The sequence below is a fragment of the Mycobacterium sp. E3251 genome, from assembly GCF_001666835.1.
In the GTDB taxonomy this organism is placed as follows: Bacteria; Actinomycetota; Actinomycetes; order Mycobacteriales; family Mycobacteriaceae; genus Mycobacterium.
Window position 1 is genome coordinate 1 of sequence record NZ_LZJF01000061.1, and the last position, 57289, is coordinate 57289.

Sequence of the window (57289 nt, forward strand, 5' to 3'; positions counted from 1 at the left end):
ATTCGGTGCAGGGCAGCACCCAGGTTGCGGCGACGATGTTCTGGGACTCGGGAGCGGCCGATGTTCAGGGACCCGACCTCTTCGCCTGCTTGGGCCCCTTCCCCAAGGCGACCCCGGAGAACGCCGCGAGATACGGCCTGCCGGCCAACAGTTGGATTCTGTTCGGCTCCCCAACTCACCCCACGAGCCGCGGGCGCCTGCGGTTGTCGGGGCCGAACGCGGCCGACCCGATCCGCATCGAGGCGAACGCGCTGTCGAACCCCGACGACCTCAAGGCCGCGATCGCCTGCATCGAGACGCTGCGCGAAATCGGCAACTCCGCCGAACTGCGCCCGTTCGTCGCACGCGAAGTCATGCCGGGTGACCTCTCGGGCGCCGAACTCGATGATTACCTGCGTTATGCCGTGACCACTTACTGGCACGAATCGGGGACGGCGAAGATGGGTCGTGACCCCGCGTCGGTGGTTGACGGACGCCTGAAGGTGTACGGCATCGAGAACCTGCGCGTCGCCGACGCATCGATCATGCCGCGAATTACGAGCGGCAACACCATGGCTCCCTGTGTGGTGATCGGAGAGCGCGCCGCACAGTTCATCAAGGCCGAGCACCGGCTTTGAGCTGTTTGTTACCATCGCGCGGTGCAGGGTTCGGCTGCATCAGGTGAATGCCGCGGGCGGCGATCGGCTTCGCGACGCGACGTTCTGAAACTTGCCCTGGCGCCGGCTTTCCTCAGCTTCGTGACGTCGGCCGCCAGCTCCACCGCGCCAACGGCATTCGCCGCCGACATACGGCTGATCGACTTCGCCGAGCGCAGGATTTCCCCGGACGAGATCAAATCCGCGGGCTATGCCGGGGTGGTGAATTACGTTTCCGAGTCGCGGCCGGGCGCGAATTTCGAGGCCAAGCCGATCACCCGCGAGTACGCCGACGCGCTGCGCGCGGCGGGCCTGCAGATCGTCAGCAATTTCCAGTACGGCAAACCGGGGTGGCCGGACCCGTCGGACTACACCCGCGGCCACGACGGCGGGGTGGCGGATGCCCAGACGGCGCAACGGCTGCACGCCGCGGCCGGGGGCTCGGCGTCGGCCCCGATATTCTTCAGCGTCGACGACGACATCGACGAGAACACCTGGAACAGCATTGCGGTGCAATGGTTTCGGGGGATCAACTCCGCACTGGGCGTGGGCCGCACCGGCATCTATGGGCATGCCAATGCGTGCGGCTGGGCGATCCGGGACGGCGTCGTCGGGAACTCGACCACGCCCGGGCATCGGTGGGCGTGGCAGACCAAGTCGTGGTCGCACGGCGCTCGTGAACCCGCGGCGGTGCTCTACCAGGCGGTGGTCAACAGCCCGGCCAACCCCAGCCCGCTCCTCGGCGGGATCAACGTGGACATCGACGAGGTGTTGGCCGCCGACTACGGCCAGTGGGACTTCGCGCGCTGACCTAACGCACGGCGCCCCGCGAGCCCATGGCCCGCGGGGCGCCGCTTGGTATCCGGGTGTTACTTCAGATCGAACCGGTCGTTGTTCATGACCTTTACCCACGCCGCGACGAAGTCCTCGACGAACTTCCCCTGATTGTCGTCCTGGGCGTAGACCTCGGCCAGCCCGCGCAGCACCGAATTCGACCCGAACACAAGGTCATTCGCGGTCGCGGTCCACTTGATCGCGCCCGAGGCGCGGTCGCGGCCCTCGTAGACGTTCTCCGCGGTCTCCGACGGCTTCCACTCGGTACCCATGTCGAGCAGGTTGACGAAGAAGTCGTTGGTCAACGCTCCGGGCCGGTCGGTGAACACCCCGTGCTTGGTGCCGCCGTGATTGGCGCCGAGCGCACGCAGGCCGCCGATGAGCACCGTCGTCTCCGGGGCAGTCACACCGAGTAGGTACGCCCGCTCCATCAGCAGGTGCTCCAGGGGAGCCTTCTCTCCCGCACGGACGTAGTTGCGGAAGCCGTCGGCCCGCGGCTCGAGCACCGCGAACGACTCCACATCCGTGTTCTCCTGGGAGGCGTCGGTTCGCCCCGGCGCGAAGTGCACCGAGATCTCGTAGCCGGCGTCCTTCGCCGCCTTCTCGACCGCCGCGGATCCCGCCAGCACGATCAGATCGGCCAGCGAGATCTTCTTGCCGCCCGATGCCGAGCCGTTGAAGTCCTGCTGGATCTTCTCCAGCACGGGCAACACCTTGTCCAGCTCGGAGGGCTCGTTGCACTCCCAGTTCCGTTGCGGCTCCAGGCGCAACCGCGCCCCGTTGGCGCCACCGCGCTTGTCGGTGTTGCGGTAGCTCCCGGCCGCCGACCAGGCGGTCTTGACCAGCTGGGGAACGGACAGGCCCGCCCCGAGGACCTTGCTCTTCAGCTCAGCGACGTCCTTCTCGTCGACCAGCTCGTGGTCGACGGCCGGAACCGGGTCCTGCCAGAGCTGCGGCTCGGGAATCCACGGGCCGAGGTAGCGGCTGATCGGTCCCATGTCGCGGTGCAGCAGCTTGTACCAGGCCTTGGCGAACGCCTCGGTCAGCTCCTCGGGGTGGTCCAGCCAGCGCCGCGTGATGTCGCGATAAATCGGGGACTCGCGCATCGAGATGTCGGTGACCAGCATCGTCGGCGCCCGGCCCGGGCCGCCGAACGGATCGGGGATGGTCCCGGCGCCGGCGCCGTCCTTGGCGACGAACTGCCAGGCATCGCCGGGGCTCTTGGTGAGCTCCCACTCGTAGCCGTACAGCGTCTCCAGGAAGGTGTTGTCCCACTGGGTCGGGGTCGGCGTCCAGACCACCTCCAGGCCACTGGTGATGGCGTCCTTGCCAACGCCAGTGCCATACGAGCTCTTCCAGCCCAGCCCTTGCTGTTCGATCGGGGCGGCCTCGGGCTCGGGTCCGACCAGATCGCCGCTGCCGGCGCCGTGGGTCTTGCCGAAGCTGTGCCCGCCGACGATGAGCGCGGCCGTCTCCTCGTCGTTCATCGCCATGCGGCCGAACGTCTCGCGGATGTCGATCGCCGCGGCGATGGGATCCGGCTTGCCTTCGGGCCCTTCGGGATTGACGTAGATCAGACCCATCGTCGTCGCCCCGTAGGGCTGGGCGAGGTCGCGCTCGCCGGAATACCGCTTGTCGGTGCCCAGCCAGGTGTCCTCCTCGCCCCAGAGGATTTCTTCCGGCTCGAAGACGTCTTCGCGACCGAACGCGAAGCCGAAGGTCTTGAATCCCATCGATTCCAGGGCGCAGTTACCCGCGAAGATGATCAGGTCCGCCCAGGAGATCTTGTTGCCGTACTTCTTCTTCACCGGCCACAGCAGCCGACGCGCCTTGTCCAGGCTCACGTTGTCCGGCCAGCTGTTGAGCGGGGCGAACCGCTGCATGCCCTGGCCGCCGCCGCCCCTGCCGTCGAAGATGCGGTACGTGCCGGCCGCGTGCCAGCTCATCCGGATGAAAAGGCCGCCATAGTGGCCGTAGTCGGCGGGCCACCAGTCCTGCGAGGTGGTCATCACCGAGATGACGTCTCGCTTCAGCGCCTCGACATCGAGCTTGGCGAACTCCTCGGCGTAGTTCCAGTCCTCGCCGTAGGGGGTCGATTTCGGGTTGTGGGGCTGCAGCATCGACGGGTCGACCTGATCCGGCCACCAGTCGCGGTTGGTCAGCGGCCCGCGCGCCTTCGGTTCGGGCGAGGAGATCGCGGGGTTTTCGCTCTCGCTCCTGCTGGCCGTCTTGGAGTCGTCGTGCGGCGGCCGGCTTTCGGATATATCTGACACAGCAATCCTTCCTTGGTGATTGGGCTGCGATCTAGGGACCTGCAGTCGAACAGTCGGGGCACACGCCCCAATAGATGACCTCGGCCTCGTCCAGGACGAAGCCGTCCAGAACGTCGTTGTCGTCAGACGGTGTGAGGCAGGGCGCCTCACCGACCGCACAGTCGATGTCGGCGATGACGCCACAGGACCGACACACGACGTGGTGGTGGTTGTCGCCGACTCGCGACTCGTAGCGGGCGACCGACCCGGACGGCTGGATGCGGCGCACCAGACCCACCGTGCTCAGCGCGTTGAGGACGTCGTACACGGCCTGGCGGGAGACATCGGGCAGCCCCACGCGCACCGCGGAGAAGATGGTCTCGGTGTCCGAATGCGGGTGAGCGTCCACCGCCTCCAGCACGGCGATCCTCGGCCGGGTCACCCGGAGATCGGCCATCCGCAGTCGCTCCGCGTAATCGGCCGTCGATGACACCGCACCAATATGACGCACTTATCTGGAACGAGTCAAGAGTTTACTGTGAAGTAGCGCACAACTCACGGTGACGAATGAGCTACATCACGCGATTCTAGGTTGGCTTTAGCGCGCTGCCTTTGCGCCAGTCGTCCCAACTGATCGTCCAGTCGCCGTTCTGCGCCAGTGTCAACGGGGGGCCGCCGCTGTTGCGGACCTCGACCACATCACCCGGCACGGAGAAGTCGTAGAACCATTTCGCATTGTCGGCGTTGAGGTTCAGGCATCCGTGCGAGGTGTCCCGATGGCCCTGGGCCCAGACCGTGGCATCGAGCTCATGCAGATAGATGCCGTCGGTGCTGATCTTGGTGGCCCAGTTGATGGTTTCGCGGTAGCCCAGGCGGGAGTTCTTGGGCAGCCCGAACGTGGAGGAGTCCATCACGACGGGGTTGCCCTTGTCGAGCACGGTGTAGACGCCCGGGGGAGTCCACAGCGAGATGCTCTTGCCGCCGACGTTTTCGGTCCCGCCCATCCCCATCGAGGTGGGCATCGTGCGGACCAGGGCGCCGTTGTTGAAGACGCTGACCTGATGGGTCGCGTCGTCGGCGATGGAGACGTGGGCGTCGCCGATCCGGAACGACACCTTGGTGTCGTCTTGCCCGAATAGGCCGTTACCCAAAGCGATTCCATAAATCTTGGCCTCGGCCGTGACGGTCGTGCCCCGCGCGTAGTAGTGCTCCGGGCGCCAGTGGGCGTTCTGGTCGTCGACCCAGTACCACGACCCCTCCACCTTGGGGTCGGTGGTCACCGCGAGGTGCCGCTCCGCTTCGGCACGGTCGGCGATCTGCTCGTCGAAGTGGGCGACGATCACCATCCCGACGCCATATGTCCCGCCGTCTTTGAGGGCGGCCTCCGACGTGGTGGTGAACGAAACCTTGGTCTGGTTAGACGGCTTCAGCGTCGAAAAGGACGAAACTTGCGTCGAGGCAACGCCATTGGGGCCCCGGCTGGTGACCGTCAGGGTGTAGGTGCGGCCATAGCCCAGGGGGACGGTGGGCTTCCATACGGTGCTATCCGGTGTCATCACGCCCTGCACGGACTTGCCGCTCTCGTTGACCATGCGGACCTCGGTCAGCGTCCCGGCGTCCGCCTTGACCATCACCTGTGCGAGCGGGTCCACGTCGCGCGCATCGGGGCCCGGCGTGATCGTGACCTGTGCCGGTCCAGCGGATTTCGACGATGAGTTGCGGTGACCGCAGCCAGCTAGGGATGCCGCAACCAGGACCACGCCCATAACTGCGGCGACCACGAGCAGTAATCGCCGCGGCCCGCCGCTCCTGGGGATCCGGCGAACGGACCGGTCACTGGTCTTGGACATCATTGAGCTATCGGATCCTTGCGTTCTGTTGGGTGCCGGGTCGAATCGCGGCCCAGGCGGCCATGTTGTCCATCAGATGCCACGGACGTGCGGTTTTTAAACCGACCGGCGCACGGGCGAGGATCATGGCGGCATGGTCGACGACGAACTCGACAGTCTGTATTCGGCGCCGCCGAAGGATTTCACCGCGCAACGCACCAAGTTGGCCGCGGCGGCCAAGCGCCGGGGCGACGACGCCGGCGCCAAGCGGATTTCCGCGGCCAACAAACCCACCACCGCGGCATGGATCGTCAACCGGCTCGCGCTGCGCCACGCCGACACCAAACGGCGCCTGACCGACCTGGGCGACCGTCTGCGCGCCGCGCACGCGGCGATGGACGGCGCGCGTATCCGGGACTTGTCCGCCGAGCAGCACCAGCTCGTCGGCGAGCTCACCCGAACCGCTCTGCAAGCCGCCGATGTCAGCAACCCATCCTCGGCGGTGCGCGACGACATCACCAGCACGCTGCAAGCGGCCATCGCCGACCCCGAGGTCAGGGACCGGCTCGGCCGGCTGGCCCGGCCCGAGCAGTGGTCGGGTTTCGGCGACTTCGGCGCCGCGGCACCCGTGACGGCCGCCCGGGCAGGGCGGGCGAAGGAGCGGTCCGCGCCGGCGCGGCCACAGCCGGCGAAACAGCCCGTGCGCGACGCCGCAGCGCAGCGACGGCTCGAGACACTGACCGCAGCCGTGACAGCCGCTGAGCGCGAGCAGGCCGACGCCGAGGCCACACTCTCCGAGCGCCGGGCGGAGCGGGCCGCGGCCCGGCAGCGCCACGAGGAGGCGCTTGCGGCTTTGCGTGTCGCCGAGCGCGAACTCGAACGCGCCGAAGCGCACTACGAGCGGGCCGAGCACGCCGGCCGCGCCGCGGCAGAAACGGTCAAAGAGGCGAAAGCGCAGTTGAAGCGGGGCTGACAGGGTCCGTCGAAGCGCGGTGGTGTTTCCATGTGTGCAGCCGGGGTACTAGGCCACGCGTGACGTCTTTATGGTTGGCCGATCGGCCCGAACAGCCTTGGGCCGCAAGCAAGCTTGACGAGGGTCCCCGCTCCGCGGATGTCATCGTCGTGGGCGCCGGCATCACCGGGCTGATGACCGCGGTTCTGCTGGCCCGCGCCGGCAAGGACGTGCTGGTGCTCGAAGCGCGCACAGTGGGCGCCTGCGCCACCGGGAACACCACCGCGAAGATCAGCCTGCTGCAGGGCAGCCACCTATCGAAGATCCTGCCCCGGCATGGCAGGGAACTGGCTCGCGCCTACGTCGACGGGAATCGTGAAGGCCAGGACTGGGTGCTCGATTACTGCGGGTCGCATGGCATACCGGTGCAGCGCGAGGACGCCTACACCTACGCCCAGTCCGCCAAGGGAGTGCCGTCCGCGCGCCTGGAGCTTCAGGCGTGCCAGGCGGTGGGGCTGCCCGCCGTCTGGGACGACGACGCCGGCGTGCCGTTCCCGTATCACGGCGGGGTGCGGCTGCCCGATCAGGCCCAGTTCGATCCGATGCCGTTCCTGGACGCGCTGGCCACCGAGCTGCTCAACCGCGGCGGACGGCTGGTCGAGCACACGCGAGTCCGCCGGGTGTCGAGCCGCGGCGAACGCGTGCGGGTCCACGTCAATGACGCCGCGCAGCGCGACGTCGAACTCCAAGCCGGCCAACTGGTTCTCGCCACCGGCATCCCAATCCTGGATCGCGGCGGATACTTTGCGCGCGTAAAGCCCAGCCGGTCCTACTGCATGGCGTTCAAGGTCCCCGGCAACGTCACCCGGCCGATGATGATCTCCACCGACTCGCCGACCCGCTCGGTGCGCTACGCGCCCGTCGCGGACGGGGAGCGGCTGATCGTGGGCGGGGCCGGCCACACCGTGGGCCGCAAGAAGAGCCCGTCGAAGGCGCTCGAGGAACTCGCGTCGTGGGCCCGCAAGCACTACCCGGGTGCCGAGCAGACGCACTTCTGGTCGGCGCAGGATTACACGCCCATCGACCAGCTGCCCTATGTCGGGCCCATCCTGCCGCGCACCGAAACCATCTTTGTGGCAACGGGATTCAACAAGTGGGGAATGACGAACGGCGCTGCCGCGGCGTTGGCGCTGTCGAGCCGCATCCTGGGTGGCCGGATGGACTGGGCGAGGGCGTTCGCCAGCTGGAGCCCGCATGAGTTGACCGGCCTGCCAACCGCCATGCAGGCCAACCTGGAGGTGGGCTTCGACCTGGCCAAGGGCTGGATCACCCCGCTGCTGCGGGCCGGACGGCGCAGCCCGGGGGCCGACGAGGGCGGCGTGGTCAGCGGGCCGCCGTGGCACCTGGAGGCGCGCTGCCGGGTCAATGGCACCGAGCACAGGGTATCGCCGGTGTGCCCGCACCTCGGGGGAATCGTGAACTGGAACGACGCCGACCAGGCGTGGGAATGCCCGCTGCACGGGTCGCGCTTCGCCCCGGACGGCACCCTCCTCGAGGGGCCGGCCACCCGCGACCTGACCGCCTGAATCCGCGCGAAGGGCTCAGTCCGTCTTTTGGTAGACGAGCCAGCGTAACTCGACCGGCGAGTGCTCACGGTCGACGTCGAACACATCGAGACCGTTGGCCCATCCCTCGAACCAGCCCGTGGGCGGCCAGGCGCCCTCGGGCAGGTGAGCCTTCTCGTATTCGTAGGCGGAATCGTCGGCAACCAGCTCGAGGGACAGCCCCGCCGCCGCGGTCTCCAGCTGGTCGCGCGTGTAGATCATGGTGTTGCACTGCTGACCGAATTGCAGCACGGATTCGTCGGGGACGTAGCCTTCGCGGGGCAGGAAAGCGTTGAACACCAGACGCCCGCCGGTAGCAAGGCATTCGGCGGCGAGCTCGAATACGCCGCGCAACTCACGGGTCGTTCGGAAGTCGGGCACCACCTCGGAGAGCACCATCAGCTGGTATTCGTCGTGGACGCTTTCCATCGCGGTGAAGACATCGCTCTGGATCACGTGCACGGCCAGCGACTCGCTCTCCGCCTCGGAGCGCATGACGTCGGCGAGCTTGGCCGCCATCTCCACCGCGTCAACCGGGTGGCCGCGGCGTGCCAGGGCCAGGGCGTTGCGCCCGGTTCCCGCTCCGACGTCCAGCACGCGGTAGGTCGTCGGGTCGGCCGCTTCGGCGGCCAGCGCCAGCACCCGCGCGTCGGGCTCGGTGCCGAACAGCGGCGCCGGGCGCACGGCCACCCACTCGTCGTAGTCGGCGTCGAGCGTCCGCCACTCGGCCTTGACGCGGATGTTGATGCTCGTTCCGAAGTACGCGTTGAACGAGATGAGGATGTCCGAGCGGGGGGAGGCCTTGAAGCCCTTCGCCAGCTCGGTCTCGAGCGAGATTCGCAGCTGAGCCGACTGTTCGGGCGTGTGCCAGACGCCCAGTGTGGCGCACAGGTTGCCGCACAGCTGTACGTATTCGTCGATCAGGCTCGGGACGGCAGGCACCCTGATGTGCCCCTCGGCCGAGGTCCGGCGATACAACCGCCTGACCATCGCTTCGTAAAGCATCGACGGGTCGACAGAGCCGGAAGGCGGATCTTGCACCAGAACCTTCTACACGACCCGGCCGCTTTGCACCACCGATCGGACCACCGCGTCGATCAGTCCGAGCGGGCGGCGTCTTCCAGGAGGTCGGCGGCCTTGGCGACACTCTCGGCGGGCTTGCTCATCTGCGCGGCGACCTCAAGGGCGCGAGCCGCGCATTCCGGAGTCAGCACAGAGCGTAGGTCGGCGACCAGCGAGTCCAAGGTGCTGTCCAGAAAGCGCCGTCCCGCACCGACTTTCAGTCGTTCGACGGCCTCCGCCCACATCGGCTGATCCCATACCGTCCAGAGGATGAGCGTGGGAACTCCGGCGCGCAGGCCTGCCGCCGTGGTGCCCGAGCCACCGTGGTGGACCACCGCGCGGCAGGCGGGGAAGACGGCCGCGTAATTCAGCGCGCCCACCACCTTGACGTGGTCGAACCGCGGCACGCCACCGAAGTCGTTCGCGCCGGCGCAGATCAGCGCACGCTCGCCCAATCGCGCGCAGGCGGCACTGATGACGGCGACGGTCTCGGCGGGAGACTCGATGGGTGTGCTGCCGAAGCCGAAGTAGATCGGCGGCGTGCCGGCCGCAATCCAGGACAAGGCCTCATCGTCGGCATCCGTCGGCAACTCCAGAGTCAGCGACCCGACAAAGGGGCGCCGACCGCCCGGCTCCACCCATTCGGCGGCCGGCCCGGGCAAGCACAGCTCGTCGTAAGTCTGAAGTTCGAGCAATCCGTCGTCGCGCGTCGCCAGGACGGCCGCCTCGGGCAGGCCGAGCGCACGGCGTTGGGCTTCTCCGGCCTCCCTCGTGATTCCCGAATACAACTCGCTCGACGGCATGATCCGCGCCGGGAAGACGTGCAGCGCGGCGAGCGGAATCCCGTGATGTTCGGCGACATTGGCAGCGAGCGCCTGGTCGTTCATGTGCGCCAGGAGCAGGTCAGCCCCCTTCGCCACCGATGTCAGCGTCGCGCTCTTCTTCGCCCAGATCCGGTTAACACGCTCGCTGGCTTCAGACAGCGCGCCGATCCCGTACTGAAAGCGGCCGAGAAACTCCGAGGCCGCATCCATCGAGCCTTGGGTATCCGGCCCGTAGGCGACCGCGGGGACTTCCGCCGACTCGACGAAGCCGACCTTGTCCGGCGGGACGGCCAGGCGCACGTCGTGACCCCGGCGCGACAGCTCCCGGCCGAGGGCGGCGCAGGGCTCGATGTCGCCCCGCCCGCCGTAGCTTGCCAGCACAAATTTCATCCACTCCGACCTAACTCGCGGTGACGGTATTGATCCAAGCAGACCGGCCAGTCGGGGCCGCCGGACGCGGACCCCGCCGGCGCCGCCCGCCTTCGGCGTGGCGCGTCCGGTGCGGTTGACCGGTTTGGCGGCGATCCGGAGGTAACTTATCGGTGCGCTGGGACACCCCAACGTCGTTGAATTCCTGGTCACCGCCCATGCTCGAGCCCCTGCCGCTAAGGCTCCGCGGCCAGAGGCCAGGGCCCGGTCGACCGTCATCGCGGTACCTGTACTACTTAAAGGATCGAAGATTTGTTTGCTGTCCGTTGGGCAACCCCACTACGGCCAGAAACGAGCCATTCACACTGCGGCCACCAGTTGAACCGTCCGGAGGAGACGACTCATGGATTTCGCAGCACTACCTCCGGAAATCAACTCCGGGCGGATGTACACCGGGCCGGGGGCCGCGCCGATGCTGGCCGCCGCGATGGCCTGGGACGCGCTGGCCGTCGCGTTGCATTCGGCGGCGGACTCGTACCAGGTGGAGGTCACGGCGTTGACGGGCGGGCCCTGGCTGGGGCCATCGGCGGCGGCGATGTCGGCCGCGGCCGCCCGGTACGTGGCCTGGACACGGGCCGCCGCCGCGCAGGCTGAACAGACCGCCACCCAGGCCAAAGCCGCGGCCGCCGCCTACGAGGCGGCGTTCGCGGAATCGGTGCCGCCGCCCGTCATCGCGGCCAACCGCAGCCTGCTGACGTCCCTGATCGCGACCAACATCTTGGGGCAGAACACGCCGGCGATCGCGACCACCGAGGCGCAGTACGCGGAGATGTGGGCTCAGGATGCCGGGGCCATGTACGGCTACGCGGCGTCGTCGGCGGCGGCGGCGCGGCTGACACCGTTCGCCTCGCCGCAAGAGAGCAGCAATTCGGGCGGGTCGGTGCGGCAAGCGGCTGCCCTCAACCAGGCCGCCGGCACCTCGGCCGGAAAGGTGCAGAGTGCCCTCTCGCCGACCCAGCAGGCCTTCACCGCGACGCCCGACGCGTTGCTCAACCTCGCAAGCCCCCTCGACTATGGCTTCGGCGGACGCGACCTGCTGGGCCTGGCGGCGGACCTGAGCGCGGTCTTCGTCGACCCGGAAATCGGAACGGCGGGGCTCGCCGCCGCGATCGTCGCGCTTCCCTACGACGTGTCCGGCGCACTGACCGGTTTCCACACCGATGACATCGTCAGCGGCTGGGCAGGGGTGCAGTCCTGGCCCGGGTCGGCGCCCGTGCCCCCCACCCCCTTCCCGGTGATCACCAACCTGGCGGGCGGTTCGGCCGCGACCGCGAGCCTGGGCCAGGCGAATACGGTCGGCGGTTTGTCGGTTCCGCCGGGCTGGGCGGCGGCCGCCCCCGCGGTACGCCCCGCCGCCCTGGCCCTGCCCGCCACCACTGTCGGCGCGGCCGCGCAGGCCTCGTCCAGCGGCTCCGGAAGCCTGTTCGGCGAAATGGCCGCGGCGAGCATGGCGGGGCGCGCTATGGCCGGTACGACAGGCGCGGGTGTCGCCGGCCGCGCCGAACGGCTCAGGGCCACAACGCAAAAGGCGACGCAGGATGGTTCGGGGGCGCCGCAGGTTCCGGCGGGCGGCCCGATCACCAGCATCGCCGCCGAGCTGCGCGAGCTGGCATCCCTGCGCGATGCGGGAATCATCACCGAGGACGAATTCAACGAGCAAAAGCAACGGCTGCTCCCGCACTGACTCCAAAAACCGGGGATAGCTGATCGCGTTCCGTTCACTGCTTCCCGAATGATGTCCAATATCGACAGATGTCGCGGGCAATTGTTTCGTACGATATTTGTATGTCGCGGCGACATTTCGCGATTGATATCGAACCGAACTATGAATTGATGAGCAGGTAAGCGGCGCGCCATTCTTCGCCTATCACGGCAAGCCGAAGTGTTACCGTTTGCACGCGCCAAGCTTTTCCGATCGAACTTCGCGAGCGCCCATGTTCACTTCCACGACAGCGTCCCCGCGCCGCACCGCGCTGGTGGCGGCGTGCGTCGGCGTGTGCCTGCTTTCATCGTGTCGCCCGGCGCCGCCCTCTACACCGCAAGCGAACGCGCCGTCGGCCATCGTCAGCAGCGCCCCCAGCAATCCCACGCCGACGCCGGCGGCCGGCGCGCATCCGTCGATCGAAGGCGGCGTCTACGGCGATCCCGCTACGGCCGCAAAGTACTGGCAGCCACAGTCGCTGGAGGACAACTGCGGGCTGATGTCCGTGGCCGACGTGGTCGGCGAGATCACCGGCCACGCACCTACGGAGCAGCAGATGATCAAGCTGGCGGAGTCGACGCCCTCACAGACCAATCCCGGGCCCATCTACGCACCGCGCGACGACCCGAGCCACGCCAGCGGTGACGGCGGCATCGAAATGGCCGATGCGGTAGTGCTACTCGACCACTACGGCATCAAGTCGGAGGTAACCTACGCGGCGCATCCGGATCAGACCGGTCTACCCGCGCTCGAGCGGTACCTCGCCGATAATCGCAAGGTGATCGCCTGGGTCAACTCCGCCGTCATCTGGAACACCAGCGACCAGCGGACCAAGGCCGATCACTTTCTGGTCGTCACCGGGATCGACACCAACAGGGAGATCGTCCACCTCAACGACCCTGGGGTCGATCACCCCGACGAACAGGTCACCATTCCGACGTTCGTGACCGGCTGGCAAACCGGACAGGAATCGATTGTCGTCACCGCGACTCCTGGCTGAGTGCCGGCTTTCCCGGGCAGACGGACCGGCCCTCCGGGGTGTGATCAACACTCACGCCGAGGTCACGGAAATGGTCCCGGCCGCCGATTACCACGACAACAGCAATTTTCTTAGTTTTAATATTCGCCGCATCGCCCGCTCATATACTGACCCCACCTCGACACCGACAACAAAAGAAGGGCACGAAATGCTTGCACCGCGTTGGCTGGCCAAACTGACAATTCCCGTCATGGTTGGCGCTGCCCTCACCGCAACCACGGCGATTGCCTCGGCCGACAGCACGGACGACGCATACATCGCGAAACTGCACAACTTGGGATTCACCTGGCCGTCGGGGAGTGACTCCGACATGATCGCAATGGGGCACGCGGTCTGCGCCGACCGGATGGCCGGCAAAACACCGGATGCGATTGCCGCCGACTTGCATTCGAGCATGAGCTCGAAGGGCTTCTCGTTCGCGGACATGACCGGCTGGGTCAGCGCGGCGGAGTCGACCTACTGCCCGGGCTGATCGCTCCCTGACCCACCACTCGGTTTCGCGCCCCGCCCGCATACGCTGAGCGAGACAGTTGGTGCGGTCTCGCCGAGTGGGGATGGGCAGTGGAGGGTTCGACGGCCTTTTCAGGTTTCGCGGCGGTGGACATGCAGGTGCACAGCCTGCTCCGCTACCCAGTGAAGTCGATGCTCGGCGAAGCCGTGCCCGACCTGTACGTCGACGAGCATGGCGCCGAAGGCGACCGGCGGCTGGCGTTGCTCGACGCCGCCACCGGGCATGTGGCCAGCGCCAAGAACGCCCGGTTGTGGCGCGGCCTGTTGAAGTGCACTGCGAATGCGAACGCCGGTCGGGTAAGCATCGGACTGCCCGACGGCACCAGCGTGAGTGCCGACGACCCCGGCATCGACGACCTGCTTTCCGCCCTGATGGGACGGCCGGTCCGGCTGATCGCGCAGCGCCCCGAGGGCGCCACGCTGGTGCGTCCGGACCCGGAGAAGTTGCTCGAGCTGGGCTTGGACGCCGAGGTCGGCGGCCGCATCCTGGAGATCGCCCAGGCGACTCCGGGCGATGCCTTCACCGACGAAGCCCCACTGCACGCGATCACCACCGCCACGCTCGAGCACATCGGCGTCGAGGCGCTGCGGTACCGGCCCAACCTGGTGATCACAACGCCGCCGGGTTACCCGCCCTACGCCGAAAACGACTGGGTCGGCGGGGAGATCGCCGTCGGCGACGCACGGCTACGGGTCCTGACTGCCACATCACGGTGTGTCGTACCCACGCTCGAGCACGGTCCACTGCCACGCGCTCCGCAGGCGCTCCGCACACCTGCGGCCGAAAACCGTTGGGACACAGGGGGTCACGGCGCCCAACCGTGCGCTGGCGCCTATCTCGCCGTGGTGACGCAAGGGGTCATCCGCGTCGGTGACCAGGTCACCATCGGCGGGTAGGCGGTTCAATCGGTGCGCAGCGGTCTTGTCATGCGCCATGTCAGGCGCCCAGATTGCGCAGCGCAGTGTCGAGCTCCTCGGCCTGCTCGGCCAGCTCGCGTTCCGAGAGCTGCGTGCCTCCGGCCCGCTCCAGCACCTCCTGGCGCGTCGCGATCTGCAGGGCGCCACGGTAATCCGGTGCATCCAACTCCGCCGGCGAGGCGACGTCGATGCGGCCCTCGATCGCGACCAGCGCCGCGTGTTCATCCTCGGCGGCCAGCAGCCGCCGGACATCGTCAGCGTTGACGTTCATCTCAAGTCGCCCCAACCATTTTCATGACAAGCAATACCGCTACCGCGAGGAAGACCACGGCGAAGACACAAACGGCGATCACCGTGAGTAGGGAACTGGGGGTGAATCGCCCGGTCGCCGGCGGCTGGTGCTCACCGACGCCCGACGTTTGCGGCGCCGCAGGGGGAGTGGACCCCGGTGGCACGCCGCCACCCGCCTCTAGGCCGGGCGTTTGCACCGGGTCGGGATTAGGAGGTTGTGCTGTCATCGCTGACGCCTGTCCTTCCTGGGCTTACGGTGTCGCTCGCACCGGGTTTCATACCGGGTCGCATCGCCACCCGCGCACCGCGTTGCATTCCCGCCCAGAACGCGCCCAAACGGGATGCTGCGATTACTGGCCGATCAGCGGCGCCCGCCCTGCGATCACGTTGTGTATGAGAAGCATTCAGGCGGCCGGAGGCCAGGTACCTAGGATTCCGAGTGCGGAGTGGGGCTTTGTGCGGATTCCCACTTCGCCTCCAGCGACCTGGTCACCATCGTGCCGGCGGGCAGGTCCAGCTGAAAGGTCTCCCCGTCGTCGTCCTGGAAGGTGAGGGTGTAACCGGCGTCGGTGGAGTCTTTGAACACCACCTTGTAGGGCTGTTCACCCGAGCCACGATCGACGGCGATGACGTCGCCAGGCGAGACGTCGTCGATGAGGTCGTTACCGGAGGCTTTGGACATACGGTCGACGGTAGCCGATCAGGCGACCGCGCCCGTATCTCGATCACATTCGCTCCCCGGCGACCACCACCCTGCGCACGAATTCCGTTGCAGCGCTGGCACGTTCATTCGCACCCGGGAGGATGATCCGGCCCCCACGCGCGGGTGACGCAGGTCACATGCGTGTTTGATCGGCGTCATCGGTGGAATCACTGCCCTGATACGAACGAACGCAATTCTTGGCTAAACGCCGCAAGGAGATTTTCGATGAGCGAGCAGAACAAAGCCGACGAAGCGCGCAGGGGCCTGATCGATTCGGTCAAAGGCAAAGCCAAAGAGGTCGTCGGGGCGGTTACCGGCAACGAGTCGCTGACCGCCGAGGGGCAGCTCGAGCAGACCCAGGCGCACGAGCGCAAGGAAGCGAACGCGATGGAGGCCGTGGCCGAGGCGCAGGCCAATCAGGCGCAGGACGCCGCGGCCGAGGCCAAGGTTGAGGGCGCCCAAGAACGCGTCGCGGCAAACGCGCAAGCCGTCGCCGCCGAGGAATCGATCGAAGCCCAGGAGGCGGCTCAGAAGCGGGCCGCCGAGCAGGCTGCACGGCAGCGGGCGACCGCCGAGAAGACTCAGGCCGAACTCGACGCGCAGCGCGAAGCGCAGCGAGCGAAGGCCGAGGAGCGCGCCGAGATCCGTGAAGCGTCGGAGGACATCATCGACGCCGTCGCCGAGCACCAGACGTCGGTCCAGGTGGCGCGCAACGAAGAGTCGGAGGCCGACCGCCTGCGACGCCAGGCCCAGAACGTGACCGACGAAGCCGACCTGCCCTGACGGCGGGCCACACACAGGAGAAGTTGATGAGGATATCCGAAGTCCCGTTCGCGGTTTTGCGGTTCCACTACCAGCTGGCCCGTTTCCCGTTGCAGGTCATCGAGGACCGGGTTGTCACCCGAATCCCGACCGAAGCGCCCGCTCGCCTGCTGTTCGAGCGTTCGCTCGGCATGCTGGACACCACGGTCGGCAATGTGCTCGATGACCCGAAGCTGGTCGAGCGTGGGACGGCGCTCGTCGAGCGCAGTGACGCGCTGGGCCGCGCGGCGCAGCTGGACGCGAAGGCCGCGGCCCGCAAGGAACAGGCCGACGCGAAGCTGAAGGGCGCCCGCGACGAGGCGATCGAGGACCGGCAGGAAGCGCAGGCCGCCACGCAGCAGGAGATCACGCAGGCCCGCAACGCCGCCGAGCAACGCAAACAGGAAGCCGCACAATCGGCCCAGCGGCAGAGTGCCGCGGCGAAGCGGCGCGCCGACGAGGCGGCGGACAGGCAGAAGCGCACGGTCGAGTCGGCCAAACGCCAGGTGGAGACCAGAACCCAGGCCGCCGAGAAGGCCGCATCCAAGGCCGCGGCGGCGAAAATCGACGAGGCCGAAGACAAGTTGGGCGACGCCGCCGACAAGCGCTCCGAGGCGGACCGGGTCGCGGAACTGGCGGCCGCCGAGAAGCGGCTGCGGCAGGAGGAACGCGCTAACGACTGACGCGCGCGCAGCTCAGACCCGCGGCGGCGGCCCCTGGTTGACCTTGTTAGCGGCGAATGTCGCGGCCTGGGCGGTCATTCCGGCGTCGATGTAGGACACGTGCGCCATCAGGTTGCCGCCACCGGAGCAGATCGGGTCGTCGGTCGCACACAAGCTGATGACCTTCGATCCATACGCCGGGTTGATCGTGGGTAGCGGTTGGCCGCCCCACAACATCGTCGAGAGTCCACTGCTGGGCTCGCCGAAGAGGGCGACGGCGGCGACGTGATCGGCGACCGGAGCCGGCATCGCGTTGGTGGCCAGGTCGATCACCGTCGAGCCCTGGGAATAGCCGCCGAGCACGATCCGCGAGTTCGGGCAGCTGGCGACGGTGTCTTGGACGTGTGCGCTGGCGTCATTGGATCCGGCATTCGCGCTGTTGTGGTAGTCGTCGTTGGCCGGGTAGTTCACGGCGTAGACGTCGACGGACTTCCCGCCGAGTTGCGCGGTGAGCGAGTCCACGAACGCCTGCCCGATGTTGCCCAGACCGGGCTCCTGATGAGTGCCGCGGGCGAAGACCACCGAGACGTCGGAGCACGCATCGGCGGCAGCGGTGGGCAGGGCGATAGGTGCGCTCAGCACCGCCCACGTCGCCACCACAGGGAGACCAACAATGCGAGTAAGTCTGCGTGCACTCATGCCGAAATCCTGTCACATCAGTGCACGCCTGGGTGCCGGCGGTCGGCTCTACCGTGATGACGCGGGAGCAGGCAGCCGAATCGCTCTGGCGCACAAGAGATTCTCAGTCGGCAATAGTCCGGATGCGAATGGGGCCCGCCCACTCATCGTCGGGATCGACGACGGTGCCGCGCTGCGTTATCTCCACGTGGCCCGATTTCGCCAGGTCACGCGCGGCGTCGCGCGCGTCCGGCATCAGCTCACGCCAGTCCGCACCACCCACGGCACGGGCGGCATCAGAGGGGCAGATGCTGCTGCGCGGGCCGCGATGCTCGGCCAGCGCGCGGATTGACGATTCCAGTCGGTGCCTGATCGGCCCATCCCCGAGCGCGACCCCGGCATGGTCGGCGCCGGGGCCACCGCCGTCAAGCACCCGGCGGAGTTCGGCTCGTAATCGCTCAGCCACGCTTAGCGGCCGCGCCATTGGGGCTTGCGCTTCTCGGCCCAGGCCCGGAGACCCTCGGCGACGTCCTCGGTCGCACCGGCCACCTTGCGCATGGTCTCGCCGAAACGGACCGACTCGATCCAGCCCATGTCCGCCGTCCGCCACGCCACTTCCTTGGTCGCCCGTTGGGCCAGGGGAGCGGCCTCGGTCAGGGTCCTCGCCCAGGCCCGGGCTTCGGCCTGCAAGTCGTCCGGCTCCACCAGCTTCCACACCAGGCCGATTTCCTTGGCCCGCTCGGCGCTCATGGGCTTGCCGGTCAGGAGCAGTTCCATGGCGTTGGCCCAGCCGACCCGCTGGGGCAACCGGATGGCCCCGACGATGGTGGGCACGCCGATCGACACCTCGGGAAAGCAGAACGTCGCCTCGGTGCTGGCGATGACGAAGTCGCAGAAGAGTAGGCCGGTCACTCCATAGCCGATGCAGGGCCCGTGCACGGCGGCGATGGTCGGCTTGAACAACTCCATCCCGGACTCGAAGGAGTTGATCGTCGGCTTCTCCCAGAAGGTGCCGCCGAAGGTGCCCACCGAGCCCTCGCCGTCCTTGAGATCGCCGCCGGCGCAGTAGACGCTCCCGTTGGCGGTCAGGATCGCGACCCACGCATCCAGGTCGTCGCGGAACCGCTCCCACGCCGCGTTCAAGTCCTGGCGAAGAGGCCCGTTGATGGCGTTGCGAGCCTCGGGGCGGTTAAGGGTGATGGTGGCGATGTGGTCGTCCAGCTCATACGTGACGAGACTCATGGGTTCACCCTAGGGCGCCGAGTGTGCCTGCTGAGTACGAGAACTGGCCTGAATTCGTCCATACGTCCGACACTCGGCGGACGGCGGGCGGCCCGACCCCCTAAGTACGGCAAGTCGCGGTGACCCCTGGGGTTTGCAGCCGCCCGGCGAGCCAGGGCAGCGTCGCGGCGAATGCCGTTGCGGCAGAGGGCCAGTCGTGCCTTCCGGGCAGTTCGACGATGCTGCAGTCGATGCCATGGGCGGAACCGAGACCGCAGAGCGATTCCGCGGCGGTCTGACCGACCGCCTTCGGCCGGGCGCCATGTCCGCCCGGAACCGCGAAAAGCCCGGACAGGTCGGAGTAGGTGCCGTGGCGCGCGATGACCGTGCTGGGATCGAACGACGACCAGGCCTCCGAGTCGCCGCCGAACAACCGGTCGACGGTTTGGGATCGCGTGCCCGCATTGGGCGCGAGGTCACCGCCGACGTCGACGAAGGCGCCGAACGTGCCGGGATGCATGACGGCCAAATCGACCGCACAGGTACCGCCGGAGGAGAAGCCGACGACGCCCCACCTCGCCGCCGCGAATTGGACATTGATCGCGGGAACGACATCGGCGGTCAGGTGGTCGGCGGCATTGCCGCGTGACCCGTTCACACACTCGGTGTCGACGCCGAACCCGCCGGTCGCGTCGGCGAAGACGGCAATAGGCGCGTTGCCGGCGTGCGTCGCGGCAAAGGCGTCGAGGGTGCTGACGGCCTCGCCGGCGCGAATCCAGTCGGCCGGTGTGTTGAATTCACCGCCGAGCATGAGCACCGCCGGCAGCCGCACTGGTGGTGTGCTGCTGAACCAGGCCGGTGGCAGGTAGACCCATTCGCCGCGGTGGCGAAAACCCGACGCTTGGTCACCGGAGTCAACCGCGAGGACCACACCTCGCGACGGCTTGACGCCTTTGTGCCGCATCGCCGCAACGGCATCCCAGTCGGCTTGGCCGGGCAACGGCGCATTGGTCAGTTGGCCCCAGGCGGCGTAGACGGTGGGGAAGTAGCCCAGCCAGCCGTTGATGGTCAGTCCCGTGCTCAGCAGGCAGAACGAGGCCGCGAAGACGGACGCGTTGCGGCGCCACCAACCGGCACCACGCCAGCCGACTACCGCGATCACAACGGAGAATCCCGTGAGGGAGACCCACAGCCACATCGGCCACGGCGCCGGCTCGCTGGCCAGACCGAGTGTTTCGTAATGCCAGTGAATGATCGCGCCGAACAGGGCGCCCGTAACCGCCCCCGCCGGCACCGACAGCACCCGCCAGCGGCGCCCCCGCCATCCGATCGCGTACACCAACGCCACGATCGTGAGCAGCTCGACGGCGATCGGGATGGCGCCCCGCATCAACGAGATTCGCCACAGGGGATTGGTGTAGTCGGCCGCCTGCGCGAGACGCGAAATCGCCGCCGGCTTGGGATATTCCATAGCCGCTGTGGACTACCCGCGCCGCTTGCGCGCGAATCACCGTCGCCCGACCCGACGATGTCCCCGGGCGGGCACGCCTATCCTGGCCCGAGTGGCCGAACTGTCCGTCGCGGAACTGCGCACCCGCCTCGACGGTCTGACCATCCGCGACGCCGCGCGCCTCGGGAGGCGCCTGAAGAATCTGCGCGCAGCCAAACCCGACCAGCTTCGGCAACTCGCCGAGCAGCTCACGCGCGCCGAAGCGCTCGTCGCCGCGCGGCAATCCGCGGTGCCGGCCATCAGCTATCCCGAGCTGCCGGTCAGCGCGCGGCGGCAGGAGATCGCCGACGCGATTCGGACGAACCAGGTCGTCGTCGTCGCCGGTGAAACCGGTTCGGGCAAGACCACGCAACTGCCGAAAATCTGTCTCGACGCCGGCCGGGGCGTCCGCGGAACCATCGGGCACACCCAGCCCCGGCGGCTGGCCGCCCGCACGGTCGCGCAGCGCATCGCCGACGAATTGGGCAGCCCGCTCGGCGAGACTGTCGGCTACACAGTCCGGTTCACCGATCAGGTCAGCGACCGCACCCTGGTGAAGCTGATGACCGACGGCATCCTGCTCGCCGAGATTCAGCGCGACCGCCGGCTGCTGCGCTACGACACCGTGATCCTCGACGAGGCCCATGAGCGCAGCCTGAACATTGACTTCCTGCTCGGTTACCTGCGCGAGCTGCTGCCGCGCCGCCCGGACCTGAAGGTCATCGTCACCTCGGCGACGATCGAGCCGCAACGGTTCGCGGATCACTTCGGCGGTGCGCCGATCCTCGAGGTGTCCGGGCGTACGTACCCGGTGGAGATCCGCTACCGGCCGCTGGAAGTCCCCGTGTCAAGCGGTCGGGAGGATGATCCCGACGACCCAGACCACGAGATCGTGCGCACCGAGACTCGCGACGAGGTCGAGGCGATCGTCGACGCGATCGCTGAGCTCGAGGCCGAGCCGGCCGGGGACGTCCTGGTGTTCCTCTCGGGCGAACGCGAAATCCGGGATACCGCAGAGGCTTTGACTTTCTTGACGGGCGGCCCAGACTACACCGAGGTGCTTCCGCTGTACGCCCGGCTGCCGACCGCCGAGCAGCAGAAGGTGTTCGCGGCACACACCGGGCGCCGGGTGGTGCTGGCGACCAACGTCGCCGAGACGTCGCTGACGGTGCCGGGTATTCGCTATGTCGTCGATCCCGGCAACGCCCGCATCTCGCGCTACAGCCGCCGACTGAAGGTGCAGCGGTTGCCGATCGAACCGATCTCGCAGGCCTCTGCCGCCCAACGGGCGGGGCGCTGCGGCCGGGTCGCGGCCGGCGTTTGCATCCGCCTGTACTCCGAAGAGGACTTCGCGGGCCGTCCGCCCTATACCGAGCCCGAGATCCTGCGGACCAACCTCGCCGCGGTGCTGTTGCAGATGGCGGCGCTTCGGCTAGGAGAGGTCGAAAACTTCCCGTTTCTCGACCCGCCGGACCGGCGCAGCGTCCGCGACGGGGTGCAGCTGCTGCAGGAATTGGGAGCTTTCGACGCCCAGGGCGGGATCACTGATCTCGGCCTCCGCCTGGCTCGCCTGCCGCTCGACCCCCGGCTGGGCCGGATGATCCTGCAGGCCCACACGGAGGGATGCGTGCGGGAGGTCCTGGTGTTGGCCGCGGCGCTGACCATCCACGACCCGCGAGAGCGGCCCACCGACCGCGAGGAGGCTGCCCGTCAGAAGCACGCCCGCTTCGCCGATGAGAACTCCGACTTCCTGTCGTACCTCAACCTCTGGCGCTACCTTCGCGAACAGCGGACGACCCTGTCGGGCAACGGCTTTCGCCGTATGTGCCGCGACGAATTTCTGCACTATCTGCGCATCCGCGAGTGGCAGGACCTGGTCGGACAACTCCGCGGCATCGCCCGCGACCTGGGCATAGTTGAAGGCGCCGCGTCCGATGAGCCTGCCGACCCGGCGCAGGTGCACGCGGCGCTGCTGGCCGGGTTGCTGTCGCACGTGGGGATGCGCCGCGAGGACGGGCGCGACTACCTGGGGGCGCGCAACTCGCGTTTCGTCCTCGCACCGGGCTCAGCGCTCACCAAGCGGCCACCGCGATGGGTGGTCGTGGCGGAGCTGGTCGAAACCAGCCGCCTGTACGGGCGCACCGCCGCGCGCGTCCAGCCCGAGGTGGTCGAGCGGATCGCGGGCGACCTCGTGCAGCGCACCCACAGCGAACCCCACTGGGACGCCAGGCGCGGCGAGGTGATGGCCTACGAGCGGGTAACGCTTTACGGACTGCCGCTGGTGGCGCGCCGCCGCGTCGGATACGCCCGGGTAGAGCCGGCGCTGGCGCGGGAATTGTTCATCCGACATGCGCTGGTGGAGGGCGACTGGCAGACGCGGCATCACTTCTTCCGCGACAACGCGCGGCTGCGCGCCGAGCTCGAAGAGCTGGAGGAGCGGGCCCGCCGCCGCGACCTGATCGTCGGTGACGACGAGGTCTACGCGCTCTACGACGCCCGCATCCCGGCCGAAGTCGTCTCCGCGCGGCACTTCGACGCCTGGTGGAAGAAGCAGCGACACAGAACACCCGAACTGCTGACCTTCACCCGTGACGACCTGTTGCGCACCGTCGACACCGCGGATGCCGAGCGGCCGACCGCCTGGCATTCGGGCGATGTCACGCTGCCCCTGACCTACCGATTCGAGCCGGGCGCGGCCGACGACGGCGTGACGGTGCACGTGCCGATCGACGTGCTCGCGCGGTTGGGCGGTGACGAGTTCGCCTGGCAGGTTCCCGCGCTGCGGGAGGAGCTGGTGACCGCGCTCATCCGCTCACTGCCAAAAGATTTGCGCCGCAACTTCGTTCCCGCCCCCGATACCGCCCGTGCCGTGCTGGCAGGGATCGACCCGGCGGGGGAGCCGTTGCTGGAGGGGCTGCAGCGCGAATTGCGCCGTCGCACCGGCGTTCTGGTGCCCGTCGACGCGTTCGACCTGGACAAGTTACCGGCGCATCTGCGGGTGACCTTCGCCGTCGAGTCCGCCGACGGTACGGAGGTCGCCCGCGGAAAAGACCTCGACGCGTTGCAACTACGGCTCGCGGCGTCCACCCGCCAGGCCGTGGCCGAGGCGGTCGCCGCCGAGCTGGAACGCTCGGGCCTGCGCAACTGGCCCGACGACCTCGACGAGCTGCCGCATGTCGTCGAGCGGACGGTCGACGGCCGCGCCGTGCGAGGCTTTCCCGGCTTCGTCGACACGGGAAGCGCGGTCGACCTTCGGGTCTTCACAACACCGGCGGAGCGGGACAACGCGCTGGGGTCGGGGATGCGGCGGTTGGTCCGGCTGAGCGTGCCTTCGCCGGTCAAAGCGGTTGAGCGACAACTGAGCCCGCGGACCCGCCTGGCGCTCGGCGCGAACCCTGATGGCTCCCTGACCGCGCTGCTCGAGGACTGCGCCGATGCCGCGGCGGAGGCGCTAGCGCCCGGGCCGGTGTGGACCCGCGCCGAGTTCGCCGCGCTACGCGAGCGAGTGGGCGAGGCACTAGTGTCCGCGACCGCCGACGTCGTGGCCCGCGTGGAGCAGGTGTTGGCCGCCGCGCAGGACGTGCAAGTCGCCCTGCCCGGTCGGCCGTCGCCCGCGCAGTCCAACGCGATCGCCGACGTCCGCGCTCAGCTGGATCGGCTCTTGCCGCCGGGATTCGTCGCAGCCACCGGACGCGCCCATCTCGCGGATCTCACCCGCTACCTGACCGCAATCCGCCGGCGCCTCGAGAGGCTGCCGCACGGGATCGAGGCGGACCGGGAGCGGATGCAGCGCGTGCGAGCCGTGCAGCGCGCCTACGAGGAATTGACACAGTCGCTGCCTCCCGCACGGCAGGCGGCGGCCGACGTGCGCGACGTTGGGTGGCAGATCGAGGAATTGCGGGTGAGCCTGTGGGCCCAGCAGCTGGGCACCCCGCGGCCGGTGAGCGAGCAGCGGATCTACCGAGCGATCGACGCGCTGCGCGACCGTACGTGAATTATTGCCCTCCCACTCTCAACCTATAGCGCACCGGGGGGCTTGTGGCAAGGGCGGGGTGATGCCGCACAATCGCTGGCCGAAGCCAATTTTCGCTCTTATCAGGGGGTTGAGAGTGTCCTCAAACGAGAACGTCGACCACGCGGTGCTGATCGCTGGAGGAGGCCCGACGGGCCTGATGCTGGCCGGCGAACTGGCGCTGGCGGGGGTCGATGTGGCGATAGTCGAACGGCGCGCCGGCCAGGACCTCATCGGTGCGCGCGCCGGGGGTCTGCATGCGCGCACGATCGAGGTCCTCGATCAGCGGGGTATCGCCGATCGGTTTCTTGCCCGGGGTCAGGTCGCCCAGGTCGCCGGGTTTTCCCAGATTCGGCTGGACATCAGCGACTTTCCCACCCGGCATCCCTACGGTCTCGCGTTGTGGCAGAACGAGATCGAACGCATACTCGCCGACTGGGTGGACGAGCTGGGCGTGCGGTTCTATCGCGGACACGAGGTGACGGGTATCGCCCAAGACCGCAGGGGCGTCGACGTCGCGTTGTCCGACGGCCGATCCCTGCGAGGTGCATACCTCGTCGGCTGCGACGGCGGGCGCAGCGTGGTCCGTAAAGCCGCAGGCATCGAGTTCCCCGGCTGGGATCCGACGACGAGCTACCTGCTCGGTGAGGTTCAAATAGATTGGGGGACAGGCGATTCACCGGTGTGGGGAATCCGCCACGACTCACTCGGCGTGCATTCCCTCGCCGCCCCGGAGGAGGGCGGACCGGTGCGTGTCATGGTCACCGAGCGGCGCCTCGGGTCAAGCAGCGAGCCCACGCTGGGCGATCTGAGTGAGGCGCTGATCGCCGTATACGGAACGGACTACGGGATACACAGTCCCGCTTGGCTTTCCAGATTCACCGACACGGCACGGCAAGCCGCAGCCTATCGCGACCGACGCATCCTGCTGGCCGGGGATGCCGCGCATGTCCACCATCCGGTGGGCGGGCAGGGGCTGAACACCGGCGTCCAGGATGCGGTCAATCTGGGATGGAAGCTGGGACAGGTGGTCAACGGGACGTCGCCCGACAGCCTGCTCGACAGCTACCACGCCGAACGGCACCCGGTCGCCGCGCGCGTACTGCGCAACGCGATTGCGCAGATGGCGCTCCTTCGCCCCGACGACCGAACCAAGGCGTTGCGCGACACGATGTCCGACCTGCTCGCCATGGACGAACCTCGCAAACGGTTCGCCGCGATGATGTCCGGCCTGGACATCCGCTACGACCTGGGCGACGCACACCCGCTGCTCGGACGCCGCATGCCGGATCTTGATCTGGCCACCGCCGAGGGGACACTGCGGGTTTTCACGCTGCTACACCGGGCCCGCCCGGTGCTGCTCAACCTCGGGGAAGCGGGCCGATTCGCCAAGGCGTCCGGGGTCGACAGCGTCCAGCTGATCGACGCGGAATACGCGGGTAACTGGGAACTTCCGGCAGTCGGCGCAGTACCGGCCCCCGATGCGGTCTTGATTCGTCCGGACGGGCACGTGGCCTGGGTCGGAAACGGCACTGGTGACGGCTTAGGCGACGCGCTCACGGCCTGGTTCGGCGCCCCGCCCGGCGCTTAGGGCTAGTCCGGCGGTTCGTCGCCCGAGCCGAGGGTGGGGGCGCGTTCCCGGTCGCTAGGCTTGCCGGCAACACCTTCGGCCTCCCGGTCGTCGGCGACCTTCTCCTCGAGCTGGTCGACGATGTCTTCCAGCTCCTGAGAGTGACCCCGGAGGTCTTTGTCGGGTTTCGTCATATCGCTTTCCATCGACTGTGGTCGGGCAGCGCCCGTCGCTATCCAGTACCCCATCCACTGGCTGGTAACCGGCTGGGGATTGTGATCCTCAACATGGCAGCGAAGGCCGCGTTGACCGAGCTAGGAGTGACGGACGCGACATTACGCCCCAGCGGTGGAAGTATCGCAAGGGTGGCCGATAAGAAACCGCAGACCATCTCCTACCCGGCGGCCGACAGGCGTCCGCGCCGCCACGAATCCGAGCCGCTCGATCCCCACGTCATCGTTCTGTTTGGTGCGACGGGGGATCTGGCGAAACGCAGGCTGATACCCGGCCTGGCCTACCTGGACCAGTCCGAGCTTGCGCCCGACATCCAGATCGTCGCGACGTCGCTGGAAGACCTCAGCGACGACGAGTTCCGAGAGATCGCCAAAGATGCGATCGAGTCGTTCGGCAGGCACAAGCTCACGTCCGAGCAGTGGGCCAATTTCGCGAAGATCATCACCTACGTCCCGCAGGGAAAGGGACCGGAAGCGCTGGCGGCGGCGGTCGCGGAAGCCGAAGGCGAGCTGGGCCCCAACGTCAGGCGCCTGCATTACCTGTCGGTGCCGCCCAAGGCCGCGCGCGAAGTCATCACCATGCTGAGCGACGCCAAGCTCGTCGAGCGCTCGCGGGTGGTGATGGAGAAGCCGTTCGGAACCGACCTGGCCAGCGCGGTGGCGCTGAACGATTTCGTGCACGAAACGTTCGAGGAATCCCAGATCTTCCGCATCGACCACTTCCTCGGCAAGGAGGCCGCGCAGAACATTCTGGCGTTCCGCTTCGCCAACGGACTCTTCGAGCCGATCTGGAACCGCAACTTCATCGACCATATCCAGATCGACATCCCCGAGGCCCTCGGCCTGGATCAGCGGGCGAACTTCTACGAGGAGACCGGCGCCTACAAGGACATGGTCGTGACCCACCTGTTCCAGGTGATGGCGTTCGTCGTCATGGAGCCGCCCACTGCGCTCGAGCCGTTTGCCATCAGTGAAGAAAAGAACAAGGTGTTCCGCTCGATGCTGCCGGTCAAGCCCTCCAACGTGGTGCGCGGCCAATACAACGGATACCGCGAAGAGAAAGGCGTGGCAAGGGATTCCGACACCGAGACGTTCATCGCCCTCAAGGTCGGCATCGACAACTGGCGCTGGGCGGGCGTGCCCATCTATCTGCGGACCGGCAAGAAGATGGCCGAAGGCATCCGCATCATCTCGATCGCATTCAGAGAGGCGCCCCGGACGATGTTTCCGCCCGGCTCGGGGGTTGGGACTCAGGGGCCCGACCACCTGACGTTCGACCTGGCCGACAACTCAAAGGTTTCGCTGTCTTTCTACGGCAAGCGGCCGGGCCCCGGGATGAAGCTGGACAAGTTGTCCATGCAGTTCTCCTCGCAGGAGATCGACACCGTCGTGGACGTGCTGGAGGCGTACGAACGGCTCATCCTCGACGCGATGCGCGGTGACCACACGCTGTTCAACACCGCGGAGGGCATCGAATCATTGTGGGAGCGTTCGCAGGAGCTGCTCGACGACCCTCCGCCGGCGAAGATGTATCAACCGGGCACCTGGGGCCCCAACGCCATCCATCAATTGATCGCACCCAATGCGTGGCGGTTGCCCTTCGAGCGCGAGTGGCGCGACGCCAGGCCCGACTCGTAGCCGGCGCGGTCAGCCCAGTTCGGCGCTGATGTAGGTGATGGCGTTCCGAAATTCCTTGAGCATCTCGTTGTCGGGAACGACGAAGCCGTAGCCGGCGTATAGCTGATCGGTGGGGTGGGGGGTGACGATCCAGCCGGTGGCGGCCAGGTGCTCCGCGGCGGGTTGGCGCGCCCCCTCCCACACCAGATCGGCGACGTCGATGTCCAGTCCGTGCTTACGCCAGGTGGTGCGCATCGCCCGGGCGCGCTCGTCGGTGAACACGCCCATATTGGTGATGTTCTCGGTGGCCAGCCGACTGCCCGGTGCGCTGAGCGCGGTGATGCTGTCCAGGAGCCGGTCCTGCGCCTGCGGCGGCAGGTAGGGGAGCAGGCCCTCGGCGATCCAGGCCGTCGGCGCCGTAGGGTCAAACCCATTGCCGCGCAGCGCGGTTGGCCAATCGTCGCGCAGATCGATACCTACCGTTCGGCGTTCGGCGGTCGGTTCGGCGCCGATCCGGGCCAGCGTTTCGCTCTTGAAGGCGATGACCTCGGGCTGATCAACCTCGTAGACCACCGTGCCCGCGGCCCACGCCAACCGATAGGCGCGGGCGTCCAGCCCGGCGGCCAAGATCACGGCCTGACGTATCCCGCTGCTGGACGCCGATGTGAGGAAATCGTCGAAAAACCTGGTGCGCACGGCGATCTGCTCGCGACGCTGCTGCAGGGTCACAGGCATGTCGTCGTTGTCGAGCGGGATCTGGCCATCGAGCATGCGGACGAAGAACGGGTGGCCGACCGCGCGCACCAACGGCTCGGCGAACCGGTCATCCAGCAGCGGATCGGGCTCGCGGGAGGCCAGCGCCCGCGACGCGGCGACCATCGTCGCGGTCGCCCCAACGCTGGACGCCAAATCCCAGCTGTCGCCCTCGGTGCGCGCCGAACCAAGTGATGACACTCGCCGCTCCCTCCCTGGAATTCGGCCGCCGCGGCGGCATGATTTCGGATGTTCGCCGCCAACGGGGCGCGGCTACACCACCTGGGTCGAAGGGTACTTTCTGCCTAAGCCGCACTCACCAAGCCCCCGCCGAACTCGAGACAGGAAGCGAACCACTGGATGGCACCGACTCTGCGCCCGCGCCGCTCGGCGTTGTACCTGCCCGGCAACAAGCCCCGCGCATTGGAGAAGGGGAAATCGCTGCCCGCGGACGTGGTCATCCTCGACCTCGAGGACGCCGTAGGACCTGACGCCAAAGCCGATTCGCGGGCCGCTGTGTGCGGCGCGATCTCCCCGGATAGCTACGGGCCCCGGGAGGTCGTGGTGCGCATCAACGGCCTGGACACCGACTGGCACGACGAGGACCTGGCCGCCGTGGCCGGTTCTGCCGCTCACGGCGTGCTGGTGCCGAAGGTCGAGTCGGGCGATCAGGTCCGGGCGCTGGCCGCGACACTGGTCAAGCTAAACGCCCCGGAGTCGTTGCAGCTCTGGGTGATGATCGAAACGCCGCGGTCCTTCCTGAGGGTCGAGGAGATCGCCTCGGCCAGCGACCGATTGGCCGCGCTGGTGATCGGCACCAACGACCTGGTGAACGATCTGCACGGCTTGCATGTGCCTGGCCGGGCACCGGTCGTGCCCGCGTTGTCGTTGGCGGTGCTGGGAGCCAGGGCGGCCGGAAAGGTGATCCTGGACGGCGTGTTCAACGACATCACCGACGAAGACGGATTTCGCGCCGAGGCCCGGCAGGGGCGTGAAATGGGTTTCGACGGCAAGACTTTGATCCATCCGTCCCAGATCGGCCCGGCCAACGACCTGTTTGGTCCGTCGCAGCGGGAAGTCGCGGACGCCCGCAAGGTTGTCGCGGCCTATCAGGAGGCACGGGCCGCGGGGACCAGTGTCATCACGGTGGACGGTCGGATGATCGAGAGCCTGCACGTCCGCAATGCCGAGCGAATCCTCGCGCTCGCGGACCTCATCGCGGAACTGGCCTCCGCCTCCTAGGCGTACGAGGCTATTGCCTGTCGACTCGGCCGCCGATCTGGCCGGCGAGTTTGACCGCCAAGTCCGCTCCCGTTGGCGTTGGAGATCGGTCCCACTTGGAATTCGCAGGAAGGGACGCCAACGGGGCGTCCGGACACCCCGTGCTCTACCGTGATGGCAGGCGGGGACAGGGGTGCCCAGTTTCGGCGCGGGCGCCATGCCCGGACCGGTGAGTCGACGGTGACCACGCGGTAGGTTGAACGCGGTTCCGAACGACTCGAGAGGAGACACCGTGCGTCACAGCGCGGCCATGCCCGAGGCCGACCGCACGTGGATGGTTGACACGCTGCTCGCGCTGCTGCAGACCCCCAGTCCGGCGGGGCGGACGGACGCGGTGATGCAGCTCATCGGCGACATCTTCGACGACTTTGGTGTGCCGTTCTCCCTGACCCGGCGCGGCGCGCTGACCGCCGAACTCCCCGGGGAATCGGCGACCATCGACCGCGCGCTGGTCGTTCACGCCGACACCATCGGCTGCATGGTGCGACGGCTCAAGGACAACGGCCGTCTCGAGGTCATTCCGGTCGGCACCTTCTCGGCCCGGTTCGCCGCGGGCGCCCGGGTGCGGATCTTCTCCGACGACCCCGACGAATTCATCACCGGCACGGTCATGCCGCTCAAAGCCAGTGGGCACGCCTTCGGCGACGAGATCGACCTGCAGCCAACCGACTGGGAACACGTCGAGGTCCGCGTCGACCGCAAGGTGTCCTCGCGGGAGGACCTCGTCCGTCTCGGCCTGCAGATCGGCGACTTCGTCGCGCTGATCGCCAGCCCCGAACTGACCGCCGACGGCTACATCGTTTCTCGTCACCTCGACGGCAAGGCGGGCGTCGCGATCGCGCTTGCACTGGCCAAGAATTTCGCCGAAAACAAGCTGGTGCTGCCGCACCGCACGATGGTGATGATCACCATCACCGAGGAAGTCGGCCACGGGGCGAGCCATGGCTTGCCCGCCGATGTCGCCGAATTGGTCTCGGTGGACAACGCGGTGTGCGCGCCCGGCCAACACTCCATCGAGGACGGGGTGACCATTCCGATGGCCGACCTGCACGGCCCGTTCGACTATCACCTGACCCGCAAGCTGTGTCGGCTCGCGCAGGAGCAGGAAATCCCTTGCGCGCGGGATGTCTTCCGCTTTTACCGCTCCGATGCCGCCGCGGCCATCGAGGCGGGCGCGGGCACCCGCGCGGCGCTCGTAGGCTTCGGACTCGACGGCAGCCACGGTTGGGAACGCACCCATCTGGATTCGCTGCAGGCGGTGTACTGCCTGCTGCACACCTGGCTGCAGACGCCGCTGACCTTCGCCAAATGGGATGCCAAGCCGTCAGGCAAGCTCCGGGACTTTCCGTCGTCCAAGCAGCCCGCCCCGAGCGAGCGGTGGGTACCGCTGGCCCGCGGGGAACACGATTCACCCGGCGAGGCGTCGCCGGGATCGCACTGGCCGCCGTCGGAAGGCCCGCAGGCCTGAGGCGTTAGCGCCTAGTTTCCGGCGCCGCGGGGGATCCGGTCGGCGCGCCAGCACCGCGATTTCATGGGGACGTCGATCGCGTCGGCCTCAGCGAAACGCTCAGTCAAGGCGGCGCGGGCATTGGCGAGTCGCTCAGCGCGCTCCTCGGGAGACGCGATGATCACCCGGCTGTAGGTGCCCACCATCGCGACGACATCGTCGATGCTCATCCTCCGCGCGAACGTGAACGTCTCGCGGGCGACGTTGTGGAAGATCTGCGGGTCGGGGAGCACGACGTTCTCGTGGCGCCGGCGGAAGCGGTCGGGGGATTCCGCCTCGGGTGTGTCCTCACCCGGCAGCAAGTCGAGGTCGCGCACCCAATCCACGTCACGATCCCGGCTGGTCCAAATCAGGCCGAATCGCCCGCCGTCGCGCAATACCCGGCCGATCTCGGGAACGGCCCGCTCGGGATCCATCCAGTGCCACGCCGACGATACGAACACGGCGTCCGCGGAGACGTCGGGAAGCGGAATCGACTCCCCAGTGCCTTCGACGGCACGAACCTCGGGAGACCGCTCGGTGAGTACCGCCCGCATGCGCGCGTCGGGCTCCACGGCGATGACCGCCGCCGCCCTGTCCACCAGTGTGCGGGTGAACAGCCCGGTGCCCGCGCCCAAGTCGACGGCGACCCCGCAATGGGGCGGAACCAGCCAGTCCACTGCCTGCTGCGGAGGGTGCGGACGCAACCCGTCATAGTCCTCGGCGATCGAGCCGAAGGACGTCGCGCGCTCTTGACGATCAGTCACACGCAACAACGTATTGCAGCTCGCTATGCAAGAGATGAGAAAGAACGCGCGGCGTCACCACAGGGCGCTGTGATTGACGAGCGCGTCGGCCACCAGACCTATGCCGAAGACCAGGAACAACAGCCGCACCGATATCGGGCCGTAGCGGGTCAGGGCGCGCACGAGCCTGCGCTGAATGCGCTTGGCGCGCATGGTCCGTCTCATCGAAAGGCCAAGAATCATCAGCGGTGGGGAAAGCGCGATCGCCCAGTAGGCGATGATCGCCAACGGCCAAAGCGGTGGCCTCGGGTGCAGGGCGGCGAGCATGGCGAGTCCCGTGAGATAGGGAATCGCGGTTGGCGCCTGTCCACTTCCGACCGCCAAGCCGAGAAACCCGAGCAGCCATGGCCGCTCGCGCATCGCCGCCAAAGCCCAGCCGGGAGCCGATGATTGGGCGGTCAGCGGGAAGTACGCCAGGCCGGTCAGCACGAGACCGAGTACCAACTCGCCGCGAAAACGGATGGCCGGTGTCACGTGGAAATCCACGACATGGGTCAAGAAGCTGAGGCCCAGCACCGTGCACAGCCCGAATGTGGTTGTCACGGCGAAGACGCCCGCGATGAAGCTCAGCGCACCCGGAATCGGCGAGCGGCGATTCAACCGGCTGTCGAAAATGACGGCCGAGACGACGCCCAGATTGAGGACGTTCAACGAATCGAGAAACGCCAGGCCCGCAAGCGCCAGCACGAGAGCACCCACGCGCCTGAAACCCGCTACCGAGTGAGCTGTCCGGGCGTGAACATCAAAGCGGCGATCATGCTGCCGACAATACGAGTCGCAGAGCGGCATGTCTGTTCGAGGCGGCGCCCGCCGCCCTCGGCGGGTACATCACCGGGGCGGCTCGTATGGGTTTCGATCCGGTCACACGGCATGGGGCACCGAGGTTTTCGTTATCACGCGTTCGACAATGCCGGACATGAGGCAGACGCGGGAGCCCGACGGTGGCGCGTGAAATCTCACGCCAGGCGTTCCTGCGGGGTACCGTCGGAGCGTTGGCCACCGGTGCCGTTTTCGGTTCCGCCCGGGCCACCGCGGCCCCCAATCCCACCGGTTGGGAGGGTCTGTCCACCGCCATCGGTGGACAGGTGCTGCTGCCGGACAATGGCGCTTTCGGGTCGGCCAAGCAGGTATTCAACACCAACTACAACGGCTCGACGCCTGCGGCGATCGTGACCCCGACGTCGCCGGCCGACGTGCAGAAGGCCATGGCGTTCGCCGCCGCCCACAATCTGAAGGTGGCGCCGCGCAGCGGCGGGCATTCGTACATCGGTGCCTCCACGGCAAACGGCGTCATGGTGCTCGACCTGCGTCAGCTGCCCGGCGAGATCAACTACGACGCGGGCACGGGGAACGTCACGGTGACCCCCGCGACCAGCTTGTACGCGATGCACCAGACGTTGGCGGGCGCCGGGCGCGGCATCCCGACGGGTACCTGCCCGTCGGTCGGGGCGTCCGGGCACGCGCTGGGCGGGGGACTGGGCGCCAATTCCCGACACGCGGGGCTGCTGTGCGACCAACTGCTGTCGGCGTCGGTGGTGCTGCCCGGTGGTCAGGCCGTGACCGCGTCGAACGCCAGTAATCCCGACCTGTTCTGGGCGTTGCGCGGTGGGGGCGGCGGCAACTTCGGTGTGACCACCTCGCTGACCTTCGCCACCTTTCCCACGACGGATCTCGACGTGGTGAACCTCAACTTCCCGCCCGAGGCGTTGGCGCAAGTACTGGTCGGGTGGCAGAACTGGCTGCGCACCGCCGACCGGAACAGCTGGGCACTGGCGGACGCCACCGTCGACGGAATGGGGACGCATTGCCGCATCATGGCGACGTGCCCGGTCGGATCGGGGGCCAGCGTAGGGGCGGCGATCACGAAAGCCGTTGGGGTGCAACCGACGGGGACCGACAACCACACCTTCAACTACCTGGACCTGGTCCGGTACCTGGCGGTCGGGAACCTCAACCCGTCACCGCTCGGATATGTCGGGGGATCTGACGTGCTGCCCGTCGTCAACGCGGCCACCGCCCAGGGCATCGCCAAGGCGGTCGACGCCTTTCCGCGTGGGGCGGGCCGCATGTTGGCGATCATGCATGCGCTGGACGGCGCCCTCGCCGATGTGGCCCCGGGGGCGACCGCCTTCCCGTGGCGCCGCCAGTACGCGCTCGTGCAGTGGTACGTCGAAACCGGCGACGCGGCGGCGGCGACCAACTGGCTCAACACCGCACACCAGGCGGTGCAGCCGAATTCGGTCGGCGGCTACGTGAACTACATCGAGGCGAACCAACCGGCCTCCCGGTATTTCAGCTCGAACCTGTCCCGGCTGGCCGCCGTGCGTCAGAAGTACGATCCCGGCCGAATCATGTTCTCGGGGCTCAACTTCTAGTGAATGGCGTGCGCGCCTGACGTCGAGACATAATCCCCAGCATGGCCGACACGGTAAAAGTCGCGTTAGATCGCGCCAGCGTGGCGATGGGCGACGACGTCGAGTCCCATCGCGTCTTCTGGGTCTTCCCCGACTCGGCCACCGTCGACGATTTGCTCGTCGAAGTCTCCCGCTACGTGCCGGGGGTTGCCGGACCGGCCGGGTGGATGGTCGACGTCAACACCGGTGACCGGGTGCGCCGACGCGACCTCGGCATCATCTACACGCGCGATGACCTCAGGCAAGAGGATCAGATCTGCCGATTGACGGCCGGTAACACAACATTGGGCGATCTTGCCCGGTGGGCAAAGGTGCCCGACCTTGATGTATACGCCCGGTACCTGACCTGGGACATGGGACGGCCGCTCGCACTGAGCGAGGTGACGGCCGCCGCCACCTATACGGGCGCCCAGCCGACCAAGCTGCAATCCGAGGCCGAGGCGCAAGCCAACACGGACTGGGTCTTGACGCGCGAACTGGATCGTCGCGCCGCCGAGGTCGCTGCGATGCGCCGCGACTGGATTCGCGCCAACATCATCACGGGAAGCACGCCACCCCCCGGGACCGACATTTTCATTGCACGCAATTTCCACTACTTGGCCGACCTACACTGCCCGGCCAGCATGGATGTGGCCGCGCAACTGCTGCTGGGAACCGACGAAGCTCAATACGAAAACCTCAGCGCGACAATCGATATCGACGCCCGCCCGGCGATGGTGACCCTGGCGATGGTGCTCGCGGCTTTCGAATGGCATACGGCCTACGGCAGCTGGCAAGCCGGCGGACGCCCATATCTCAAGCCATACTTCGAATACCTCTCCGGCTGCGGTTATCGGCTCTCGCCGATCGAACAAGTCATGGCCGGCCAGATCACGGCTGAGCAACTGAAATTCTCGCAAAGTGACATCGCCAGGCTGAACCGCATCCGGCAATTGCGGGATCTGCAATACCAGCTGCGGATGAACAGCTACTACGCCAAAACGCTGACCGAGGAGCAGTACCGCGCGGCTATCACCTCCGTCCACGCCGAACTCTCCGCCCTCGGCGAGTTGCCCGGGCCGATGTAAGCCCGCTGCGCGCGCGATGGAGCGTCAACGCCCTTAAGCCGGGACGTGGTCGGCGAGCTCGTCGAGCAAGGCGTGATTCAAGACGAATGCCAATTTGACCTCGCCGACGACGCGATCGATGTCGCCCGCGCTCGGGCTGAGCGCGTCGAGGCGGGCCCGATAGGAGTCTTTGTACGGCTTGGACCGCATCGGGAATTCGTAGAACGCCAGCCCGACGCCGCGCAGACCAAACGTGCGGTCGAGAGCCCCGCGAACGACCCGGCCCCCCGAAAGGTCTCCCAGGTATCGCGTGTAGTGGTGAGCCACCAGGAAGCCACCCCAGGTCAGGGTGCGGATGCGCGCGCTGTAAGCCTTCGCCGCGGGGGAGTCGATTTCGCGCGTGCCGTCGGGACGCCAGTGCCGCAGATCGGCGTCGATGGCGGTCAGCCGCTCCAACGCCGGGTCGTAGACGGCGGCAACCATGGGGTCGCAGCGGCGCGCCCGCATTACGTCCTCCAGGGCGGCGTACACCACGCGTAATCGAAGCAGGTATTCCGAGTAGCCCCGAACCGTAACGCGGCCAGCGAGCAATTCGGAGATGAATGTGCTCTGCTCGGCGGCGATGTGCTCGGCCGCTGATCCGTCCTTCATCGCGACCGACAAGGGGCGGCGTGTCGAGTGGACGAGCGGGCTCATGGCCAGCTCAGATTACAGCGGTGATCGCGGCGGACGGCGCGGCCGCGCGGGACCGCAACGCTTAGGCTCGAGTAATTGACACAGACGCAACCAGGGGAGCGCAGAGCCGATCACTTACTGGCGCGAGCATTGGGATACCACCCACGTCGCTGAGCAACTCGGCGTAGGGCCGCGCTCATGTTCGCGCCGCTGACCAGTTGAGCGACAGGGATTTGGCGCGACGAGCTAGCTGGATGCGCTGAGGATCTTGATCGCGAACACCAGCGAGTCGCCCGGCCGGATTCCAGCGCTGGGTTGGCCGTTGGGGTATCCATCCGCGGAAGTCATCGCGACACCAACCGTGGACCCGACCTTTTGGCCCGCGATGGCCTTCTGGAACCCGGGCACGACGCCGTTGAGCGGGAAGTCAACCGGGGCGCCCCGTTCGTAGCTGTTGTCGAACACCGACCCATCACGTCCGTTGACCCCCATGTAGCAGACGGAAACCCTGGCCGCGGCCGGGACCACGGGGCCGTCTCCCGCGTGCAGCGTGTGGACCTGGGTCTGAGTCACGCTGAACGGTGCCGTCACGTCCACGCGCGGTGCCGTCGTATCCGTGGATCCGGTAACCGCTACGCTGCCGGTGCTTCCCGCCAGCGTCCAGTCCGGCGTTCCGCCATTCGGTGCGGGTGCCGTCGGGCACGAGCCGGCCGCGGTTGCCGTGCCGGAGCCGACGAGGGTCAGGACGGTTGCCGCGACGCAGGCCGCGACGGACGAATGCACCAGGGAGGACTTCACGGCCGTCACGCTACAGCCAGTTCAGTTGTCCGTCGGCGGTAGCCCTGCGCCTGCTGATCAAGTGCAGAGGCTGGGGGCGTCGCACACGTTGCCGGGGCAATAGATCGAATGCGCCGCGTCGACCATGGTGCCGACGTCCAACAACGTCACGCCCCTCGCGTTCAAGTGGGCGTGAACGTCGTCGGCAATTTCTTGTGGCGTCCAACCCCAGGTGAGGTCGTAGCAGATGAGGTGCGCCTCGCCGATGAGCGCCTCTTCGGTCTGGGGCGGCCAACTGAGGCCGACGGCGCGCAGTTGTGCGAGGTAGGCGTCGTCCTGTGGGGTGGCGGCTGCAAGCGCAGCACTGCTGACCAGGGCAGCGCCGGCCATCACGGGGATGGCGAGTGTGGCCAGCCAACGAGGTGAGGGCATTTGATTCCCGTCCATTCTTCTTGGCGTTCGCACGGCCGCAAAAGTGTGCCGCCGCAAAGCGGCGCGGATATGAACAATAGCGAAGACCCCGAGGGCGGGTCCGCGTTCGCATTCACTATCGCTCCCGCGGTCCTTAGCCGGTCAGCGCAGCCACGCCGAGACCGGCAAATAGCGCCGCGCCACCCCCGCAGGCGATCGCGCCGGCCGGCGACAACGTCTGGCGCCGCATGCCGTTGACCGCTGCGACGACGTCCAAGGTGTCGACTAAAAGACCCAGTTGCAGAGCGCGCGTGCGCAGCCGAGGCGAGGCGGTATCCATGATGGCGATCGCCAGCGTTAGTTCGCGGGAACCGAACAGTCGAGTGGTCAGCGGCTGTTGACGGTCAGCACCCAGCCCGATCAGAGCCGCTGTCTTTTTCGGAGCAAGCCATGCGCTCACGCCTGTTACAAACCGCAATGCGGCGAAAGTGGGGAGTAGTACGCGGTTTCGGGTCTCGTTCATAACCCACCCTCTCAGAGTGAGGCTTCCATGGCTATTGGACCTGGTGCGGTGTCCTGCTCCCGTTCAGGGCCGTTATGGCCGAGAAACAGGTAAGCAAATTTGCACAACTACTTTTGCGGTGTGTCTTATCCTGCTTGCGAACCGCCCCCGGCAGATTGAGGAGAATGTTGTCTCTGACACGAAGCCGCATTGTGGTGGTCGTGTTGGCAACTATCGGGCTCCTCGCTTTCGCGACGATGCTGTTCATCTCGAACGGTGCCCCGGGCCACGGGCTAGTCGCCCCGGCAGGCTCCGTCGTCGCGGGCGTCTTTGCACTCGCATGTTCCGCCAATGCCGCGCGCGGTTCTCGAAGCCGCCAACGCCTTGCGTGGACCGTTCTTTCTATTGGGCTGCTCGGCTGGACCGCCGGCCAAGCAGCGTGGTGCTACGTCGCCGTCGGTGGCAGTCTTCCGGTCGCGGGCCTCTCCGCGGCCAACTTCGGCTACCTCATCTTGCCGCTGTGCGCGCTGGGGACCGCGGTCGCGATTCCCAGCCGGGATGACGCGCGATTTGGGATCGGCCTCCTGCTCGACGGCATCCTCGTCACGGCGTCGCTATTGATCGTTCTCGTCATCCTGACGTTGGGTCGCGCCGCGCACTCACCACAGACGGTCAGCGTCCCAGAGATCCTGCTGGCCACCGCGGCGGGCGTGTATGTGGGCCTTGTCGCCACGACCTTCGTCGTGGTGAGGAAGGCCGAGGCGGACCGCAAGCTTTCACCCACGCTGATGATGCTGGGATGGGGCACCATCGCAGTGGCCGGGGTGATCCACGTCGCAAAGGATTACGCCGACCAGGCGCCGAATGACCTCGTCGTTCTTGGATGGGCAGGCGGAATGTACTTCGTCGCGCTGTCCGGAATCACGTCTCAGCCCAGCCAGGAACCCGACCTCGGTTTTTCGCAGCCCTCTTCGAGGGCGTCGTTGTGGCTGCCTTACCTGCCCGTAATGCTGGCCATCGTCGTCGGCACCGTGCACTTTTGGCCCGCATACCGCAGCGAGGCGTTCATCTTCTTGGTTTGCGTGGTGCTTTTCGTCACCACCCTGGCCCGCCACATCCTGCTGTTGGAACGCAAACAACGTCTAGTTGCCGCGGTGTCTGACGCCGCCCTACGAGACCCGTTGACGGGGTTGGCAAATCAGCGACTATTCGATGATCGGCTAGCCCACGCGTTGCGCCTACACGTTCAGCACAGCGTGCCGGTCAGCGTGCTCACGCTGGGTGTGGATGATTTCCGGCTGGTGAACGACACGCTCGGTTATGACGTGGGCGACGAACTATTGCGCGCGGTCGGCAAGCGGATCCAGGCCAATGTCAGCGATGGCCATACCGTTGCCCGGATGGGCGGGGACGAATTCGCGATTCTGGTCGAAGACCGTCCCGACGCGGCAGCACACGTTGCCGATGTGCTAGCACGGTCTTTCCACGAACCCATCGAGATTGAGGATCACCGCCTGGACGCGCGCGTGAGTATCGGTGTGGCATCGGCCAATTCAGGGCTCATAACCACCCCCACGCCGGGTGATCTCCTCAGACAGGCCGATGCGGCACGATCCGTCGCCCGGCAGGCGAACTCGGCCAATGTTCGGACGTTCACACCCGAGATGGACGATCAACTTGGCGGGGCGCCGGCCTACGACAGTGCCATCGCGCGACTGCAGCTGCTCGGCGAACTGCGACGCGCCATTGAGAACGACTCGCTGACGCTGCTATACCAGCCGAAATTCGGCTTGATGACCGGTTCGGTGCGCGGAGTGGAGGCGCTCGTCCGATGGCAGCACCCGCGCTTTGGCGTGCTGAAGCCCGCCCAGTTTTTGCCCCTGGTTCGCGAGCACGGCCTGATGCATGCGCTCACGGATCTGGTGTTGTCGCGCGCCGTCGCCGACGCTGCCGCTTGGCACGCGGCAGGCGCAGCGATCCCGGTCGCGATCAACCTGGCGGCGCCCTCGCTCGACAAGGACGCGCTGCCCGACCGCATCATGTCCGTGCTTCACACATACGCAATGTCTCCCGGTTCTCTCACGATTGAGATCACCGAGGATCTGGTGGTGGCCGACCTGGCCAAGGCCCGCACGGTGCTAGATCGTCTCCGGGAGAACGGCATCCGGGTGGCGATCGACGACTTCGGCAGCGGCTATGCCACTTTGACCTATCTGCGCGAGCTACCGGTCGATGAAGTAAAACTCGGGCGCGAATTCATCGCGCCGATCCTGCACGACGACCGAGCCGCAATCATTACGCACTCGGTCATCGAGTTGGCGTCTGCGTTCGGCATCGTGACCGTCGCGGAAGGCGTCGAGGATCTCGCCACGGCCCAACGACTCAAGGACTACGGTTGCGACGCCGTACAGGGGAACTTCTTCTGTCGCCCGTTGCCCGCTTCCGAGATCCCGCGGGTCTCCGGTGTCTCCACGCTCGCGGCGCAATAGACGCCGTCTTTCAAACGGTGGCTTAGTTCGCGACCGATCGCTCCAGGGTAGCCAGCGACGCGGCTAGGTAGTCCTCACCGAAGATCGGCATATCGCCGACCCGGTCGCGGAACTCCTGCGGTGTGCCGCTCCAGTCATAGGTGAGCGTCACGTCGGTCTGGTTCCCGTTGGGTGCGAGGTCGTAGCGCCAAAACCAACCACCGGGATTGTGGTTGCCCGCGTCGTCGAGTACGCCCGGCATCCAGCAGATGGCACGGTCCGGGTCGAACACATTGACCAGGTTGTGGGTGACATAGTCGCCGCCGGCCCGGGTGAGGTACATGTTCATCGCGAACAGCTGTCCCGCGCGGGTGATTGGCGCGGTGTCCACCGCATCACGGACCCAGTCAGTGGGCTCGGTGTTCTGGTGCCGGGACGGGTCAGCGAGGACCGCGAAAATCTCGGCCGGCGTCGCGGCGATGGTGCGGGTGACGACGTAACGTTCGGCGGTTGGGCTCATTCGTTGTCCTCACTGGCGGGCCCGTAGGCGGCTGCGATACCGGGGGAGTCAAGCCAACCCGAGTAGGTGGGGCGAGAGGGCCAGCCTTCGGGCGAATCGAGCCATTCCTCCTGCCGGCCCCAGGGCAGGATGTCGATCAGACCAAAAGAGTGACTGAGCTGCTCGGTGCCCCGCCCATTGGTGTGCCAAGTCCTGTACACGGTGTCACCGTCGCGCAGGAACACGTTGACGCCAAAACCGCCGGCGGGCGGAGCATCCATGTCGGCGGCGAAGGGGCTCTGCGACGACGAGTACCACTCCATGCGGTTGCCGACCTTTCGCTTGTAGGCGAGGGCTTCGTCGATCGGTCCGTTGGTGACGATGACGAAACGGGCGTCGTAGTTGTCGAGGAACTCCAGTCGGGTGAACTGCGACGTGAAGCCCGTGCATCCGGCGCATTGCCACTCCGCGCCGTCCGACCACATGTGGTGGTACACGATGAGCTGGGAGCGGCCGGCGAACACGTCGGCAAGGCGGATCGGGCCCTCAGCCCCGATCAACGTGTAGTCGGCCAACTCGACCATCGGCAGACGCCGGCGCTGGGCGGCGACCGCATCCAATTCTCGAGTGGCGGCCTTCTCCCTTTTGCGCAGTTCGTCGAGCGCGGCGCGCCAGGTTTGTTGATCGACGACCGGAGGCAGGGCCGTGGCTTTGGGCGACATGGGATCCACCTTTGCTTTGAAGTCTTTTGTCCGAAAGGTCTGACTGCCGAAACGTCCGGAATTCATCGCAGACCGTCGCTGCCGCGGTGGTCATGACCGCGCCGCGGGCCCGATTCGAATAGACGACGAGGGGAGACCTTCTCGTTGTGGCGACGTTCGCGTCGATGGCCGCCATTACGATCGCGACGGCCGCTGAGCAAGGCCGGGTGCCGATGACGCCCAGCAGCGCCAACCGCTCGGCATCCGATTGACGTGTGATAGCGCCGATAGAACTGCTAGCAACGCTATTGACACCGCCAAGTTGCCGGGGTTAGCGTTGCTAGCAGTCATGGCATGAGGGGAGTTAGGGCATGGTTTTGGACGTCATGACCCGCGCCGCTGCACTGATCGCGGTGCTGGGGACCGCGGTGGTCTACGGAACCGACGTGTTCTGCGCAATCGTGCTGCGACCGGCATTGGCGGTGGTCGACGACGATGCCTTGGTCGTGGTCACGGGAAGGGTGCACCAATTTGGAGACCGGCGCATGCCTGTGCCCGGGGTGCTCGGGGTCGTCGCGACCGCGACGAGCGCGGTGCTGGCCACCGTGGCCGTGAATTGGGCGCAGGCGATCGCGGCGGGCGTCGCGCTGGTCGTGCTGTTGGTCTGGCTCGCGCTGTATACCAGGGTGAGCGCACCAATTAATCGGCGACTGACAGCGGCCGCGGATGCTAGTCGGCGACTACCGGATGGGCGTGCGCTGCAAGAGAAGTGGGACTCGATCATCGGCGCCCGCGCGACCCTTCAGGGCGTTGCAGTGGCCGCGCTATGCGTGGTGCTGATGATGTGACGTCCCGGCCAGCCCCGAGTTCGCCGCCGACATGACGGGGTTCGACGTCGGCGACATCGTCGACGTTCAAACAATGCTGCTTGACCCGACGCCGTTTTCACCGATTCACTGACGACTTCAGGAGCGCGCGACATGACCATGACAACCACCATCGGCTACACGCTCGCCGGACTCCTAGCCGCGGGCATCATCTTCATCGGCGCACGTTTCCTCGTCGCGCCGCGCCTCGCCGCCGCCGGCTACGGGGTGCTCCCGGAGGTGGACCGGCCGGGTGTGGGCGCGTACCTGAGCGTCAAGGGCGTGCGCGACATCGCCAGTGGGCTCTTCGTCATCATCCTGATGATCGCGGGCGCGACACAACTGGTCGGCTGGGTGATGTTGGCCGCCACCATCATTCCGCTCGCCGACGCGACCATCGTGCTCCGCAACGGCGGCTCGAAGTCGATAGCGTGGGGAGTCCACGGCGCCACCGCCGCCGTCATGCTGATCACAAGTGCGCTCCTGCTCGCGCATTAGGGGAGCGGGATGCGTGCCCGCGCCATCCGCCCCGATCGTTGAACTTGTTGCGGCGCAAGACCTTTAACCTGCCGCGACCCCGAGGGGCGGACCCACGGCGGGGGTGGTGGTGGTGGGTAGGCATCCGGTCGCTGAAGCGGCGGTAAAGGCGAGCATCAACGCGACGACGAGCTTCGTGACTAGACGTGACATGGCGACTCCATTCATCCGGCCCCTCGTCAAAACGTTAGACGGAGCGGCGATTTATTTCAACCATTATTGAAATAGTTCGGCTCTGCAGGCATACTTCCTATGCGGACAGATTGATCGGTCGCACAGCAGGAGCGCTCAGCGAGCGTTGGGCGCATTAGTGTGTGCGCTGATGTGGCAGGCTTTGTCGTTCCTGCCGGAGAGCCGGAGCCACGGATGGAGAAGGGGTGTCACTTGACGTCGAAGGTTCCGCCGGTCAAGGTCGCGCGAGCCGTTGAACGTGCCCGCCACCACTTGTCGCGCCTGCGCCAGCGCTCCGCACCACCTGCCGCAGTGATGATGGAATTGATTCTGAACGCGTGGGTGGCCCAGGCGATCACGTCCGCGGCGGACCTTGGGGTAGCGGATGCTCTGGCGGACGGCCCCTTGTCGGGCGAGCAACTGGCCGACCGGGTCGGTGCCGACGCCGACGCGCTGAGGCGACTCATGCGCGCGTTGATCGGTATAGGGATTTTCCGCAAGGGCAGCGACGGGCGTTACGCACTCACGCCACTAGCGGACACGCTGCGCACCGACGCGCCGGTCTCAATGGCCGGGATGGCGCGGTGGGTCGGCTCACCTCAGCATCGCGAGCACTGGAGCCACCTGACCGACGCGATTCGCACCGGAAACCCGGCGCTCCCAGAGCTTCGCGGCAAGCCAGCGTTCGAGTACCTGGCCGACGAACCGGAGTTGGGTGAAATCTTCAACTCCGCTATGACCAATGTGTCCGAGTTTGCGAACGTGCCCCTGACGGCAGCCTACGATTTCGGTGCGTTCGGGACGATCGTCGATGTCGGTGGTGGACACGGTCGGCTCTTGGCGGCGATCCTCGAGACGGCTCCGAATTCGCGCGGCGTGCTGTTCGACCTTCCGGAGGTCGTGGCCGGCGCCGCCGAATTGTTTTGTAAGTACGGTGTCGATGGCCGGGTCCGGATCGAAGAGGGCTCGTTCTTCGACTCCGCGCCGGAGGGCGGCGACGCGTATGTGCTCAAGAACGTCATCCACGACTGGCCCGAGGAAGATGCGGTGCGCATCCTGAAGAACGTCCGCGCCGCGGCCCGCACCGGAGCGCGCCTGCTGCTTTGCGAGTTCGTCATCCCCGACCATGACCGCGACTTCCACGGCAAGTGGGTTGACATCGAAATGCTCATCGTCGCCGGTGCGCGCGAACTCACCGCCAACGAGTACGACCGGTTGTTCGACCAAGCCGGTTTCCGGTTGAATCGCATCGTTGATACCGTATCGCCGCTGAGCATCATCGAGGGGATTGCGGTGTAGCGGGCGCACTTTGGCGCCTGACCAGCACGCCCAATGCCGAATCCGCAGGGGCTACGGAGGGGCGACTATTCAGGGACTTTCGGAGGTTTGCGATGAGACAACCCAACGACGACGCCTGGGGTCCGGCCACCGGTGTAGGAACCACGGCCACGATGGCAGCGGCGGCAAGGGCAATCGCCACCAGGGATGGGGTCATCAACGATGTCTTCGCCGAGCCGTTGGTGCGCGCGGTCGGTGTGAATTTTCTGACCCGCTGGGCTACCGGTGAGCTGGTCGCCGCGGATCTCGACACCGAGGGCAGCCCATGGGGTCTGGCGCAGATGCCTGCATCGATTGCGGCCCGCACGCGATACTTCGACGAATTCTGTGCCGATGCCGCCGCGGCGGGCATCCGCCAAGCCGTCATCCTCGCCTCGGGCTTGGATGCTCGCGCCTATCGACTGGATTGGCCGAATGGGATGACGGTGTTTGAGATCGATCAGCCGGCCGTCATCGAGTTCAAATCCACGACGCTGGCCGGACTCGGCGCCGAACCGGCGGTCGCTGTGCGTACGGTCGCGACCGACCTGCGCGAGGACTGGTCGACAGCATTGAAGGCGGCGGGCTTCGATACCAGTAAGGCCACGGCGTGGATCGCCGAAGGTCTCTTCGGCTATTTGGCACCCGAGGCTCAGGATCGGCTGCTCGATGCCATCACCGCACTCAGCGCGCCAGGTAGCCGCCTCGCAAGCGAGGCCGTGCCGAATACCGGCGACATGGACCCCGATGCAGCGCGCGAGCGCATGCGCGAAGCGACGGCCAAGTGGCGCGAGCACGGCTTCGAGCTCGACTTCGACGTAATCGAGTTCGAAGGCGAGCGCCGCGACGTCTGCGCGTACCTTGACCCGCGCGGCTGGACATCGGTCGCAACGCCGATGGCCGAGCTGCTCGCCGGTCATGGGTTGGGGGCGATAGCGCGCGCCGACGATGACCGACAGACGATGAACGGCGTCACCTACTACACGTCGACGCTGGGCACGGGCCGATAGGGCGCCTACGGGCCGTTAGCGGCACTCACCGCCATCCCGCCGTTATCTGTCTTCCCGGCGCTCAGGCGGGGCAGGCGCGTGCCAGCGTCGCCATCTCATCGCCGAACTCGTGGTTCACCCGGGCCGCCGCTTTCGCCGATGGCGGCAGGTCCACTTTCAATGGGTCTTGTTCGCCGAGTTCGCCGTTCATCTGATTGGCGTCTTTCATGAATTCTCGGGCCAGCGCCGCGGCTCGTTGCGCGTGAGCCGACAGGCCAGGCTCGGTCACCTGGTTGGCGCGTTGCTGCAGGCCGTCCAGCCATGCCTGGTAATCGGCGTCAGAGGGCACCGAGTCTTGTTCGTAAGAACCCGGGGGCGCGAACCGCGTCTTGGCTTTCAACGAGGCCTGCATGTCGCGGTTGTAATCGATGAATTGCCGTACACGCCAACAAGGTTGCGCCCGCTCATCGATGTGCCACGCGACGACCAGACCCGCGGCGGCCGCGGCTACGCATAGCATCATCAGCAAGCGCCGGGCGGTCCTACGGGTACGGAGACTGTTATTGGCCACGCGACCAACCTAATTCCTTGATCGGGCCGCGCGGAACAAGTCGGTGCAGTTCATTCGCCGCTTCGCCACGGCGGATGCGAATGCGAGTGATCAGCCGCCTGGGCCCGGCCCGTCACGCGTGGGGGCAGAAAATGCCCAGTATCTGTTGGCAGTTGTCCTTATTGATGAGCCCCGGCGGTGGTGGGGGCGGTGGCGGAGGCGGGTTGTCGCCGTCCCAAATGTTCTGGGCGACATTGCCCTGTCCGAAGTAGACGTAATAGTAGGTGTGGCAGATGTTGTTGTCCCAAATGACCGGATTAGTGACGTGGTTACCGGTCGGCGGGAGTGGCTCCCCTGGGCACCAGCGGTGCGGGCCGCCATCGGCGTTGGCGGTTCCTGCGGCGAGCCCGAGTCCCGCGACACCCAAACCGCCGGCCAACAGGGCGGTGGTTGCTACTCGCACGATTCGTCGCATCATGGTGGTCCTCTTCTGTCGGGGTGGCGGCCAGCTTTCGGCCGCCTTCGCGTTGAAGTGAATAACGGGCCCCCAGCTACCGATCTCAACTTGGCCAGGGGACGCCATGCCCGGGGCGCAGCCGGAGAAGACCACCCCCACGGCGAGGTGGGCGGTAGGGGAGCCGCCAACCGGGCATAGTCGGCGCGGAAAACGACTCTGTGTTGTGACCGTTAAGGATCGTTACCGCAATTGTGATGAATGCACTCCTATCTTTGGATATACGAGAAGGCCGACGCTTTCGAACCAAATAACGCCTATCGGCGTCCGCAAGCCTGGGGGGCTGATATGACCATCGCAATCGCCGCGCACGACCCGGTCGAGAAAGACACGGCCTACGGGCATGACGATGTCATCTCTGCGGTCGCAAGAGTCAACGCCATTGCGTGTCGAGGGGACACCGTTCTCGTCGAATTGAAGCCGCGCTGGCGACCTACCGAAGAAGAGATCGTGCGCGCGGCGATCACGGTGATTTTGGTAGCCCTCGTGGCGGTGATCGGCGTCGCCGCGGGCGCGATCCTGACAATGGGTTAGCAGCGGTGCCGGTCAGGACGCGATGAACTCGAGCAGATCCGGGTTGAGGACGTCCGCGTGCGTGGTCAGCATGCCGTGTGGGTAGCCGGCATAGGTCTTCACGGTGCCGTTCTGCAGCAGCTCGACCGCTCGGGGCACCGCGCTGGCGAACGGAACGATCTGATCGTCATCGCCGTGCATCACCAGGACGGGGACAGTGATAGCCCGCAGATCCTCGGTGTAGTCCTGCAGCCAGGCAAACACCGTCTCATAGTGAGCGTGCGCGCTGCCCGACATGCCCTGTCGCCACCAGTTCGCGATGACCGCCTCGGACCGCTCCACCCCCGGTCGGTTGAATCCGTAGAACGGACCCTCCGGCACCGCGCGGAAGAACTTCGATCGGTTTCCCAAGACACCCGCCTGCACCGCGTCAAACCACTCCCGGGGTTGCCCGCCCGGATTGCTCTCGGTCTGCATCATGCTCGGTGTCGGGGAAGACACCAGCACCGCCTTGGCGACCCGCTCCTGGTGGCGCGCCACATAGCAGGCCACCTCGGCGCCGCCGGTGGAGTGTCCAACATGGACGGCCTCACGAAGGTCGAGCTGCTCGGCCAGCGCGGCCAGGTCGGCCACCCAGTGCTCCATGTCATTGCCGGTCCCGGTCTGCTCGGATCGGCCATGCCCGCGCCGGTCGTGAGCGACCACCCGATAGCCCCGGTGCAGCAAGAACATCATCTGCGCGTCCCAGTCGTCGGACGTCAGCGGCCAGCCATGACTGAAAACGATCGGCTGGCCAGAGCCCCAGTCTTTATAGAAGATCTCGACACCGTCCGACGTGGTGATGGTAGGCACACTCGTTCCTCTCGCAGTCGCCTCTCTCGCGGGCGCTCCCCGCGATCGAGTGACAGTCAACCGCAGACACGTTCTTCCTGCGAGCTCTCCCGCAAGTCGACGATGCGAGCTATGGCGCGTCTTCACGCTTGCGTTGCGACGATGACGACCTGGGCTAAGCACGAGGTGGTTATGCAGACGAGCGGGGGAAAGGCTTGGGCCGCAAGCGAAACCACATGGAGTAGCGGTGGTCAGGCAAGCAACAGCAATGATTCCTGTGTTGGAAACCGAGTACTTACCGGTAATGCTGCACATTCGATTCCGGAATATTCACCGGGGTAACTGCGAGGGCGGTGGAGCGGTTGGCAGACGGTATGGCCGGCAACCGCTTTCGGAAGTCCGGCGGCGTGGGGTCACAATAGGCCGCTTTTTGATTGAACGCCGGGGGTTGGCCAGGTAAGCGATAACGGTCCAGCGGTCAGCATGTTCTGCGAAGATTGAGCGTCAACGCCGCTGGTCGGAGGGGAAGCGTTGTCGTCTCAGAGTCGCCGCTTGGGCTTCGGGCTATCTGTCGTCGCCGTCGCTGCGGCGGCGTTGAACGCGCTCGCCCCCTGGGGAGTGGCTATCGCGCAACGCGTGCAATTTGTCCTCGAAGCAACGCTGTGTGTCGGCGCATTACTCGTTGGGTTTGTCGTCGTGGGGCGAGTGGCAGGCCTCTCGAAGTGGTGGCGAGTAGCCCTGTTGGCGGCGATAGCCACATTCCTGACCGCCGAGTCTCTCTCGCAGCTAGGCGGTCCCGCCGACCGCGTCAGAACAGCCCCGGAGCCTGCCGTCGTCGGCTACTTCGTCGCAGGACTCTTGTTCGTCGTCGCGATGCTCCTGCTGGTGCGTGCCGGCCGTGACCACGACGTCCGCACCCCGGTGCGCACGTGGCCGGGGGTCATCACGACCGTTCTCGACGGACTAGTGAGCGCGCTCGCGTTCTTCCATTTGGTGTACGTCGCTCGACTGGGCGCCATGGGCGGCGCCGCGCTGCCGCGATCGACCAATACCGCTGTCGTGTGGGGGATTGCCGCTGTCGAGCTCATCACGGTGGTGGGCGCAGTCCTCCTTGCGATGTGGTACCCGCCGTACCGGCCGGGCCGGGCGAACTACATGCTTCTTGCGGCCGCGGTGATCACCCTCACGTCCTCTGACAGGCTGCTCGCGTATCTGCGGAGTGTCGGTATTACGACGCTGGATCTGTGGGTTGGCGTCGGATTCGTCCTAGCTCCGCTGTTGATCGCATGGAGCCTGCTCGTCCTGCCTCCGCGGCCCCGCCCTCACGACGACGAACAGCCAACCAACTGGGCACGGCTAACGCTGCCGTATGTGGGGTTCATGGGCAGCACGGCCCTACTCACGTTTCAAGTGCTGGTGGGACGGGGGATCGACCCGCTCTTCGCCGCCACCTACTTGGCGTTGGCGCTGCTTGTCGCGACCCGCTACGTGGTAGCCATGCGGGTGCAACGCATGCTGACCGAACAACTTGTCGCCGCGAAGCGCCGACTTGCCTATCAGGCCCACCACGACGCACTGACCGGCCTGCCGAATCGGTTGCTGTTGGCCGAACGGTTGGACGAAGCTATCCGCGACGGCCCGTTCGTGCTGATCTTCGTCGACATCGACGACTTCAAAGAGGTCAATGACCGTTTCGGGCATGCGGCCGGCGACGAGTTGCTGTGCGCGATCAGTGCGCGTCTGCAAGATTGCCTCGGCCAATCCGACACGCTGGCGCGGATCGGGGGAGACGAGTTCGCCATCCTCACTGCCGGTGCTGTCGACGCACCGGAGATGGTCGCCGACCAGCTCCGGGTGGCTCTTCGAAGTCCGTTCTCGGTGCACGGGACATCGGTGCGGGTGCGTGCGAGCATGGGCCTGGTCAGTCGCGGTTACCACGACGCTCCGCCGACCTCCGACGATCTGCTCCGGCAAGCCGACATCTCGATGTACACCGGGAAGCGGCTGGGCAAAGACACGGCCGTGGTGTACCGCCCGGCATTCAGTGCTTCGGAAGATTTCACGACAGCGCTGCGACAAGCGGATGACGCTGTCCCGCAGGGATTTCAGCTCAAGTACCAGCCAGTGGTCACCCTGCCAGACGGCAGGCCGGTCGCGGTCGAGGCACTTGCGAGGTGGACGGCGCCGAGCGGGGTACAGATTCCTCCCGAAACCTTCGTCTCGCTTGCCGAAGCCAACGGAATGGGGGCGCAGCTCGATGCCCTGGTGCTCGATCAGGCCTGCGCGCAAATCCAAAGCGCGGGCCTCGATCTGAACCTTCACGTCAACATCGGCGCCGCGCGGCTCGGCAGCCGTGATTTCGAACGTGCCGTCAGCCGCACCCTCGCGCGGCATGGGTTGTCGCCGCATCGTCTCGTCCTGGAAATCACCGAGACCGTTCCCATCGTCGATCTCGCTGAAGGAGCGGCCGCCATCAGACGTTTGAACGAACTGGGCATCGCGGTGGCCCTGGACGATTTCGGCACGGGTTTCAACTCACTGACCTACCTGCACGAGCTACCCGTGCAAGTCGTCAAGCTCGACCGTGGCCTGGCGGCGGGCGTCCAACCGGGACGGAACCTCACGCTGTACCAGTCGGTCATCGGATTGTGCGAAGCACTGGGGCTCAAGGTGATCGCAGAAGGGATCGAAACCGCCGAGCAGGCGGAGACGGTCTTCATGGCCGGCTGCCGATTGGCGCAGGGCCACTTGTTTGGGGCGGCCTCCGCGCTAGCCGATATCGCCTCGTCTTCCATGGGCAGGTGAGTCCGTTACGGCGGTTGCGCGGCACGTCACCGTTCGGCTGCTCAGAATTTTCGACGTGCGGTGTTGGACCTGATTCGGGAGAGTCGAACACACCGCGGGTGCGTTCTCGTGACGTTGAAGTCAGAGCTGGATCTGCCCGCCGTCCACAGTGAGCTCCGCACCGGTTAGGAAGCTGCTCTCATCCGAGGCCAAGAACAGCACCGCCGACGCGATCTCCTCGGGGCGTCCCAGCCGCTTCATCGGTACCTGAGCGGCCATGCCGTCGAGTAGATCCTGTTTCTGGTCAGTCGGCGCCAGGCCGGTAAGTCCGGGGGTTTCCACGGGGCCGGGAACGACGGTGTTGACCCGGATCTTGCGGTCGGCCAGTTCCGCGGCCCAAGTGCGGCCGAGGGACCGGATGGCCGCTTTGGATGCCGCGTAGAGACCGAACGCAGGTACGCCCTGGGAGGCGGCGGTAGATCCGGCGAGGACGATCGCCGCCCCCTCGTTGAGCAACGGCAGCGTCTTCTGCACGGTGAACACCGTGCCGGCAACGTTTCGGTCGAAGTTGTCTCGGTAGTGTTCCGGGGTCACATCGGCCAGTGCGGCGAAATCACCGCCGCCCGCGTTAGCGAAGACAACGTCAAGGCCTTTGCCATACGCTGATATTTCAGCGGCCAAGGTATCTAGTTCTTCTGGCCTACTGACATCGCTCTGCACAGCGTGGACGCCGATCGACGCGGCTGCCTCGTCGAGGCGGGCGCGATCGCGGCCGGTGATGAAGACATAGGCGCCTTCCTCAGCGAGGCGCTTAGCAGTGGCTAGGCCTATACCCGAGGATCCACCAGTGACCAGTGCTGTTTTGCCGTCGAGCTGTCCCATGATCGTGGCTCCGTTCTTTGTGTGTCGATGCGCTACCTCGGGTAACCAAGGTGATACATCACCTATTCCGGCGGGTCCAACACCGTCCACAGCCGATGGATCCGTTCATCGGATATTTCGGCCACGTCGAAGCCCGATGCCACCGCGGTATTAGCGTCAGGGGCGCGTAGCTCCCATGCCAAAAAACCCAGCCCACGGGTCTGGCGGACCGCACCGGCCTTGATGAAGTGCAGGCCGCGCAGCTTTTCTTGCAGCTCGGCAGCTTTGGTGTTCAGTTCGTCATGGCCGGTGGCCACGCCTTCGTCGTCGATCCATTGCACGTTGTCCGCGTAGGTGGTCGCGATCGCCTCGGTTCGCCGCTGTGGGTCGCGCTCATTGAACACGGCCAGCAGGTTGGCTTCCATCAGGCGGGTGATGATCTCGCTCACGTGGCACTCCGGTAATAGGTGATGTTTCACCTAACTTAGCACGCACTACCTCATCGCGGGTGGCAGCGAGCTGTTGTGATCGAGGTTAACGTGAATGTGCTCCAGTGCAGCGGTCAGCGGTGCGAGCAGGTTCTCCGGCAGGGGATCGAAAAACAGGGTGCGTACCAGGTTTACATGGCCGGGAGCGGCCTCGACTAGAGCCTGCCGCCCCCTCGGGGTGAGTACAACATGGGTGGTGCGGCCGTCCTCGGCGCTGGGGCGCCGTTCGGTGAGGCCGCGATCCTCCATGCGCCGCAATTGATGTGACAACCTGCTGCGTTCCCATCCGATCTGGGCTGCGAGATCGCTGACACGCATAGCCTCTTCGCGGTCACCGCTGAGTGCGACCAGCACGTCGTAGTCGGCCAGCGATAACCCGGATTCGGCCTGCAGCTGGCGGTTCATCTCGTAGTTCATCCGTAGCTGCACGCGCATGTAGGCCACCCAGGCGCGCTGCTGCCTCGGGGTCAGCCACTTCGGCTTAAGTGATATATCCCGCACTCGTCTTGGCGTCACATTGTCAGTATGACGGCCCAATGGGCTCGGCACGGGTGATCGGCGAAGGCGTCCCAGGCGCATCCGCCCATCACACGATGTTCTCGCCGGCCGGCGTTCTTGAGTGGACCGAACCACATGCGTAAACGATGGGGCGGGGGAGCGGTCGATGTTGCCGTACCAACCGGTGATTTTGGTGGCCCTTGTGGCGGTGATTGGCGTCGTTGCGGGCTCGATCTTCACAATGGGTTGGCAGCGGATAGGTCCGGAATCGGCCGTTGCGGGAGTTTCCCCAAACCGTGTCAGCAGTGGACTATCGTGTTGCTGAATGCTGCCGTCGGGAGGTTTCCATGGAAGGGACCCCGTTCGGCCGGTACCGATTAATCAATTTGCTCGGCCGAGGCGGCATGGGCGAGGTCTGGCGAGCCTATGACACCGTCACCGATCGGATAGTCGCGCTGAAAGTACTCCCTGCGCACTTTGCTGCAGACAAGACGTTTCAACAGCGATTCCGTCGCGAGGCCCACTCAGCGGCACGGTTGAACAACCCTCACGTGGTGCCAATTCACACCTACGGCGAGATCGACGGGCGGCTATTCGTCGACATGCGCCTGATCGAAGGGCGCGACCTGGCAACCGTGCTGGCCTCCGGTTCAATGTCTCCGTCACGCGCGGTGCACATCGTCGAGCAGGTGGCACACGCCGTATATGCCGCGCACAAGATTGGATTGGTGCATCGGGATATCAAGCCCTCCAACATCTTGCTCGATGAAAACGACTTTGCGTATTTGATCGATTTCGGGATCGCGCGCGTTCTCGGCGAGACCGGTCTGACTGGTACGGATGCGGTGGTCGGCACGCTGCGTTACATGGCACCCGAGCGCTTCAAAGTCGGTGAGGCCGATGCACGCTCGGACATCTACGCGCTTGCTTGCGTGCTCTACGAATGCTTGACGGGAGGCGCCCCATTTCCGGGTGACAGCATCGAGCAACAAGTGGCAGGGCATCTGTCGGCGCCGCCGCCGCGCCCTTCTGACTCCGGCGCACCGCCGGCATTCGATGCGGTCATCGCGACTGGCATGGCCAAAGACCCTGCGCAGCGCTACGCCACCCCGGTCGATATGGCACGAGCCGCGCGCGATGCGATCACGGTGCCGCTACGCCTACCGGACCCGAATGCGCAGTCACCCACCGCCACTGCCCCCATTCAAGTGGCCTCATGGCCGAGTGAGCCAACACAGCAAGCGCAGAAACCATTGCACCGCGATCCGCGGCAGGAGATAGCGGAGAACCGCAAGCGCGCCAAGCGATCTTGGGTGGTCGCCGCCGCGGTTATTGGATTGGTCGTGGCGTTGGGGGGCACGAGCCTATACCTTCTGCGCCCCCACACATCAACGGCTGGATCTACGCAGACGACGGGATCTGCGACGGCGGCCCCGCTGTCGGCGCCGAGCGGGGGAGGCACGCCCAGTTCAGGGGTCACCGCAGTGCCGAGTGGTCCACCGACGATCGCCACCTCAGTACGGGTAGGCAATGGCGCCTTCGGCGTCGCAGTCGACTCCGCCGGACACACCGCCTATGTCGCGAACACCGGTTCCAACTCCGTGTCGCTGGTCGATACCGGCAGCCGTACGGTCACAACCACCATCGCTGTAGGGCGCCACCCGGTGGGTGTTGCCGTTGACCCATCGACCCGGACCGTTTACGTGACCAATTATGACGACTCCTCGGTGTCGGTCATCGACATCGCCAACGGCACGGTCATCGCCAGAATCACAGTCGGCAGCCATCCGGGTGGAGTAGTGGTCGACCCGGATGCCCGGATCGCCTACGTCACTAACGGTGATAGCGCATCGGTGTCGGTCATCGACGTGACAACGCATGCCGTGACCGCGACGGTGCCTACCGGAAAAGGTCCAAGCCGCGTAGCCATCGACCGGACCGCTCACCGCTTGTTTGTCACCACTGCCGATCCAACGGTGACGGTTGTCGATACCACGAACCGAACTGTCATCGGTTCCGTCGCACTTCGCGGCCGCCCGGCAGGCATCGCAATCGATACCGGATCGCACACCGCCTATATCGCAAGCGGCGACGATGCATCGGTGTCCTTCGTCGACACCAACAGTCTCAGCGTCATCGCTAGCGTCCCTGTAGGGCAACGCCCCGCGGGTGTGGCGGTGGACCCGCCGACGAACACCGCGTACGTGGCCAACTACAGCGGTGCGTCCGTGTCGGTGATCGACACCACCAAACGCATCGCCACCGGAATCCTTGCCGTCGGAAACAATCCGCTCGCCATCGCAGTCGACCCAACCACGCACTTCGCCTACGTCAGCAGCGACCTTAACCATGGCTCGTTGACAGTGATCGAACGCTGACGTCGGGGCGCTGACGGGTGGATTTCATCGCACACCGGTGGATCTTCACTCGGCGCTCTGGCTTGCCGTCTACGACCGCATTGTAAGTTCGTTCGGGCGGATCGCCTGCGCCGTCAAGTGATTCGGTTTGAAGTCCCGTCCGGGCGACGAGGACAGCCGCAACTCGACCCACCACAGGAACTCGCGAGAGGAAGCCTATGAGAACGATCGCAAACCGCCACGCGGCAATCGCCGGCCTGGCCGCCGTCGCGCTAATCGCTGTGGGCTGCAGCAATGGCAAGAGCGTAGACGCGTCGGCACCGCCTCAGGTCGGGGTGAGCGCCACCTCCACGTCGAAAGCCCCGGCGCCGCCCACCGAGGTGAAGCTGATAGGGGAGCGCGACGTCGAGGTGACTCTGACCGGCCCGATCGCGGTCAAATACTCGTCGGCAACCGAGGATCAGAAGAAGGCACTCGGCAAGCCGCTCACGGGTGACCGCAACGCGGGGACGCGGGACAGCGGCGTGGTGTTCCAGCAATTCCAGGGCGGCGCGATCACCGCCAGGAACGGTGCGGCCGGCACGCCCGCCTACATCATCGTGGGCAAGATCCGGGAGGCCTGGAATGTCCCACGCGGCCCGGACGGCACGCCGGCGGTCACCGGCACTAACGGTTCGGCAGGTCCGCTGGGCTTGCCCACCAGTGACGTGAACGCCGTCGGCGACCTGCAGGTGTCGACCTTCGAGCACGGCAAGATCGAGTACAACCCGGCGACCGGCCAGGTCGCGGTGACGGTAAACGACAAGGTCGTGCCATCCGGGCTCTAGCTCGAACGGGGGACAGCGCCCTCGCCGCTACCGCACATCGCCACTGGACGGATCGCATGGAGGTTTCCACTGGCCGCAATCGGGGGCCAGGACGTCGTTGACGTCGACTTCGAGCCCGCCGACCTCGGCCCGGGATTGGCCGACTCATCCCACAATCGCCCGCGCAGCGCGCTCGGCGATGAGCATCACCGGCGCGTTCGTGTTGCCGGAGATGATGGTGGGTATAGCCGACGCATCGACGATTCGAAGGCCGGCAACGCGGTACACGCGGCAGTCGGTGTCGAGCACCGTGGCAGCCGAATGCGGCCGCCCGCGAGCGTCAAAAGCTCCCATCGCGCAGGTACCCACAGGATGGAAAATAGTCGTACCGAGTTCGCCGGCCGCCTTCTGCAGCGCTTCATCGCTCACCACCTGCGGCCCCGGAAGAAACTCCTGCGGGCGGTGGCGGGCGAGAGCCGGCGCCGCCATGATCTGCCGGGTCATCCGGAGGCCCCGCACGGCGATTTGACGATCGGCGTCAGTCGACAGGTAGTTGCAGAAGATTTTCGGATAGATGAGGGGATCTGCACTGGCCATCCGCACATGGCCTCGCGAGGTGGGTCGCAAATTACAGACCGAGGGAGTGATCGCTCCAAAGGGGTGCAGGGGTTCGCCGAACTTCGGCAACGACAAGGGCTGCACGTGCCACTCGAGATCGGCACTTCCCAGCGCGGGGTCGCTCTTGGCGAAAGCCCCCAGAGTGGAAGGCGGCATCGTCATGGGCCCTGACCGCAACAGCAGGTACTGAAGTCCCATGCCCGCACGAGTGATCCAGTTCCGGTACAGGGTGTTGACGGTCGGGGCGCCCCGGACCCGGTAGACCGTTCGAAGCTGGAGGTGATCCTGAAGGTTTTCGCCCACTCCTGGCAGGTCGACGTCCACCGGCACTTGATGCTGGGCGAGCAGGCCGGCTGGGCCGAGACCCGAGACCTGCATCAGATGCGGCGAGCCAATAGCCCCGGCGCTCAAGATCACCTCGCGATGGGCTCGGACGTCGACAATGTGGCCGGCTTTGAGCAACCGCACCCCGATGACGCGGCGCTGGGCCGTCGTCCACGCACCGCGACGCTGGTCCTCGTGGACCTGGTCGTCCATCAGAAGCCGCAACGCCTGAGTTTGCGTGTAGACCGTGAGATTCGGCCGGTGGGTGATGGGATGCAAGAAGGCATCGGCCATCGACCAGCGCCGGCCGCGCCGTTGGTTGACGTGAAAGTATGCACAGCCGGCGTTGTCGCCCTGGTTGAATTCATCGATCGGGGAGATGCCCACCTGGGCGGCGGCGGCTTGCCAGGCGTCCAGGATCTTCCAGCGCACCCGCGGTAACTCGACGCGGATCTCACCACCGGCGCCGTGCCAGTCGTCGGCTCCGCCGTAGTAGTTTTCCAATTCTCTGTAGATTGCCAGTGTCTCGCCGGGACTGTCCGGGCCACCCCAGAGCCAGCGCTCGTCACCGGTGGCCTG

Annotated in this window: 55 protein-coding genes and 1 pseudogene (1 of these 56 cut by a window edge); 26 read left to right on the top strand and 30 right to left on the bottom strand. The window is 66.4% G+C overall.

Annotation, left to right across the window (positions count from 1 at the left end; translation table 11 throughout):
* Both A5697_RS08550 and A5697_RS08555 read left to right on the top strand, forming a co-directional pair.
* The coding region (locus tag A5697_RS08550; protein WP_231972008.1) for a GMC oxidoreductase at nt 1-617 on the top strand (617 nt) is incomplete at its 5' end.
* Nucleotides 618-638: 21 nt separating this feature from the next.
* Entirely contained in the window at nt 639-1445 is an 807-nt protein-coding gene (locus A5697_RS08555) for a DUF1906 domain-containing protein (RefSeq protein ID WP_068009678.1), read from the top strand.
* A 59-nt stretch (nt 1446-1504) separates the two neighbouring features.
* Here the strand turns inward: A5697_RS08555 and katG are convergent, their stop codons facing one another.
* The 3 genes from katG to A5697_RS08570 form a co-directional block, all read right to left on the bottom strand.
* Nucleotides 1505-3748 carry a catalase/peroxidase HPI gene (gene katG, locus A5697_RS08560; protein WP_369806093.1) on the bottom strand — a complete coding sequence of 748 codons (2244 nt, stop codon included), beginning with the start codon at nt 3746-3748 and terminating at the stop codon, nt 1505-1507.
* Nucleotides 3749-3773: 25 nt separating this feature from the next.
* A complete protein-coding gene (locus tag A5697_RS08565; protein WP_067950843.1) occupies nt 3774-4214 on the bottom strand; it encodes a Fur family transcriptional regulator in 441 nt (146 codons plus the stop codon).
* Between the two features lie 94 nt (nt 4215-4308).
* Nucleotides 4309-5487: an Ig-like domain-containing protein gene (locus A5697_RS08570; protein ID WP_369806094.1), complete on the bottom strand. Its 1179-nt coding sequence runs from the start codon at nt 5485-5487 to the stop codon at nt 4309-4311.
* Nucleotides 5488-5704: 217 nt separating this feature from the next.
* Here A5697_RS08570 and A5697_RS08575 point away from each other — a divergent pair, with 217 nt between their 5' ends.
* Complete coding sequence (locus A5697_RS08575) at nt 5705-6523, top strand: hypothetical protein (protein ID WP_068009682.1); 819 nt, start codon at nt 5705-5707, stop codon at nt 6521-6523.
* Between the two features lie 59 nt (nt 6524-6582).
* Nucleotides 6583-8088: an FAD-dependent oxidoreductase gene (locus A5697_RS08580; RefSeq protein ID WP_197500960.1), complete on the top strand. Its 1506-nt coding sequence runs from the start codon at nt 6583-6585 to the stop codon at nt 8086-8088.
* A 15-nt stretch (nt 8089-8103) separates the two neighbouring features.
* Here the strand turns inward: A5697_RS08580 and A5697_RS08585 are convergent, their stop codons facing one another.
* Both A5697_RS08585 and A5697_RS08590 read right to left on the bottom strand, forming a co-directional pair.
* A complete protein-coding gene (locus A5697_RS08585) occupies nt 8104-9147 on the bottom strand; it encodes a bifunctional 2-polyprenyl-6-hydroxyphenol methylase/3-demethylubiquinol 3-O-methyltransferase UbiG (RefSeq protein WP_068009686.1) in 1044 nt (347 codons plus the stop codon).
* Nucleotides 9148-9203: 56 nt separating this feature from the next.
* Nucleotides 9204-10382: a glycosyltransferase gene (locus tag A5697_RS08590; protein ID WP_068009689.1), complete on the bottom strand. Its 1179-nt coding sequence runs from the start codon at nt 10380-10382 to the stop codon at nt 9204-9206.
* A 382-nt stretch (nt 10383-10764) separates the two neighbouring features.
* On the opposite strand from A5697_RS08590, the gene A5697_RS08595 reads away from it, so the two are divergent.
* The 4 genes from A5697_RS08595 (at nt 10765) to A5697_RS08610 (ending at nt 14569) form a co-directional block, all read left to right on the top strand.
* Complete coding sequence (locus A5697_RS08595; protein ID WP_068009690.1) at nt 10765-12105, top strand: PPE domain-containing protein; 1341 nt, start codon at nt 10765-10767, stop codon at nt 12103-12105.
* A gap of 250 nt (nt 12106-12355) precedes the next feature.
* Complete coding sequence (locus A5697_RS08600; protein ID WP_067950858.1) at nt 12356-13123, top strand: C39 family peptidase; 768 nt, start codon at nt 12356-12358, stop codon at nt 13121-13123.
* Between the two features lie 40 nt (nt 13124-13163).
* On the top strand, nt 13164-13634 hold the full coding sequence (locus A5697_RS08605) for a DUF732 domain-containing protein (protein WP_231972009.1): 471 nt from the start codon (nt 13164-13166) through the stop codon (nt 13632-13634).
* 131 nt (nt 13635-13765) lie between these two features.
* Nucleotides 13766-14569: an MOSC domain-containing protein gene (locus A5697_RS08610; RefSeq protein WP_369806095.1), complete on the top strand. Its 804-nt coding sequence runs from the start codon at nt 13766-13768 to the stop codon at nt 14567-14569.
* 40 nt (nt 14570-14609) lie between these two features.
* On the opposite strand, the gene A5697_RS08615 is transcribed toward A5697_RS08610, so the two are convergent.
* The 3 genes from A5697_RS08615 to A5697_RS08620 form a co-directional block, all read right to left on the bottom strand.
* On the bottom strand, nt 14610-14861 hold the full coding sequence (locus tag A5697_RS08615) for a hypothetical protein (RefSeq protein WP_068009695.1): 252 nt from the start codon (nt 14859-14861) through the stop codon (nt 14610-14612).
* A 1-nt stretch (nt 14862) separates the two neighbouring features.
* Nucleotides 14863-15108 carry a DUF6480 family protein gene (locus tag A5697_RS28330; RefSeq protein WP_082953300.1) on the bottom strand — a complete coding sequence of 82 codons (246 nt, stop codon included), beginning with the start codon at nt 15106-15108 and terminating at the stop codon, nt 14863-14865.
* A 200-nt stretch (nt 15109-15308) separates the two neighbouring features.
* Nucleotides 15309-15563 carry a hypothetical protein gene (locus A5697_RS08620; protein WP_068009698.1) on the bottom strand — a complete coding sequence of 85 codons (255 nt, stop codon included), beginning with the start codon at nt 15561-15563 and terminating at the stop codon, nt 15309-15311.
* Between the two features lie 246 nt (nt 15564-15809).
* On the opposite strand from A5697_RS08620, the gene A5697_RS08625 reads away from it, so the two are divergent.
* Together A5697_RS08625 and A5697_RS08630 are read left to right on the top strand one after the other, a co-directional pair.
* Nucleotides 15810-16367, top strand: a complete 558-nt coding sequence (locus A5697_RS08625; protein ID WP_068009700.1) for a CsbD family protein — start codon at nt 15810-15812, stop codon at nt 16365-16367.
* Between the two features lie 26 nt (nt 16368-16393).
* On the top strand, nt 16394-17068 hold the full coding sequence (locus tag A5697_RS08630; protein WP_068009702.1) for an IF2 family translation initiation factor: 675 nt from the start codon (nt 16394-16396) through the stop codon (nt 17066-17068).
* 12 nt (nt 17069-17080) lie between these two features.
* On the opposite strand, the gene A5697_RS08635 is transcribed toward A5697_RS08630, so the two are convergent.
* From A5697_RS08635 to A5697_RS08650, 4 genes are all read right to left on the bottom strand, one after another.
* Nucleotides 17081-17746: a cutinase family protein gene (locus tag A5697_RS08635; protein ID WP_068009704.1), complete on the bottom strand. Its 666-nt coding sequence runs from the start codon at nt 17744-17746 to the stop codon at nt 17081-17083.
* 103 nt (nt 17747-17849) lie between these two features.
* Nucleotides 17850-18191, bottom strand: a complete 342-nt coding sequence (locus tag A5697_RS08640; RefSeq protein ID WP_231972010.1) for a DUF3253 domain-containing protein — start codon at nt 18189-18191, stop codon at nt 17850-17852.
* A 2-nt stretch (nt 18192-18193) separates the two neighbouring features.
* Nucleotides 18194-18967, bottom strand: a complete 774-nt coding sequence (locus A5697_RS08645; RefSeq protein WP_068009706.1) for an enoyl-CoA hydratase/isomerase family protein — start codon at nt 18965-18967, stop codon at nt 18194-18196.
* 100 nt (nt 18968-19067) lie between these two features.
* A complete protein-coding gene (locus tag A5697_RS08650) occupies nt 19068-20417 on the bottom strand; it encodes an alpha/beta hydrolase family protein (protein ID WP_231972011.1) in 1350 nt (449 codons plus the stop codon).
* Between the two features lie 91 nt (nt 20418-20508).
* On the opposite strand from A5697_RS08650, the gene hrpA reads away from it, so the two are divergent.
* Together hrpA and A5697_RS08660 are read left to right on the top strand one after the other, a co-directional pair.
* Entirely contained in the window at nt 20509-24429 is a 3921-nt protein-coding gene (hrpA, locus tag A5697_RS08655) for an ATP-dependent RNA helicase HrpA (RefSeq protein ID WP_068009708.1), read from the top strand.
* Nucleotides 24430-24529: 100 nt separating this feature from the next.
* Nucleotides 24530-26038 (top strand): FAD-dependent monooxygenase, encoded by a 1509-nt coding sequence (locus A5697_RS08660; RefSeq protein WP_068009771.1) that lies wholly within the window; start codon nt 24530-24532, stop codon nt 26036-26038.
* A 2-nt stretch (nt 26039-26040) separates the two neighbouring features.
* On the opposite strand, the gene A5697_RS08665 is transcribed toward A5697_RS08660, so the two are convergent.
* Entirely contained in the window at nt 26041-26223 is a 183-nt protein-coding gene (locus tag A5697_RS08665) for a hypothetical protein (RefSeq protein WP_067950881.1), read from the bottom strand.
* Nucleotides 26224-26382: 159 nt separating this feature from the next.
* Here A5697_RS08665 and zwf point away from each other — a divergent pair, with 159 nt between their 5' ends.
* Nucleotides 26383-27888 carry a glucose-6-phosphate dehydrogenase gene (zwf, locus tag A5697_RS08670; protein WP_067950883.1) on the top strand — a complete coding sequence of 502 codons (1506 nt, stop codon included), beginning with the start codon at nt 26383-26385 and terminating at the stop codon, nt 27886-27888.
* Between the two features lie 9 nt (nt 27889-27897).
* Here zwf and A5697_RS08675 read toward each other — a convergent pair whose 3' ends face one another.
* Complete coding sequence (locus tag A5697_RS08675; protein WP_068009712.1) at nt 27898-28821, bottom strand: class I SAM-dependent methyltransferase; 924 nt, start codon at nt 28819-28821, stop codon at nt 27898-27900.
* Nucleotides 28822-28980: 159 nt separating this feature from the next.
* Between A5697_RS08675 and A5697_RS08680 the strand changes: the two genes are divergently transcribed.
* The gene (locus A5697_RS08680) at nt 28981-29862 is read left to right on the top strand and encodes a CoA ester lyase (RefSeq protein ID WP_067950887.1); all 882 of its coding nucleotides are present in this window, start codon (nt 28981-28983) and stop codon (nt 29860-29862) included.
* A 271-nt stretch (nt 29863-30133) separates the two neighbouring features.
* Nucleotides 30134-31369 carry an osmoprotectant NAGGN system M42 family peptidase gene (locus A5697_RS08685; RefSeq protein ID WP_156673217.1) on the top strand — a complete coding sequence of 412 codons (1236 nt, stop codon included), beginning with the start codon at nt 30134-30136 and terminating at the stop codon, nt 31367-31369.
* A gap of 11 nt (nt 31370-31380) precedes the next feature.
* Here the strand turns inward: A5697_RS08685 and A5697_RS08690 are convergent, their stop codons facing one another.
* Together A5697_RS08690 and A5697_RS08695 are read right to left on the bottom strand one after the other, a co-directional pair.
* Entirely contained in the window at nt 31381-32154 is a 774-nt protein-coding gene (locus A5697_RS08690) for a class I SAM-dependent methyltransferase (protein WP_068009714.1), read from the bottom strand.
* Nucleotides 32155-32208: 54 nt separating this feature from the next.
* Nucleotides 32209-32892: a GAP family protein gene (locus tag A5697_RS08695; protein ID WP_068009717.1), complete on the bottom strand. Its 684-nt coding sequence runs from the start codon at nt 32890-32892 to the stop codon at nt 32209-32211.
* Nucleotides 32893-33134: 242 nt separating this feature from the next.
* Between A5697_RS08695 and A5697_RS08700 the strand changes: the two genes are divergently transcribed.
* Both A5697_RS08700 and A5697_RS08705 read left to right on the top strand, forming a co-directional pair.
* Nucleotides 33135-34568 carry an FAD-binding oxidoreductase gene (locus A5697_RS08700; protein WP_067950894.1) on the top strand — a complete coding sequence of 478 codons (1434 nt, stop codon included), beginning with the start codon at nt 33135-33137 and terminating at the stop codon, nt 34566-34568.
* 41 nt (nt 34569-34609) lie between these two features.
* Entirely contained in the window at nt 34610-35674 is a 1065-nt protein-coding gene (locus A5697_RS08705) for a hypothetical protein (RefSeq protein WP_068009719.1), read from the top strand.
* A gap of 33 nt (nt 35675-35707) precedes the next feature.
* On the opposite strand, the gene A5697_RS08710 is transcribed toward A5697_RS08705, so the two are convergent.
* The 4 genes from A5697_RS08710 to A5697_RS08725 all read right to left on the bottom strand — a co-directional run bounded on the left by A5697_RS08710 (nt 35708) and on the right by A5697_RS08725 (nt 38039).
* Complete coding sequence (locus A5697_RS08710) at nt 35708-36349, bottom strand: heme oxygenase (biliverdin-producing) (RefSeq protein ID WP_068009723.1); 642 nt, start codon at nt 36347-36349, stop codon at nt 35708-35710.
* A 225-nt stretch (nt 36350-36574) separates the two neighbouring features.
* On the bottom strand, nt 36575-37135 hold the full coding sequence (locus tag A5697_RS08715; protein WP_068009725.1) for an FKBP-type peptidyl-prolyl cis-trans isomerase: 561 nt from the start codon (nt 37133-37135) through the stop codon (nt 36575-36577).
* Between the two features lie 48 nt (nt 37136-37183).
* A complete protein-coding gene (locus A5697_RS08720; protein ID WP_082953303.1) occupies nt 37184-37495 on the bottom strand; it encodes a DUF732 domain-containing protein in 312 nt (103 codons plus the stop codon).
* A 175-nt stretch (nt 37496-37670) separates the two neighbouring features.
* A complete protein-coding gene (locus tag A5697_RS08725) occupies nt 37671-38039 on the bottom strand; it encodes a hypothetical protein (RefSeq protein WP_068009727.1) in 369 nt (122 codons plus the stop codon).
* A gap of 200 nt (nt 38040-38239) precedes the next feature.
* Between A5697_RS08725 and A5697_RS08730 the strand changes: the two genes are divergently transcribed.
* Nucleotides 38240-40507, top strand: a complete 2268-nt coding sequence (locus tag A5697_RS08730) for a bifunctional diguanylate cyclase/phosphodiesterase (RefSeq protein WP_231972013.1) — start codon at nt 38240-38242, stop codon at nt 40505-40507.
* A gap of 22 nt (nt 40508-40529) precedes the next feature.
* On the opposite strand, the gene A5697_RS08735 is transcribed toward A5697_RS08730, so the two are convergent.
* Complete coding sequence (locus tag A5697_RS08735) at nt 40530-41006, bottom strand: SRPBCC family protein (protein ID WP_068009731.1); 477 nt, start codon at nt 41004-41006, stop codon at nt 40530-40532.
* Nucleotides 41003-41707: a DUF899 family protein gene (locus tag A5697_RS08740; protein ID WP_068009732.1), complete on the bottom strand. Its 705-nt coding sequence runs from the start codon at nt 41705-41707 to the stop codon at nt 41003-41005. The genes A5697_RS08735 and A5697_RS08740 overlap by 4 nt, the downstream gene beginning before the upstream one ends.
* A 350-nt stretch (nt 41708-42057) precedes the next feature.
* Between A5697_RS08740 and A5697_RS08745 the strand changes: the two genes are divergently transcribed.
* From A5697_RS08745 to A5697_RS08765, 4 genes are all read left to right on the top strand, one after another.
* Entirely contained in the window at nt 42058-42534 is a 477-nt protein-coding gene (locus A5697_RS08745) for a DUF1772 domain-containing protein (RefSeq protein ID WP_068009734.1), read from the top strand.
* A gap of 132 nt (nt 42535-42666) precedes the next feature.
* On the top strand, nt 42667-43050 hold the full coding sequence (locus tag A5697_RS08755; protein ID WP_068009736.1) for a DUF4267 domain-containing protein: 384 nt from the start codon (nt 42667-42669) through the stop codon (nt 43048-43050).
* Nucleotides 43051-43455: 405 nt separating this feature from the next.
* Nucleotides 43456-44559: a methyltransferase gene (locus A5697_RS08760; RefSeq protein WP_068009738.1), complete on the top strand. Its 1104-nt coding sequence runs from the start codon at nt 43456-43458 to the stop codon at nt 44557-44559.
* A gap of 92 nt (nt 44560-44651) precedes the next feature.
* Nucleotides 44652-45587, top strand: coding sequence for an SAM-dependent methyltransferase (locus A5697_RS08765; RefSeq protein WP_068009740.1), 936 nt, complete (start codon nt 44652-44654; stop codon nt 45585-45587).
* Between the two features lie 61 nt (nt 45588-45648).
* Here A5697_RS08765 and A5697_RS08770 read toward each other — a convergent pair whose 3' ends face one another.
* Complete coding sequence (locus A5697_RS08770; RefSeq protein WP_231972014.1) at nt 45649-45978, bottom strand: hypothetical protein; 330 nt, start codon at nt 45976-45978, stop codon at nt 45649-45651.
* A 271-nt stretch (nt 45979-46249) separates the two neighbouring features.
* On the bottom strand, nt 46250-46591 hold the full coding sequence (locus A5697_RS27065) for a hypothetical protein (RefSeq protein WP_231972015.1): 342 nt from the start codon (nt 46589-46591) through the stop codon (nt 46250-46252).
* A gap of 327 nt (nt 46592-46918) precedes the next feature.
* On the opposite strand from A5697_RS27065, the gene A5697_RS08775 reads away from it, so the two are divergent.
* Nucleotides 46919-47164 (top strand): hypothetical protein, encoded by a 246-nt coding sequence (locus tag A5697_RS08775; RefSeq protein WP_068009744.1) that lies wholly within the window; start codon nt 46919-46921, stop codon nt 47162-47164.
* A gap of 12 nt (nt 47165-47176) precedes the next feature.
* On the opposite strand, the gene A5697_RS08780 is transcribed toward A5697_RS08775, so the two are convergent.
* Complete coding sequence (locus tag A5697_RS08780; protein WP_068009746.1) at nt 47177-47995, bottom strand: alpha/beta fold hydrolase; 819 nt, start codon at nt 47993-47995, stop codon at nt 47177-47179.
* 531 nt (nt 47996-48526) lie between these two features.
* Between A5697_RS08780 and A5697_RS08785 the strand changes: the two genes are divergently transcribed.
* Entirely contained in the window at nt 48527-50779 is a 2253-nt protein-coding gene (locus A5697_RS08785) for a bifunctional diguanylate cyclase/phosphodiesterase (RefSeq protein ID WP_231972016.1), read from the top strand.
* Between the two features lie 120 nt (nt 50780-50899).
* Here the strand turns inward: A5697_RS08785 and A5697_RS08790 are convergent, their stop codons facing one another.
* From A5697_RS08790 to A5697_RS08800, 3 genes are all read right to left on the bottom strand, one after another.
* On the bottom strand, nt 50900-51640 hold the full coding sequence (locus A5697_RS08790) for an SDR family NAD(P)-dependent oxidoreductase (protein WP_068009752.1): 741 nt from the start codon (nt 51638-51640) through the stop codon (nt 50900-50902).
* A gap of 62 nt (nt 51641-51702) precedes the next feature.
* Nucleotides 51703-52068, bottom strand: a complete 366-nt coding sequence (locus tag A5697_RS08795; RefSeq protein WP_231972017.1) for a nuclear transport factor 2 family protein — start codon at nt 52066-52068, stop codon at nt 51703-51705.
* A 45-nt stretch (nt 52069-52113) separates the two neighbouring features.
* Nucleotides 52114-52542, bottom strand: coding sequence for a MarR family winged helix-turn-helix transcriptional regulator (locus A5697_RS08800; protein ID WP_082953307.1), 429 nt, complete (start codon nt 52540-52542; stop codon nt 52114-52116).
* A gap of 368 nt (nt 52543-52910) precedes the next feature.
* Here A5697_RS08800 and A5697_RS08805 point away from each other — a divergent pair, with 368 nt between their 5' ends.
* Together A5697_RS08805 and A5697_RS08810 are read left to right on the top strand one after the other, a co-directional pair.
* Entirely contained in the window at nt 52911-54983 is a 2073-nt protein-coding gene (locus tag A5697_RS08805; RefSeq protein WP_156673222.1) for a serine/threonine-protein kinase, read from the top strand.
* A 197-nt stretch (nt 54984-55180) separates the two neighbouring features.
* Complete coding sequence (locus tag A5697_RS08810) at nt 55181-55789, top strand: LGFP repeat-containing protein (RefSeq protein WP_068009758.1); 609 nt, start codon at nt 55181-55183, stop codon at nt 55787-55789.
* Nucleotides 55790-55816: 27 nt separating this feature from the next.
* Here the strand turns inward: A5697_RS08810 and A5697_RS28735 are convergent.
* Together A5697_RS28735 and A5697_RS08815 are read right to left on the bottom strand one after the other, a co-directional pair.
* Nucleotides 55817-55929, bottom strand: a pseudogene (locus A5697_RS28735) (twin-arginine translocation pathway); the annotation flags it as partial.
* A 4-nt stretch (nt 55930-55933) separates the two neighbouring features.
* Nucleotides 55934-57289: the 3' portion of a GMC family oxidoreductase gene (locus A5697_RS08815; protein WP_068009760.1), read on the bottom strand. 330 nt of this gene lie beyond the right edge of the window; only the last 1356 of its 1686 coding nucleotides appear in the window; its start codon lies off the right edge, out of view — the gene reads right to left on this strand; its stop codon occupies nt 55934-55936.

Coding starts and splice junctions, on each gene's coding strand:
- A5697_RS08570 (WP_369806094.1), bottom strand. CDS start 5,487: ATGGGCGTGGTCCTGGTTGCGGCATCCCTAGCTGGCTGCGGTCACCGC.
- A5697_RS08575 (WP_068009682.1), top strand. CDS start 5,705: ATGGTCGACGACGAACTCGACAGTCTGTATTCGGCGCCGCCGAAGGAT.
- A5697_RS08590 (WP_068009689.1), bottom strand. CDS start 10,382: ATGAAATTTGTGCTGGCAAGCTACGGCGGGCGGGGCGACATCGAGCCC.
- A5697_RS08595 (WP_068009690.1), top strand. CDS start 10,765: ATGGATTTCGCAGCACTACCTCCGGAAATCAACTCCGGGCGGATGTAC.
- A5697_RS08600 (WP_067950858.1), top strand. CDS start 12,356: ATGTTCACTTCCACGACAGCGTCCCCGCGCCGCACCGCGCTGGTGGCG.
- A5697_RS08610 (WP_369806095.1), top strand. CDS start 13,766: ATGCAGGTGCACAGCCTGCTCCGCTACCCAGTGAAGTCGATGCTCGGC.
- A5697_RS08615 (WP_068009695.1), bottom strand. CDS start 14,861: ATGAACGTCAACGCTGACGATGTCCGGCGGCTGCTGGCCGCCGAGGAT.
- A5697_RS28330 (WP_082953300.1), bottom strand. CDS start 15,108: ATGACAGCACAACCTCCTAATCCCGACCCGGTGCAAACGCCCGGCCTA.
- A5697_RS08620 (WP_068009698.1), bottom strand. CDS start 15,563: ATGTCCAAAGCCTCCGGTAACGACCTCATCGACGACGTCTCGCCTGGC.
- A5697_RS08625 (WP_068009700.1), top strand. CDS start 15,810: ATGAGCGAGCAGAACAAAGCCGACGAAGCGCGCAGGGGCCTGATCGAT.
- A5697_RS08630 (WP_068009702.1), top strand. CDS start 16,394: ATGAGGATATCCGAAGTCCCGTTCGCGGTTTTGCGGTTCCACTACCAG.
- A5697_RS08635 (WP_068009704.1), bottom strand. CDS start 17,746: ATGAGTGCACGCAGACTTACTCGCATTGTTGGTCTCCCTGTGGTGGCG.
- A5697_RS08645 (WP_068009706.1), bottom strand. CDS start 18,967: ATGAGTCTCGTCACGTATGAGCTGGACGACCACATCGCCACCATCACC.
- A5697_RS08650 (WP_231972011.1), bottom strand. CDS start 20,417: ATGGAATATCCCAAGCCGGCGGCGATTTCGCGTCTCGCGCAGGCGGCC.
- A5697_RS08665 (WP_067950881.1), bottom strand. CDS start 26,223: ATGGAAAGCGATATGACGAAACCCGACAAAGACCTCCGGGGTCACTCT.
- A5697_RS08680 (WP_067950887.1), top strand. CDS start 28,981: ATGGCACCGACTCTGCGCCCGCGCCGCTCGGCGTTGTACCTGCCCGGC.
- A5697_RS08705 (WP_068009719.1), top strand. CDS start 34,610: ATGGCCGACACGGTAAAAGTCGCGTTAGATCGCGCCAGCGTGGCGATG.
- A5697_RS08710 (WP_068009723.1), bottom strand. CDS start 36,349: ATGAGCCCGCTCGTCCACTCGACACGCCGCCCCTTGTCGGTCGCGATG.
- A5697_RS08720 (WP_082953303.1), bottom strand. CDS start 37,495: ATGGCCGGCGCTGCCCTGGTCAGCAGTGCTGCGCTTGCAGCCGCCACC.
- A5697_RS08725 (WP_068009727.1), bottom strand. CDS start 38,039: ATGAACGAGACCCGAAACCGCGTACTACTCCCCACTTTCGCCGCATTG.
- A5697_RS08735 (WP_068009731.1), bottom strand. CDS start 41,006: ATGAGCCCAACCGCCGAACGTTACGTCGTCACCCGCACCATCGCCGCG.
- A5697_RS08740 (WP_068009732.1), bottom strand. CDS start 41,707: ATGTCGCCCAAAGCCACGGCCCTGCCTCCGGTCGTCGATCAACAAACC.
- A5697_RS08745 (WP_068009734.1), top strand. CDS start 42,058: ATGGTTTTGGACGTCATGACCCGCGCCGCTGCACTGATCGCGGTGCTG.
- A5697_RS08755 (WP_068009736.1), top strand. CDS start 42,667: ATGACCATGACAACCACCATCGGCTACACGCTCGCCGGACTCCTAGCC.
- A5697_RS08760 (WP_068009738.1), top strand. CDS start 43,456: ATGGAGAAGGGGTGTCACTTGACGTCGAAGGTTCCGCCGGTCAAGGTC.
- A5697_RS08765 (WP_068009740.1), top strand. CDS start 44,652: ATGAGACAACCCAACGACGACGCCTGGGGTCCGGCCACCGGTGTAGGA.
- A5697_RS08770 (WP_231972014.1), bottom strand. CDS start 45,978: ATGCAGGCCTCGTTGAAAGCCAAGACGCGGTTCGCGCCCCCGGGTTCT.
- A5697_RS27065 (WP_231972015.1), bottom strand. CDS start 46,591: ATGCGACGAATCGTGCGAGTAGCAACCACCGCCCTGTTGGCCGGCGGT.
- A5697_RS08775 (WP_068009744.1), top strand. CDS start 46,919: ATGACCATCGCAATCGCCGCGCACGACCCGGTCGAGAAAGACACGGCC.
- A5697_RS08790 (WP_068009752.1), bottom strand. CDS start 51,640: ATGGGACAGCTCGACGGCAAAACAGCACTGGTCACTGGTGGATCCTCG.
- A5697_RS08800 (WP_082953307.1), bottom strand. CDS start 52,542: ATGCGCGTGCAGCTACGGATGAACTACGAGATGAACCGCCAGCTGCAG.
- A5697_RS08810 (WP_068009758.1), top strand. CDS start 55,181: ATGAGAACGATCGCAAACCGCCACGCGGCAATCGCCGGCCTGGCCGCC.